Source organism: Aquimarina macrocephali (genome assembly GCF_051627225.1).
Lineage (GTDB): Bacteria > Bacteroidota > Bacteroidia > Flavobacteriales > Flavobacteriaceae > Aquimarina > Aquimarina macrocephali.
In genome coordinates this window covers 1442227-1499897 of sequence record NZ_CP151795.1, presented here as the reverse complement: position 1 = coordinate 1499897, position 57671 = coordinate 1442227, and the positions used below count along the sequence as shown (strand labels likewise).

The 57671-nt window shown below is 32.2% G+C and carries 53 protein-coding genes (2 of these 53 only partly in view); 26 read left to right on the top strand and 27 right to left on the bottom strand.

Annotation, left to right across the window (positions count from 1 at the left end; translation table 11 throughout):
- From AAFU52_RS06745 to AAFU52_RS06720, 6 genes are all read left to right on the top strand, one after another.
- Nucleotides 1-66, top strand: the 3' portion of a protein-coding gene (locus tag AAFU52_RS06745) for a zinc metallopeptidase (RefSeq protein ID WP_024768225.1). 627 nt of this gene lie to the left of the window's left edge; only the last 66 of its 693 coding nucleotides appear in the window; its start codon lies off the left edge, out of view; its stop codon occupies nucleotides 64-66.
- A gap of 641 nt (nucleotides 67-707) precedes the next feature.
- Nucleotides 708-1649 carry a thioredoxin-like domain-containing protein gene (locus AAFU52_RS06740; protein ID WP_438426622.1) on the top strand — a complete coding sequence of 314 codons (942 nt, stop codon included), beginning with the start codon at nucleotides 708-710 and terminating at the stop codon, nucleotides 1647-1649.
- Nucleotides 1650-1689: 40 nt separating this feature from the next.
- On the top strand, nucleotides 1690-1887 hold the full coding sequence (locus AAFU52_RS06735; protein WP_438425913.1) for a hypothetical protein: 198 nt from the start codon (nucleotides 1690-1692) through the stop codon (nucleotides 1885-1887).
- Between the two features lie 160 nt (nucleotides 1888-2047).
- Nucleotides 2048-3622: a vitamin K epoxide reductase family protein gene (locus AAFU52_RS06730; RefSeq protein WP_438425912.1), complete on the top strand. Its 1575-nt coding sequence runs from the start codon at nucleotides 2048-2050 to the stop codon at nucleotides 3620-3622.
- Between the two features lie 14 nt (nucleotides 3623-3636).
- Nucleotides 3637-4854, top strand: a complete 1218-nt coding sequence (locus AAFU52_RS06725; RefSeq protein ID WP_438425911.1) for a DUF6625 family protein — start codon at nucleotides 3637-3639, stop codon at nucleotides 4852-4854.
- Nucleotides 4851-6203, top strand: coding sequence for a DUF6734 family protein (locus tag AAFU52_RS06720; RefSeq protein ID WP_438425910.1), 1353 nt, complete (start codon nucleotides 4851-4853; stop codon nucleotides 6201-6203). The genes AAFU52_RS06725 and AAFU52_RS06720 overlap by 4 nt, the downstream gene beginning before the upstream one ends.
- Nucleotides 6204-6343: 140 nt before the next feature.
- On the opposite strand, the gene AAFU52_RS06715 is transcribed toward AAFU52_RS06720, so the two are convergent.
- Entirely contained in the window at nucleotides 6344-6814 is a 471-nt protein-coding gene (locus tag AAFU52_RS06715) for an Lrp/AsnC ligand binding domain-containing protein (protein ID WP_024768223.1), read from the bottom strand.
- A gap of 146 nt (nucleotides 6815-6960) precedes the next feature.
- Nucleotides 6961-8331 (bottom strand): saccharopine dehydrogenase family protein, encoded by a 1371-nt coding sequence (locus AAFU52_RS06710; RefSeq protein WP_024768222.1) that lies wholly within the window; start codon nucleotides 8329-8331, stop codon nucleotides 6961-6963.
- A 137-nt stretch (nucleotides 8332-8468) separates the two neighbouring features.
- On the opposite strand from AAFU52_RS06710, the gene AAFU52_RS06705 reads away from it, so the two are divergent.
- Nucleotides 8469-8867, top strand: coding sequence for a DUF423 domain-containing protein (locus AAFU52_RS06705; RefSeq protein WP_024768221.1), 399 nt, complete (start codon nucleotides 8469-8471; stop codon nucleotides 8865-8867).
- Nucleotides 8868-8936: 69 nt separating this feature from the next.
- Nucleotides 8937-10493: a phosphoenolpyruvate carboxykinase (ATP) gene (pckA, locus tag AAFU52_RS06700; RefSeq protein WP_035090232.1), complete on the top strand. Its 1557-nt coding sequence runs from the start codon at nucleotides 8937-8939 to the stop codon at nucleotides 10491-10493.
- Nucleotides 10494-10569: 76 nt separating this feature from the next.
- On the opposite strand, the gene AAFU52_RS06695 is transcribed toward pckA, so the two are convergent.
- Together AAFU52_RS06695 and AAFU52_RS06690 are read right to left on the bottom strand one after the other, a co-directional pair.
- On the bottom strand, nucleotides 10570-11316 hold the full coding sequence (locus AAFU52_RS06695; protein WP_024768220.1) for a uroporphyrinogen-III synthase: 747 nt from the start codon (nucleotides 11314-11316) through the stop codon (nucleotides 10570-10572).
- A gap of 34 nt (nucleotides 11317-11350) precedes the next feature.
- On the bottom strand, nucleotides 11351-12004 hold the full coding sequence (locus tag AAFU52_RS06690; protein WP_024768219.1) for a DUF4271 domain-containing protein: 654 nt from the start codon (nucleotides 12002-12004) through the stop codon (nucleotides 11351-11353).
- 96 nt (nucleotides 12005-12100) lie between these two features.
- Between AAFU52_RS06690 and AAFU52_RS06685 the strand changes: the two genes are divergently transcribed.
- Genes AAFU52_RS06685 through AAFU52_RS06675 form a run of 3 tightly spaced genes read left to right on the top strand, consistent with a single transcriptional unit; the run spans nucleotide 12101 to nucleotide 14675 of the window.
- Complete coding sequence (locus AAFU52_RS06685) at nucleotides 12101-12832, top strand: polyprenol monophosphomannose synthase (RefSeq protein ID WP_024768218.1); 732 nt, start codon at nucleotides 12101-12103, stop codon at nucleotides 12830-12832.
- A 2-nt stretch (nucleotides 12833-12834) separates the two neighbouring features.
- The gene (locus tag AAFU52_RS06680) at nucleotides 12835-14175 is read left to right on the top strand and encodes a dihydroorotase (RefSeq protein WP_438425909.1); all 1341 of its coding nucleotides are present in this window, start codon (nucleotides 12835-12837) and stop codon (nucleotides 14173-14175) included.
- A complete protein-coding gene (locus tag AAFU52_RS06675) occupies nucleotides 14172-14675 on the top strand; it encodes a DUF4296 domain-containing protein (RefSeq protein WP_438425908.1) in 504 nt (167 codons plus the stop codon). The genes AAFU52_RS06680 and AAFU52_RS06675 overlap by 4 nt, the downstream gene beginning before the upstream one ends.
- Here AAFU52_RS06675 and AAFU52_RS06670 read toward each other — a convergent pair.
- Both AAFU52_RS06670 and AAFU52_RS06665 read right to left on the bottom strand, forming a co-directional pair.
- The gene (locus tag AAFU52_RS06670; protein WP_024768215.1) at nucleotides 14647-15660 is read right to left on the bottom strand and encodes an NAD-dependent epimerase/dehydratase family protein; all 1014 of its coding nucleotides are present in this window, start codon (nucleotides 15658-15660) and stop codon (nucleotides 14647-14649) included. The two genes, AAFU52_RS06675 and AAFU52_RS06670, sit on opposite strands and share 29 nt — an antisense overlap.
- Nucleotides 15661-15779: 119 nt before the next feature.
- Complete coding sequence (locus tag AAFU52_RS06665; protein WP_106790904.1) at nucleotides 15780-15959, bottom strand: hypothetical protein; 180 nt, start codon at nucleotides 15957-15959, stop codon at nucleotides 15780-15782.
- A 279-nt stretch (nucleotides 15960-16238) separates the two neighbouring features.
- Here AAFU52_RS06665 and tyrS point away from each other — a divergent pair, with 279 nt between their 5' ends.
- Entirely contained in the window at nucleotides 16239-17534 is a 1296-nt protein-coding gene (gene tyrS / locus AAFU52_RS06660) for a tyrosine--tRNA ligase (protein WP_438425907.1), read from the top strand.
- A 117-nt stretch (nucleotides 17535-17651) separates the two neighbouring features.
- On the opposite strand, the gene AAFU52_RS06655 is transcribed toward tyrS, so the two are convergent.
- Entirely contained in the window at nucleotides 17652-18503 is an 852-nt protein-coding gene (locus AAFU52_RS06655) for a M12 family metallopeptidase (RefSeq protein ID WP_438425906.1), read from the bottom strand.
- Nucleotides 18504-19069: 566 nt separating this feature from the next.
- On the bottom strand, nucleotides 19070-19372 hold the full coding sequence (hpf, locus tag AAFU52_RS06650; RefSeq protein WP_024768211.1) for a ribosome hibernation-promoting factor, HPF/YfiA family: 303 nt from the start codon (nucleotides 19370-19372) through the stop codon (nucleotides 19070-19072).
- A 202-nt stretch (nucleotides 19373-19574) separates the two neighbouring features.
- On the opposite strand from hpf, the gene AAFU52_RS06645 reads away from it, so the two are divergent.
- The 4 genes from AAFU52_RS06645 to AAFU52_RS06630 are packed head-to-tail and all read left to right on the top strand — an operon-like array spanning nucleotide 19575 to nucleotide 23430.
- Entirely contained in the window at nucleotides 19575-20657 is a 1083-nt protein-coding gene (locus tag AAFU52_RS06645; RefSeq protein WP_438425905.1) for an efflux RND transporter periplasmic adaptor subunit, read from the top strand.
- Nucleotides 20657-21919 carry an ABC transporter permease gene (locus tag AAFU52_RS06640; protein ID WP_024768209.1) on the top strand — a complete coding sequence of 421 codons (1263 nt, stop codon included), beginning with the start codon at nucleotides 20657-20659 and terminating at the stop codon, nucleotides 21917-21919. The genes AAFU52_RS06645 and AAFU52_RS06640 overlap by 1 nt, the downstream gene beginning before the upstream one ends.
- 7 nt (nucleotides 21920-21926) lie before the next feature.
- Nucleotides 21927-22601, top strand: a complete 675-nt coding sequence (locus tag AAFU52_RS06635) for an ABC transporter ATP-binding protein (protein ID WP_024768208.1) — start codon at nucleotides 21927-21929, stop codon at nucleotides 22599-22601.
- A gap of 31 nt (nucleotides 22602-22632) precedes the next feature.
- On the top strand, nucleotides 22633-23430 hold the full coding sequence (locus tag AAFU52_RS06630) for a DUF6544 family protein (protein ID WP_024768207.1): 798 nt from the start codon (nucleotides 22633-22635) through the stop codon (nucleotides 23428-23430).
- Between the two features lie 34 nt (nucleotides 23431-23464).
- Here the strand turns inward: AAFU52_RS06630 and AAFU52_RS06625 are convergent, their stop codons facing one another.
- The 8 genes from AAFU52_RS06625 to AAFU52_RS06590 all read right to left on the bottom strand — a co-directional run bounded on the left by AAFU52_RS06625 (nucleotide 23465) and on the right by AAFU52_RS06590 (nucleotide 30406).
- Nucleotides 23465-23953 carry a hypothetical protein gene (locus AAFU52_RS06625; RefSeq protein WP_024768206.1) on the bottom strand — a complete coding sequence of 163 codons (489 nt, stop codon included), beginning with the start codon at nucleotides 23951-23953 and terminating at the stop codon, nucleotides 23465-23467.
- Entirely contained in the window at nucleotides 23943-24944 is a 1002-nt protein-coding gene (locus AAFU52_RS06620; RefSeq protein ID WP_438425904.1) for an MlaD family protein, read from the bottom strand. The genes AAFU52_RS06625 and AAFU52_RS06620 overlap by 11 nt, the downstream gene beginning before the upstream one ends.
- 28 nt (nucleotides 24945-24972) lie before the next feature.
- Nucleotides 24973-25725: an ABC transporter ATP-binding protein gene (locus AAFU52_RS06615; RefSeq protein ID WP_024768204.1), complete on the bottom strand. Its 753-nt coding sequence runs from the start codon at nucleotides 25723-25725 to the stop codon at nucleotides 24973-24975.
- Entirely contained in the window at nucleotides 25725-26507 is a 783-nt protein-coding gene (locus AAFU52_RS06610; protein ID WP_024768203.1) for an MlaE family ABC transporter permease, read from the bottom strand. The genes AAFU52_RS06615 and AAFU52_RS06610 overlap by 1 nt, the downstream gene beginning before the upstream one ends.
- Before the next feature lie 208 nt (nucleotides 26508-26715).
- A complete protein-coding gene (locus tag AAFU52_RS06605) occupies nucleotides 26716-27654 on the bottom strand; it encodes a hypothetical protein (protein WP_438425903.1) in 939 nt (312 codons plus the stop codon).
- 12 nt (nucleotides 27655-27666) lie between these two features.
- Entirely contained in the window at nucleotides 27667-28626 is a 960-nt protein-coding gene (locus AAFU52_RS06600) for a DUF6175 family protein (RefSeq protein WP_438425902.1), read from the bottom strand.
- 18 nt (nucleotides 28627-28644) lie between these two features.
- A complete protein-coding gene (locus AAFU52_RS06595) occupies nucleotides 28645-29175 on the bottom strand; it encodes a hypothetical protein (RefSeq protein ID WP_024768200.1) in 531 nt (176 codons plus the stop codon).
- 19 nt (nucleotides 29176-29194) lie between these two features.
- Nucleotides 29195-30406, bottom strand: a complete 1212-nt coding sequence (locus tag AAFU52_RS06590) for a hypothetical protein (RefSeq protein ID WP_024768199.1) — start codon at nucleotides 30404-30406, stop codon at nucleotides 29195-29197.
- Between the two features lie 732 nt (nucleotides 30407-31138).
- Here AAFU52_RS06590 and AAFU52_RS06585 point away from each other — a divergent pair.
- The 3 genes from AAFU52_RS06585 to AAFU52_RS06575 all read left to right on the top strand — a co-directional run bounded on the left by AAFU52_RS06585 (nucleotide 31139) and on the right by AAFU52_RS06575 (nucleotide 34484).
- A complete protein-coding gene (locus AAFU52_RS06585; protein ID WP_024768198.1) occupies nucleotides 31139-32041 on the top strand; it encodes a metallophosphoesterase family protein in 903 nt (300 codons plus the stop codon).
- A 12-nt stretch (nucleotides 32042-32053) separates the two neighbouring features.
- Complete coding sequence (locus AAFU52_RS06580) at nucleotides 32054-33232, top strand: helix-turn-helix domain-containing protein (RefSeq protein WP_024768197.1); 1179 nt, start codon at nucleotides 32054-32056, stop codon at nucleotides 33230-33232.
- 124 nt (nucleotides 33233-33356) lie between these two features.
- Nucleotides 33357-34484: an acyltransferase family protein gene (locus AAFU52_RS06575; RefSeq protein WP_206538786.1), complete on the top strand. Its 1128-nt coding sequence runs from the start codon at nucleotides 33357-33359 to the stop codon at nucleotides 34482-34484.
- A gap of 9 nt (nucleotides 34485-34493) precedes the next feature.
- Here the strand turns inward: AAFU52_RS06575 and AAFU52_RS06570 are convergent, their stop codons facing one another.
- Both AAFU52_RS06570 and AAFU52_RS06565 read right to left on the bottom strand, forming a co-directional pair.
- Nucleotides 34494-34733 (bottom strand): NifU family protein, encoded by a 240-nt coding sequence (locus AAFU52_RS06570; RefSeq protein WP_024768195.1) that lies wholly within the window; start codon nucleotides 34731-34733, stop codon nucleotides 34494-34496.
- A gap of 3 nt (nucleotides 34734-34736) precedes the next feature.
- A complete protein-coding gene (locus AAFU52_RS06565) occupies nucleotides 34737-35876 on the bottom strand; it encodes an Mrp/NBP35 family ATP-binding protein (RefSeq protein ID WP_024768194.1) in 1140 nt (379 codons plus the stop codon).
- Between the two features lie 221 nt (nucleotides 35877-36097).
- Here AAFU52_RS06565 and AAFU52_RS06560 point away from each other — a divergent pair, with 221 nt between their 5' ends.
- Nucleotides 36098-37414 carry a Fic family protein gene (locus AAFU52_RS06560; RefSeq protein WP_024768193.1) on the top strand — a complete coding sequence of 439 codons (1317 nt, stop codon included), beginning with the start codon at nucleotides 36098-36100 and terminating at the stop codon, nucleotides 37412-37414.
- On the opposite strand, the gene AAFU52_RS06555 is transcribed toward AAFU52_RS06560, so the two are convergent.
- The 3 genes from AAFU52_RS06555 to trmB are packed head-to-tail and all read right to left on the bottom strand — an operon-like array spanning nucleotide 37409 to nucleotide 39080.
- A complete protein-coding gene (locus AAFU52_RS06555; protein ID WP_438425901.1) occupies nucleotides 37409-37771 on the bottom strand; it encodes an MGMT family protein in 363 nt (120 codons plus the stop codon). The genes AAFU52_RS06560 and AAFU52_RS06555 overlap by 6 nt on opposite strands.
- Entirely contained in the window at nucleotides 37762-38391 is a 630-nt protein-coding gene (locus tag AAFU52_RS06550) for a LysE family translocator (protein ID WP_024768191.1), read from the bottom strand. The genes AAFU52_RS06555 and AAFU52_RS06550 overlap by 10 nt, the downstream gene beginning before the upstream one ends.
- A 14-nt stretch (nucleotides 38392-38405) precedes the next feature.
- Nucleotides 38406-39080: a tRNA (guanosine(46)-N7)-methyltransferase TrmB gene (trmB, locus tag AAFU52_RS06545; protein ID WP_024768190.1), complete on the bottom strand. Its 675-nt coding sequence runs from the start codon at nucleotides 39078-39080 to the stop codon at nucleotides 38406-38408.
- A gap of 327 nt (nucleotides 39081-39407) precedes the next feature.
- Here trmB and AAFU52_RS06540 point away from each other — a divergent pair, with 327 nt between their 5' ends.
- On the top strand, nucleotides 39408-40463 hold the full coding sequence (locus tag AAFU52_RS06540) for a glycosyltransferase (RefSeq protein WP_024768189.1): 1056 nt from the start codon (nucleotides 39408-39410) through the stop codon (nucleotides 40461-40463).
- Here AAFU52_RS06540 and AAFU52_RS06535 read toward each other — a convergent pair.
- From AAFU52_RS06535 to chrA, 5 genes are all read right to left on the bottom strand, one after another.
- Nucleotides 40401-41480 (bottom strand): sensor histidine kinase, encoded by a 1080-nt coding sequence (locus tag AAFU52_RS06535; RefSeq protein WP_024768188.1) that lies wholly within the window; start codon nucleotides 41478-41480, stop codon nucleotides 40401-40403. The two genes, AAFU52_RS06540 and AAFU52_RS06535, sit on opposite strands and share 63 nt — an antisense overlap.
- Nucleotides 41480-42163: a response regulator transcription factor gene (locus tag AAFU52_RS06530; protein ID WP_024768187.1), complete on the bottom strand. Its 684-nt coding sequence runs from the start codon at nucleotides 42161-42163 to the stop codon at nucleotides 41480-41482. Before AAFU52_RS06530 ends, AAFU52_RS06535 begins: the two co-directional genes overlap by 1 nt.
- Before the next feature lie 216 nt (nucleotides 42164-42379).
- The gene (locus AAFU52_RS06525) at nucleotides 42380-44767 is read right to left on the bottom strand and encodes an inorganic phosphate transporter (protein ID WP_438425900.1); all 2388 of its coding nucleotides are present in this window, start codon (nucleotides 44765-44767) and stop codon (nucleotides 42380-42382) included.
- A 77-nt stretch (nucleotides 44768-44844) separates the two neighbouring features.
- On the bottom strand, nucleotides 44845-46044 hold the full coding sequence (locus tag AAFU52_RS06520; protein WP_024768186.1) for a porin: 1200 nt from the start codon (nucleotides 46042-46044) through the stop codon (nucleotides 44845-44847).
- A 279-nt stretch (nucleotides 46045-46323) separates the two neighbouring features.
- On the bottom strand, nucleotides 46324-47454 hold the full coding sequence (gene chrA / locus AAFU52_RS06515; protein ID WP_438425899.1) for a chromate efflux transporter: 1131 nt from the start codon (nucleotides 47452-47454) through the stop codon (nucleotides 46324-46326).
- Nucleotides 47455-47799: 345 nt separating this feature from the next.
- Between chrA and AAFU52_RS06510 the strand changes: the two genes are divergently transcribed.
- The 5 genes from AAFU52_RS06510 (at nucleotide 47800) to AAFU52_RS06490 (ending at nucleotide 57357) form a co-directional block, all read left to right on the top strand.
- Nucleotides 47800-48159, top strand: coding sequence for a toxin-antitoxin system YwqK family antitoxin (locus AAFU52_RS06510; protein ID WP_438425898.1), 360 nt, complete (start codon nucleotides 47800-47802; stop codon nucleotides 48157-48159).
- Between the two features lie 382 nt (nucleotides 48160-48541).
- Nucleotides 48542-51352, top strand: a complete 2811-nt coding sequence (locus tag AAFU52_RS06505) for a TonB-dependent receptor domain-containing protein (protein WP_438425897.1) — start codon at nucleotides 48542-48544, stop codon at nucleotides 51350-51352.
- Between the two features lie 41 nt (nucleotides 51353-51393).
- On the top strand, nucleotides 51394-52722 hold the full coding sequence (locus tag AAFU52_RS06500) for a hypothetical protein (RefSeq protein WP_438425896.1): 1329 nt from the start codon (nucleotides 51394-51396) through the stop codon (nucleotides 52720-52722).
- 515 nt (nucleotides 52723-53237) lie between these two features.
- Entirely contained in the window at nucleotides 53238-56003 is a 2766-nt protein-coding gene (locus tag AAFU52_RS06495; RefSeq protein ID WP_438425895.1) for a TonB-dependent receptor domain-containing protein, read from the top strand.
- Between the two features lie 136 nt (nucleotides 56004-56139).
- Nucleotides 56140-57357: a hypothetical protein gene (locus AAFU52_RS06490; RefSeq protein WP_196909387.1), complete on the top strand. Its 1218-nt coding sequence runs from the start codon at nucleotides 56140-56142 to the stop codon at nucleotides 57355-57357.
- A gap of 83 nt (nucleotides 57358-57440) precedes the next feature.
- Here the strand turns inward: AAFU52_RS06490 and AAFU52_RS06485 are convergent, their stop codons facing one another.
- Nucleotides 57441-57671, bottom strand: partial view of an MATE family efflux transporter gene (locus AAFU52_RS06485; protein WP_438425894.1) — the 3' portion only. The gene runs 1176 nt beyond the window's last position; 231 of the gene's 1407 nt are visible here — the last part of the coding sequence; its start codon lies beyond the right edge, outside the window; the stop codon is at nucleotides 57441-57443.

Below are 57671 nucleotides of genomic sequence, written 5' to 3'. Positions count from 1 at the left end.
GCTGCTTTGGGTTCTTTGGCAACCTTGCTGTACTTTATATCTATCTTTATGGGTAGAAGGGATTAAATATAATTTTCCTTGTTGTCATAAAGGAATCAAAAATATTTATAAGAAGCTGTTTGCGATACAAAGTAAACAGCTTTTTTATTCTAACATATTTAATAATAGAAGGCTTTAATGTTTTGAAGTTTCTTAACTATTCTCATATTCCTATTTCTATAAATTTTCAATTTCAAAAGAGTAATTAATATAAATGTGACTACATCATGACTACATCAAAAAGTTAAAGTATAGAGTGTAAATAGCTTGTTGTTAAATAGTTGCAATGCGTTAATGTTTTTGTAACACTTTCATAATTTATATGTGACTAATTTTATAATCTAGTTTAAGATTTAATATGTAGGTGGTTAGAAGTATTCAAACAGAGGCAGGTTGACTTGTGATTTTAAGGATTATTTTTCTCTAAAAACTGTTTCTATAAATTAGATTAATATTATGAAATTATGTGTTTACTATATTTTAAGACTATATAAAAATCAATATGACAGATATAAATTGAACAAAATTTTCCTGATTGCATTATTAGCGTCATTGTATGGTTGTCAAATTAACCGTCAAGACAACGATAACAAATTTCAAATTAATGGAAAAATAAGAGCAGAAGTAGATTCAATTTATCTTACTCCATCAAAGTTTCTTGTTAGAGAATTCTTAGATCCATCCTTAAAAAAAATGATACAAGCCTAGTAAATGAAGGTAATTTTTATTTTGAAGGAAATATAGATTACCCTCATATGTTTACCTTAATTACAAGATTTACAAACAGGATAGAAATATCGGATTTATTTTTTATAGAAAAAGGAAGTTATGACTTACGAATTAGTTTTTTGCAAAGAGATACAGGGGTTCTGATTACAAAATCAAAATCACAAGATGAGTATGAATTGCTAAAATTAACAAAACTAGATGCAATAAACCAAAAAATTTGGACTACGATATCTAAAGAAAAAAGAAAACAGTATAGAGTGCAAAAGGATTCTGTATTAGTAAGTTATCTTAAAAAAAGACCAAATTCTTATGTTGCACTATGGTTATTAATCGATAGTTTTTGTTCTAATGATCTATACTATAATAAGTACTATGAAGAATCTCTTAATTACTTTTCAAAAGAGATTAAAGATACATATCCTTATAAAGTGTTTAAGAAGAAAGTAGTTGAGGCAAAAAACTTTTCGTTTGTTGATAAAGCTATTCCACTTAAAAATATCGCTCTAAAAGAAGACTATTTTGATTTGAAGAAATTTAAAAATAAAAAATATATTCTTATTGACTTTTGGTATTCTTATTGTCGTCCCTGTTTGTCTGAGATGCCAGCATATAAACCTATTTATAATAAATATAAAGAAAAAGGATTTGAAATAATAAGTATTTCTGTCGATAAAACTAAAGATTCTACAAATTGGAAAAAAACAATAAATAAGAAAAATTTTGATTGGATACATTATTTAGATGAAAATGGTATTGAAACCTATAAATTGAATATTAGAAGTTTTCCTACAACCTTTCTTGTAAAGAATAATGGAGAAATAATAGTTAAAGATATTTCCCCTGAAAAATTGGAGTTGTTTTTAAGTAAAGAACTTCAATAGGGATAGTCCCATAAGTAAACATTTTAAAATCTTACAAATTATGAAAAAAATTAGTTTAAAAACCATTAAGGATGGTTTGTCAAGAAATGAAAAGAGAGCAATCAAAGGAGGATCTGGTTCTGGGGTATGTGATGGGTATGACTGTTGGTATGATGGGCAATGTGATGGAGAATTTAATGGTTGTACATGTCTACCTAGTTCTACGGGAGGTCTTGGGTACTGTGGTTGGAAGAAATAAAAATAAATAATCTCTTGATAGTGTATAAATTTATATACTATCAAGAGACCTAAGGTTTGTTAGTTTTAATTATAGTAAAAATATCAATTCTGCATATGGAATTAGTATTTGTGGACTATTAAACTCAATTACTTTCTAGATAAACCAATAATCTCTATATATGTCTAAAAACCCAGATATAAAATCAATTTTTTCATATCTTAAAAAAGAGGAAATTAAAATTGACTATGAAGAATTCGAATTTCAAGTAGAAAGTCATCCGGATTTCCCTTCTTTGTTAGCTTATAGTGATGCGCTATCGTTTTTTAAGATAGAAAATGCAGCAATAAGGGTGACAACTAAAGATAAAGAAAAATTCCCAGATAACTTTGTTGCATTGCTTCAGGATAAGGAGCAAGGAGAAGTTCTATCTTTTATTCAAGTTTCAAAAAATCAATTTTTGAAGGATGAAAAACCAATTACCTGGCAAGAACTCAAAAAACAATGGGGAGGCATTATGCTTTTAGCAGATCAAAACTCTCAGATTTCTGAATTAAAAATTAAAAAAACTAGTCACTTAAAATGGTTCATTTTAAGTACTTCATGGATTCTTTTCATGATTTTACTTACTACAGAAAAAACTCCTTTAAGAACATACGTTTTTTTGCTTTTATCTAGTTTTGGCCTATTGGTTGCGATTGAAACATTTAAACAAATTTTAGGCATTAAGTCGTCATTCTCAAAAGGATTTTGCAATACTTCTCCTAGTACAGATTGTGATTCGGTAATTAATTCTAATAAATGGAGTTTTTTTAAGAAAGTAAACTTAAGTGACATTGCTATCATCTTTTTTTTCGGACAATTAGCTTCACTTTTTTTCATGAGTTTGTCTAGCTTTGAAGGAACATTTTTCTCATTACAAAGTTGGGGATTATGGTTAACAATTCCGATTTCAATAGTTTCAATTTACTATCAATGGAAAATAGAAAAAAAATGGTGCCCTTTATGTCTTCTTCTTGTTTTTATTTTGTACTTAGAGTTAATTTGTACTAGATTATTCCCCACATCCTATTCTTTTTCAATCGTTGAATTCCTTCTTTTCTTAGGGGTTAATTTATTTACTCTTTCTCTATGGTTATTTTTAAAACCTATGTTGATTAAAAACAAAGATTTAAAAGAAACTCAATTAGAAAACTTGAGGTTTAGAAGGAATTATAAGTTGTTTAGGTTGGCTTTGAATTCTGAAAATAGCATAGAGGACAATTCTTTAGAAGGGGCAATAATCTTAGGGAATAAAAATGCAAATCTAAAAATAGATATAGTAACTAACCCATATTGTGGTTATTGTAAAGAAGCTCATGAACTTATAGAGAATATCTTAGAAAAACATTTTGAAAATGTTAGCATCTATCTAAGGTTTAATTATGATCCTAGCACTAATGATGTAAATAGAAATATTTTATTTAAAAGTTTAGTGCAAATCTATATTGATAAGGGGCAAAATATGTTTTTAACTGCTTTAAAAACATGGTTTGATACTAAGAATATTGAAAGTTGGAAAAAACAATACGAACAAATAATAAGTGCTGAAAAAGTAGATAAGATAACTCGATCTCAGTACAGGTGGTGTAAAGCTAATAACTTATTGTTTACACCTGCTTTTGTAATTAATGATCACCTGTTTCCTAATACATATGATAAAGAAGATTTGCCTTATTTTATCGATGACTTAGTTGAGGATTCTAGTAAGGAATGATATAATTGGCTTTTATGAAAAAAATTGTTTTAATTAATTTCTTTTTTGGGAAATTTCCTTGGTATGTTGATTTCTTTTTAAAATCGTGTGAATATAACTCTACAGTTGATTTTTTACTTTTTACAGATAATAAAATAGACGGCAAGATTCCTGCCAATATGAAGATTATCCCTTCAACTCTTGAAAGCTTTAACAAATTAGCTACTGAAAAAATAGGGTTTGAAATTGATATTATACGGCCATATAAATTTTGCGATTTTAAACCTTGTTTTGGTGTGATTTTTCAGGATTATATCAAAGAATATGATTTTTGGGGTTTTTGTGACATTGATTTGATTTTGGGTAGAATTAGGGAGTTTATTACAGATGAACTTATGAATAATTATAATGTTATATCTGTGAGAGATGATTATACTTCAGGTTTTTTTATGCTATTTCAAAATACAGAATTCGTAAACAATATTTTTCGCAAAAGTAAGGATTACAAAAAAATTCTTACATCAATAAATAATTATTGTTTTGATGAGTGTAATTATAAATACATGTATTTAAATGAACCTAGAGATATATTAAAAATGGATTGTGCAGCAGAAAGCATGTTAGAAGTTCTTGTAAAGGAACAAGAAAAGGGTAATATAAATGTGCATTTTGATTTTTTGGTTGTAGAAGGAACTCCGGGCAGATTAAAATGGGATCGAGGTATTTTAACTTATAAAAATGAGTTTGAAGTATTATTGTATCATTTTGTGAGTTATAAATATAATATATTTTCTGTTAAACCCAATTGGGATGTAATACCAGATGTTTTCTTTATTGATAGGTATAATATTCGAAAGAATACACAATTAACGAATTATATAAAATATTTGGGAATTAATTTTATAAAACCTTTTGTGTTTAATTTTTATCAAAAGTTTGATGTGATAATCTCGAAGTTTTTTTATAGAAAAAAAGCTTCTATACTGAAAGAAGGAACTTATTTTTTGGGAGAAACGATCTATACAGTTTCTAATGATAAAGATGATTATAACTATTTGAAAACACCGTATAAGAATAGTTTGCCAGTATATAAATTATTATTTAATAAAAATTACTTTTATGTAGAATCCCATCCTTTTTTATATATGTTCCATAGTCCTGATCCTCACAAAAGATATTCTGAACATTTTCAAGAAATAAGAAAAGACGGAAACACTAGTGTTTTTGATTGGAGAATACATACAGAAGAATGAAGATTATACAATCTTTTTGGACAGGAAATAAAGAGCCGTTAGAGAACAGTTATGGATGGCTAAACTCGAAAAGTCATTATTTGGGCTGGGTTTTATCGGTTAATCAATTACGATTGTTTTATGATAAAGTTGAGTTATTTACAGATAATAAGGGTTATGAAATTTTAATAGATAAATTAAAATTGCCATACACAAAAGTCCATGTGGTTTTAGATGAAATAAATCACTATCCTGAAAGTTTTTGGGCTATAGCCAAAATAAAAACTTATTCACTACAAAACGAACCTTTTTTACATGTAGATGGAGACATATTTATATGGGAAAATTTCTCTGAAGATTTAATGAATTCAGGATTAATATCTCAAAATCATGAAATAACCACAGATTATTATAGAAAATCATGGAATTCATTATCACCAAATTTAATTTTCAAACCAGATGAATTAATAAAATATGAAAAAGGGAGAGATTATTCATGTAATATGGGGGTTTTTGGAGGGAATGATATTCAATTCTTAAAAGAGTATTCAAGAAAATCATTTGACTTTGTGAATAAGAATAAAGCTATTTGGAAGGATATTAATGGTATAGATTTTAATATTTTTTTTGAACAATTACTTTTTGGACAAATGACTTTAGATAAATCAAAAAAAGTTAATTTTTTAATTAATGAAGATATTTATGATAATGGTTACGAAAGTTTTGGAGATTTTGATGAAGTTCCTTACAAGAAAACGTATTTACATTTGTTAGGAGATTATAAAAGAGATTCCAATACGTGTAGAATGATGGAGAGTTATATAATCAAGCACTATCCAATGTATTTTAAAAAGATTGTTCAATTATTTATTAATGAATATCAGAATATACCAGGGACTTATAATTTTACTAAAAAAAGAAATGCAGAGTTAATAAATCAATTAAAAGCTCAGATTCAAAGTAAAAAGATTCTAGAAAATTCAGATGAATTCCTTTTGTCTAGAGATTTACTTTCTGTTGAATTACCTAAGTTGTTCAGCGAAAATATTGTTTCAGAAGAGGATTTTATAATAATAAGACTCCCTTGTAACGAGATTGTTAGTTTAGATAGTAAGAAGGAGAAGGAAGAGTTGAAATTTTTTGCAATTAAATGTTTGGATAATAGGGATATGTTTTTTCGGGTTGATGAAATAGATGAAATATTAGTAGATACTATTGATAGATATATTAATTATAGAGAGTTAATCTTTAAGATGTTAAATTTTTTAGAAGATGATGCAAAAAATATTAAAGAAGAGTTTGTTAAAATGATAGTCGATAGAATTTATTTTTTATTAAAACATAAAATTATTGCAATATCATCTTCTTAAGAACATAAAATTATTTGATCAGGTTACTTGCTATAGGTTATAATTAAAATAATAGCATAAGAACAAAGTACACTCAATAGTCTATAAACTGTGTGATTTGAAATATTTTTGGAGAAATACAGAAAATGTGATTTACGATACTATATCTTAATCTGTCGATCAATCTGCTGATCTAATGATATAAAAGTCTCTGTACGAGATACACCTTCTATAGCTTGAATGTTTTTATTCAATACAACCATTAAATGTTCATTGTCTCTACATAGTATTTTAATAAAAATAGACCAATTTCCTGTAGTGTAATGACATTCGATTACTTCTGGGATGTCTCGTAATTGTTTTACTGCTTTTGGGTTACTTACGGCTTTGTCGAGATGTACACCTACAAAAGCCATTGTTTTATATCCTAGTACTTTGGGGTCGATAATAAACTTTGATCCGGTAATAAGCCCTGAAGCTTCGAGCTTACGAAGTCTTTGATGAATAGCGGCACCAGATATTCCTATTTTTCTGGCAATTTCCAGGATAGGTCTTCGGGCATCTTCCATAAGATTGCGTAAAATCTCTTTGTCAATGCCGTCAATTTTTAAGTTATTGTTTTGACCTTTCATAGGATATAAAATTACAATTATTAACTAAAAATACAATTAATGGTTTGTAATTGAAACGTAAAACTAGAAATTATTAAAAAATTAAATTAGATAACAATTCAATAGATTCTAGATTAATTTAAAAAAGGATAATTCTTTAATTCAATTTACCCTTTTACACCATCGGGGTTATAGCCAAGATAATCACGTTCTCTTTCCTTAAACACGATACCATACTCTTCAAGTTCTTTGAGTATAGGAGTATACACCTCTTCCTGAATAGGGATCTGTACTCCTGGGGTAGTAATTTGTTTATTCAAAATACGTAATGTCGCCATTGCAACTGGTAAGCCTACAGTTCTGGCCATTGCTGTATACGTTTGATTTTCGCCAATACTTACCATAGTAGCATCTACCTGTTTGTGTTTGCCGTCAATCTCATAACCAAACTTATGATACATCACAATCATATCTTTATCTCCTTCACCCAAGGTCCAGTTGTCCATTAAGATTTTCTGAAGAATCTGTGCAGGAGTAGCATTAGGAATGCCTACTTTTTTATCTGGATTAAAAAGATCAAGCTCCAGGAGTTTGTCCCACATAATATCATCTTGATCAATCTTAAGATAATGACGAAGTTTCAACTCTACCGAATCCGAAGGAGAATAAGCAAGAAAACAATTTGTGAAATCACGATAGCTCATATCTTCTGAATTCGCAAGAGTGTAATCATCCGCAGTCATACCTAGTTGTACAAAGGTATTCCAGGCTCTAGAAAACCCTACTCTTCTTATAGTTCCTCTGTATAGAGTTAAGATATCATCTAATCCATAGATACTTTGATATTTTAAAGAATTTCGATTTGCATAGGCTTCAAAACGGCCATAACCTTCGACTTCGAGAAATTCTGTTCTTCTAAATAATTTATGATAAGGTATGTACTTATATGTTCCTTCCTGTAGGAATTCTGCACCACCACCTTGTCCGGCAATAACAACATTACGAGGATTCCAGGTAAATTTATAATTCCATAAGTTAGTATCACTTTCGGGAGCGACCAGGCCACCTGTAAATGACTCAAACATAATTATTTTACCTCCTTGATTTCTAATTCGATCGATGACCTGCATTGCACTCATATGATCAATACCAGGATCTACGCCAATCTCATTCATAAAGACGAGCCCTTTTTCACGAACTTTTGCATCAAGTTCCTGCATTTCTGGGCTAACATATGAAGCAGTAACCATAGATTTGCCAAATTGCAGGCAGTCTTTAGCCACTTCGATATGAAACCGTGCAGGAAGCATTGATACTACAATATCTGCATTTTGAATAGCTTTTTCTCGTGAATTTTGATCAAAAACATCCAGAAGTACTGCTTCTGTATTAGAATGATCGCCAGCTAGTTTTTTTGCGTTTTCAATAGAAATATCACCAATAGTGATATATAGATTTTCTGAAATAGATTTATCCTGGAAATATTTAATGAGAACCGCAGTAGATTTACCTGCACCAATAACTAAGATCTTTCGCATACCTTCTGATATTTTGATAACTTTGATACGAATGTAATAAATACCGCAAAGATTAGGTTCTCTATAGCTGCGGATTAATTATATTTTTGAAAAATTTTTGTCTAAAGTTTAAAATTTAATACTAGTTATAGTCAATTATGGATAAAATATCAGCAAACAAAACAATTTTGATTACCGGTGCCGTGATGGGATTACTTGCGGTACTATTAGGAGCTTTTGGAGCTCATGGATTAGAGAAATTAGTAGATCCAGAACAGATTAATTCTTTTACCACCGGAGTGCGATATCAAATGTATCACGCTATCGTTTGTATTATTTTGGGGAATATGTCTGTTTTACAAGAAGTTACCAGAAAGCGTATTTTTTACTTTTTCATGGGGGGAATAACCCTTTTTTCAGGGTCAATATACCTTTTGGTGATCGATGAAGTTTTAGGGATTTCCCTGTCAAGTATTGGTTTTATTACCCCTTTGGGAGGCCTTCTATTGATACTAGGGTGGGTTTTCTTAGTAATTTCACTGGTAAAGATTAAGTGATTTTTTTGTCGGTTGGTGTAATTTTTATTTATAATTTTGCACGTACATAACAAACACAACATATTATATATGGAACCACTGTATCCAACTACGAAAACGTTTTCGTTAAAGAATTACGGTATTGAAAATGCTACAATGCGCTACCAATTATCTTCTGAAAATCTTCAAGAAGAAGTAGTGCAAAAAGGTCAAGGGAAAATTACCAAATCAGGTGCATTAACAATTAACACAGGAGAATTTACTGGACGATCCCCTATGGATCGTTTTATTGTTAAAGATCATATCACACAAGATAAAGTGTGGTGGGGAGATATTAATATTCCTTTTGATCAAAATGCATTTGATGCATTGTATGATAAAGTAACAAATTATCTTTCAGGGAAAGAAGTATTTGTACGTGATAGCTATGCATGTGCCGACCCGGAGTATAAATTAAATATTCGGGTACTTAATGAATATCCATGGTCAAATATGTTTGCATATAACATGTTTTTAAGGCCGGAAAAGAAAGAATTAGAGTCTTTTGATCCTGATTGGTTGATCGTTAATGCGCCTGGCTTTATGGCAGATCCAGAAGTAGATGGTACACGACAGCATAATTTTGCAATCCTTAATTTTTCTAAAAAGATAGCTTTAATAGGAGGAACCGGATATACAGGTGAGATTAAGAAAGGGATTTTCTCTGCTTTAAATTTCATTCTTCCTGTAGAACGTAATTGTTTACCTATGCACTGCTCTGCTAATGAAGGAGAAGATGGTAAAACAGCTCTGTTTTTTGGATTATCAGGAACTGGTAAAACTACTTTATCTACAGATCCTAAAAGAAGACTAATAGGAGATGATGAGCATGCCTGGACAGAAGAAGATACAGTATTTAACTTTGAAGGAGGATGCTATGCAAAAGTAATAGACCTTTCTTCAGAAAAAGAACCGGAAATTTATAATGCTATTAAGAAAGGAGCATTATTAGAAAATATAATTATAGATGATAATGGAGTTGTAGATTATACAGACTCCAGTATTACTCAAAACACAAGAGTAAGTTACCCGATTGATCACATAGAAAATATCAAGGTGCCTAGTAGAGGTAAAACGGTAACTAATATCTTTTTCCTTACTGCAGATGCTTTTGGTGTATTACCTCCTATTTCTAAGTTAACCAAAGAGCAAGCTTCTTATCATTTTATTAGCGGGTATACTGCTAAGGTTGCAGGAACAGAAGCGGGAGTTAATGAACCATTACCAAGCTTTTCTGCTTGCTTTGGAGCTCCTTTTATGCCATTACATCCTAAAGAGTATGGAGATATGCTAATGAGTAAGATCGAAAAAACCGGAGCTAATGTATGGTTGGTAAATACAGGATGGACTGGTGGAGCATATGGTACAGGAAGCCGAATGAAACTGAAATATACCCGGGCAATGATTAATGCTGCCTTAGAAGGTAAGCTTAATGATGTAGCCTATATTACTGATAATTATTTTGACCTTAGCATGCCAGAAACTTGTCCTGATGTACCTTCGGATATTCTGAATCCAAGAAATACATGGGCAGATAAAGATGCTTATGACACTAAGGCTGGAGAACTGGTAAATTCTTTCAAAAAGAATTTTAAACAATTTGAATAAGATTTTTTACTTTAATACTAAAAAAGGGATCGAATATCGATCCCTTTTTTTATGCATTGAGAATAAATAAAACTATCTATTTCTTATTTACTTCTTTAATGTATTTTTGAAGTGCCATTGTCATTGATGGCGTTTCTGGAGTCGGTGCCTGAATGTTAACAATCAGATTGTGCTCCTCGGCTGCTTTAACTGTTGAGTTTCCAAATACAGCAATTCTGGTATCGTTTTGTTTGAAATCAGGAAAATTCTCAAATAAAGATTGTATCCCAGATGGACTGAAAAACACCAAAATATCATAAAACACATCTCTTAAACCAGAAAGATCACTTACCACAGTTCTGTAAAAAACAGCTTGCTTCCATTCTACTTTTAGAGTATCTAATGTTTCAGGAATTAGTGGCTTTAGCTTATCTGAAGAAGGTAATAAGAACTTCTCGTTTTTATACTTCTTGATCAAAGGAGATAACTCCTGAAAAGTACGTTTTCCTACATATATCTTTCTTTTTCGATATACAACGTACTTCTGTAGATAATATGCTACGGCTTCACTTTGACAAAAATACTTGAGGGTATCAGGTACTTTATAACGCATCTCATCTGCTATTCTAAAGAAATGATCAACAGAGTTACGGCTGGTAAGGATAATAGCAGTATATAATGATAAATCTACTTTTTGTAACCTTACTTCTTTTGAGTCAACTCCCTCTACATGAATGAAGGGGATAAAGTCAATTTTTACTTTTTCCTTTTCTTCTAAATCAAAATAAGGTGAATTTTCCACTTTGGGCTCCGGCTGTGAAACCAAAATTGTCTTCACTTTCATATATTTTCTTTCTTTTTTGTAAAGATCCTACTAATTAACTAATAAGCTTATACAGTATAAAATAGGGTGCGATTTCAAGTGCGCAAAGATACAAAATAAAATAAAACAAGTGGTTCAAAATAATATTTTCGTTTTTCTTATAAAAAGAAACAAGCATGATTGTATTAAGAATAATTAGTAAAATCAGCAATATTATAAATGCAATTATAGAAGGTTGTAATGCATAAATAAATACAATATTAATAGGTAATAGTATGACTCCCATGAAATTACGATACGACACTTTGTAAAATAAATATTCATCAATTATAGAATCAATAGAAAAAATAGTTGCAACTATTTTTTCTATAAGTAATTTACAAATAACGATAACAGTATATATGATTGCAATCTTAAAATACAATGTGATTTGATTGGGTACAACTTGCCATTCGAATACACCAAAACATAGATATAGAAACAGAGATACCGAAACGATCTGAAATAATAGTAAAATTGCATTAAATAAAGAAGAAAGCTTATTTAGCTTTTGATATGATATAATATATTTGCTATTACTAAAAAGCATCATGAAATCGGTAAAGCGAAGCATATTCACCCCTTTGGCCGCAGCTAGTAGCATTAGGCATACTGTGATTATGATAGTAAGCCAATTTGTTGATGTTATTTCTCGTAAAATAAATTCCATATTCTGTTCTGGGATCAAAATTACGATCAATTAACTCATAAAAACAAGAAAATAACTAGTAATTATTTAGTTATATTTGCCTGAAAAATAGCCTAGATGGTGGATGCCTTAGTTATAATCCCTACCTATAATGAAATTGAAAATGTGGAGCGTATCATTAAGAATGTGCTTTCGCTTCAGCGTGATTTCCATATTCTTATTGTAGATGATAATTCTCAAGATGGAACTGCAGATAAGATAAAGGAGTTACGGTTAGAATACCCGGAGTCGCTTTTTTTGATAGAACGAGCGGGGAAATTAGGTTTAGGGACAGCATATATTACTGGTTTCGAATGGGCATTAGAACGATCTTACGAGTACATTTTTGAAATGGATGCAGATTTTTCTCATAACCCTAACGATCTTATACGGTTGTATAATGCTTGTGCCAAAGGATCTTCTCAAGTTGCTATCGGGTCTAGATATGTGACTGGAGTAAATGTAGTGAACTGGCCAATGAGTAGAGTTTTATTATCCTGGGGGGCTTCAAAATATGTTCGATTTATAACAGGAATGGATATTCATGACACAACTGCAGGATTTGTCTGTTATAAAAGAGAGGTATTAGAAAAAATAAATCTTAAAAAAATTCGATTTGTAGGATATGCCTTTCAGATAGAGATGAAGTTTAAGGCTCATTTATTAAAATTTAAAATAAAAGAAATTCCTGTAATCTTTACAGATAGAACCAGGGGGACATCAAAAATGAGTAAAGGAATTATTTCTGAAGCTGTTTTTGGAGTTATAAAAATGAAATTTAACAGCTTATTTAATCGCTACGAAATATGATTATGGATAATGTGCTTATTAAAAATGCTAACATCGTTAATGAAGGGCAGGTTTTTAATGGAGATGTATATATAGAAAATGGTGTTTTTAAAGAAATTGCACCACAAATAAGTGCAAAGTCGCCAGATGTGCACATTTTTGATGCAGAAGGTAAATACTTATTACCAGGAGTCATTGATGATCAGGTACATTTTAGAGAACCTGGATTAACACATAAAGCAACTATAGAAACGGAGTCCAGAGCAGCTATAGCAGGCGGGATTACTTCTTTTATAGAAATGCCTAATACTGTGCCGCAAACAACAACAATAGAAAAACTCGAAGAAAAATTTGAAATCGCTGCAAAAACAAGCTATGCGAATTACTCTTTTATGTTTGGTGGTACAAACGATAATCTAGAAGAAATCCTTAAAGTAGATCCTAAAAAAGTAGCAGCACTTAAACTGTTTCTAGGCTCATCTACAGGAAATATGCTGGTCGATAACCCAGAAGTGTTAGAAAAAATATTCTCTTCTACAGATTTGTTAATCGCGGTGCATTGTGAAGATGAAGAAACGATTAAGCGTAATACCGCAAAATATAAGGCAGAGTACGGTGATGATATTCCTGTAAAATTTCATCCTATTATTAGAAGTGAAGAAGCTTGTTACTTGTCTTCATCACAAGCGGTAGCACTAGCTAAAAAGACAGGAGCACGATTACATATTTTTCATCTTTCGACAGCGAAGGAATTAAAGCTATTTACAAATAAAATTCCGCTTAAGGAAAAGAAAATAACAGCCGAAGTATGTATTCACCATTTGTGGTTTTCTGATACAGATTATGAAGAAAAAGGAACATTGATTAAATGGAATCCTGCTGTAAAAACAGCAAAAGACAGGGATGCTCTGTTTAAGGCACTACTAAAGGATAAAATAGACGTAATTGCTACAGATCATGCTCCGCATACTAAAGAAGAAAAAGATAATGTGTATACCAAAGCACCTTCTGGAGGACCATTGGTACAGCATGCACTTCCTGCTATGTTAGAATTTTATCACCAGGATAAAATAAGCTTAGAAAAAATCGTTGAGAAGATGTGTCATAATCCGGCAATATTATTTCAGATCGAGAAAAGAGGATTTATAAAAGAAGGATATTATGCAGATGCTGTTTTAGTCGATATAAATGCACCCTGGACAGTAAATAAAGATAATATTGCATATAAATGTGGATGGTCACCTTTTGAAGGGACTACCTTTAGATCGAGAGTTACGCATACTTTTATTAATGGAAGTTTGGTATATAAGAACTTTAAATTCTATGATGTGCGACACGCACAACGACTAACTTTTGACAGATGATTAGAAATATAATATACACTATAGCTTTTCTGACCTTTATTTCTTGTCAGAGTATAAATAAACCCCCTAAACCAGAATCGTTTATAGAAGAAGACCGTATGGTTGAAATTTTAACTGATATTGCTTTTGTAAGGGCCGCAAAAAGCTCTGATAGAAAAACTTTAGAGGAAGAAAGTATTAACCCTGAGGTTTTTATTCTGAAAAAACATGGTATAGACAGCATTATTTTTGTAGAAAATAATACCTGGTATTCTGGTCAGATAGAAAAGTATGAAGCAATTTTTGTTCGCGTAAAGGCCAATCTGGATAAAGAAATGGCAAAATACGAGAAGTTGAAAAAGGAAGAGGATTCTATTAAAAAAATTGAAGATTCTATTGCAAAAAATAAAGATACACTTAAGCTTAAAGATTTACCTGTTGTTACAGAAGATATAATCGAGGAAAAGATAGAAGAAGCTAAAGGGAAAAGGACTAATGCTCCTCCTTCAAAAAAGCAGTAGCGGTTTCTTTGATACTTTTTTCAATTGGAGTAAAACTATAAATAAGTTCCTTTTTTATTTTATCATTCTCATAGTATTTTGTAGAAAATGCGCTTCGTATAGATGATCTAAATATCGATCTATTCGTTCTAAACAAAATATGGCTAACACGTTGCGCATAATAGGCAATTTTCATCAAGAAAGGAGAAATTTTCTTTTTAGGTAGTGGTTTGTGCAGTGCCTTGGCAATCATGCTAAAAGCACTTTTGTAACTCAAATTCTCACCAACCAGAATGTAGCGTTGGTTACTATAGGTACCTGTTGTGAGTTTATACATAATATCGACAACATCCTGTATGGCTACATAACCGGTAGTTCCTGTAGTATAATATTTCATTCCGGCGTAAATCCTTTTAAAGAGATATCCACTACCATTATCAAAAAAACCAGGGCCGATAATGATACCAGGGTTTACAATTACAGCGGTAAGACCCTCATGTATTCCTCTCCAGACTTCCATCTCTGCACCATATTTGGTAATTGAATATACAGAATTAGGAGTTTCAGGATTCCATTCTGCCTTCTCATCAATATGAGCATTTAATAAATTTTCCCCAAGTGTTGCAATCGAACTTACATAGCAGAGTTTGGCCACTTTTTTGATTAAACAAAGGTTTACAATATTTGCTGTGCCATGGATATTGGCTTTTCTTAATTTTCTATAGTGAGATGGATTAAAACTAATTTTGGCAGCACAGTGATATACATGAGTAACTCCTTCAAAAGCTTCAGTTAGAACAGGGATATTATTGATATCAGTATTCACCCACTCTATAGTATCAAACAAGTGTTTCTCTTCACTTGTGAAATAAGAGGAGAACACTTTTTTGGCCTGTTCTTTTTTAGTCTCGGTTCTGTATAAAGCACGTACTTGTTGTTTTTCCTGTATAAGTCTAACCAGTAAATGCGTTCCTACTAAACCTGTTGCTCCTGTAACTAATATCATAGTATATATTCTACGATACTAAAGTAAACAATTAATGTACATTTTTGGGTTAAATAATAAAGACCTCAATATTTTGAATATGTATTAAGGTCTTTTGAATTTTTCTTTAAACGTAAAAATTACTCACAAATATTACTACATCTACATGACTTTATAGGCTCATCACCAGAGGTTGGAGCTTCATTATCAGTTTGTCCATTGTGTGGTTGTCCTCCATAAATAGTATTTAGACCATCTAATTTTGCGATTTCTAATTTTTTAAGATTCAGTTTTTTAGAATTTTTTGCTTGTTTTTTCATAATATAAATTGGTTTTAATTAATAGAAATGGAAATTATTACTATTTGAAGACTGCATACCCCCTGTTTTCAGTGAAAATCCAGAAACGTGTATTTAGACTACTCGGTAATTTTTTTAAGAGAAAAGAGGAATGGATATTTTAGTGCTATGGCTATTAGTGTAACAGGTGTTTTACAATTGGTGAAGATGATAAATCAATACCATCCAATTTCTACCATAATCATAGCTGGATATTATCCATATTTTTATCTTTGTCGCTCTTAATTGAATTATAGTACAATGACTACAAATTTTATAGAAGAATTACGCTGGAGAGGAATGTTGCATGATGCGATGCCTGGGACCGAAGAATACTTAATGGAGCAAATGAGATCTGCCTATGTGGGGTTTGACCCTACAGCAGATTCATTACATATCGGTAACCTGGTTCCTATCATGTTACTGGCACATTATCAGAGAGCAGGGCATAAGCCTTTTGCATTGGTAGGTGGTGCCACAGGTATGATCGGTGATCCTTCAGGAAAATCGGCAGAGCGTAATCTACTGGATGAAAAAACACTTCGTCATAACCAAGAAGCTATAAAATCACAACTAAGCAGATTTCTGGATTTTGAAAGTGATGCTCCCAATGCAGCTGTATTGGCCAATAACTATGACTGGATGAAAGAGTTCTCATTCTTAGAATTTATTAGAGATGTGGGTAAACATATTACTGTAAATTATATGATGGCGAAAGATTCTGTTAAGAATCGAATTTCGTCAGAATCATCAGAAGGGATGTCATTTACAGAATTTACATACCAACTGGTGCAGGGATATGACTTTTTACATCTGTATAGGGCACATGCATGTACTTTACAAATGGGAGGAAGCGATCAGTGGGGTAATATCACTACAGGAACCGAACTGATCAGAAGAATAGCAGGAGGAAAAGGATATGCATTAACATGCCCGTTAATTACTAAATCTGATGGATCAAAATTTGGTAAATCTGAAGGAGGAAATGTATGGTTGGATGCTAAGCGAACATCACCATATAAATTTTACCAATATTGGTTAAATACCAGTGATGAAGATGCCGAAAAATACATTAAGATTTTTACGTTTTTAACAGAATCTGAAATAAATACTTTAATAGAGCAACATAAAGAAGCTCCGCATCAGCGAATTTTGCAGAAAAAACTGGCAGATGAGGTGACCGTTATTGTACATTCTCAGGAAGATCTTGATAATGCGATTAAAGCATCTGCAATTCTTTTCGGGAAATCTACATCTGAAGATCTAAAAGGTTTGGATGAAGCTACTTTTTTAGATGTTTTTGATGGTGTACCACAAGCCGAGATTGCAAAGGATACAATAGCTAATGGTATTGATATTATTGGTGCCCTGGCAGAACACACAGGGTTTCTTAAATCAAATGGAGAAGCTAGAAGAGCACTGAAAGAAAATTCTATTTCGGTAAACAAAGAAAAGGTTAACGATACTTATTCGATATCAAATAATGACTTGATCAATGGTCAATTCGTTTTATTACAACGTGGTAAGAAAAACTATTTTGTGATCAGAGTGGTATAAAACACGTAGAATCTAATTTTTAGAATACCTACATCAAGTTTATTTGAAAATAGAAATATAAAAAAGGAGGGAAATATTTGATATTTCTCTCCTTTTTCTAATTAACGACCCTTCTTCTTATTTATAGTATCGTTTTATAACACTAAGGTCTCTGCTGCTTAAAGCACGACGTTGTACATTAAAAGTACTTCCGTTTTTTCTTACGATTGTAGGCTTTCCGTTTTTACTAAAAAAGTAAGAGCCATACATCATAATAGATCCAATATCAAATGTTGAGGTTCTAACCGAAGAAGAAGATCTTTTATTAAAATTAGAAGCTTTACCACTTTTGATGTTGTTAAAATTAACAGTAACATAATTATCTCGTTTGGGATGTTGTTGCTCATGATACATGCCAATCGCGTGTCCGATTTCATGAATAGTGTTTCCGGTAGAACAACCAGAAGCTAAGGTGATATTTTGTCTACCTCCTGTTCTTCCTACAGAAGAAGAACACCCTGATCCTGATCTAAAACGAATATAAGCTCTTTGATTTGTTCTTTTTATAAATCGTATTTTGGTTTTACTTTCCCAATGATTAATTGCACTAGTTACACGACCTTTGTTTGATAAATTACTGTCAACAGTATAAGGAATATAATAGTAATTTCCTGATTTAGGCCAGTGCCTATTTCTTCGGATCACTCCCTTTTGTAAAGTGTTAGTTTCTTCTACCTGTTCGGGAGATAATATCATATCTCCAAGGATAAGATTACCATCTACTTCTTTAAATTCTGTTTTGACATCAAAAAAGTCTTTTGATATAGTTTTTTCAGCCCCATTTAGAGGATAAACTTCTGCAGAAGCTTCTGATTTAGAAGATTCCTGATTAATTTCTGTAGTTACAGACTCATCTTCTGTTTGGCAATTGGTAAACATCAATACAGATAATGCATAAGCCGAGAGGCTTAATAATTTACTTGTTTTCATAATGTAAATTTTAAGTTAAATTTGTGTTTGTATATTGGGAATTAACGATCAATGAATACTTGATATTGTATTTGAGTTGATTTGTAAATTTGCTTTTTATACTGTAAATCAAGGGTTTAGCATAATAAAACTATGGTTACCTTGTAGTGAAGAATTGAATTGTATTTAAAAACAGACACTTACCCAATTTTGGTATAACCAATAAAAAATTTATTTATTTTCGATAAATTTTAAAGATAAGTGTATATAAAACAAAAACAGGTAAGTATATACTTACCTGTTTTCTTCAAAGAAATTAATTTTATTAGTTGGTATATTAATCCTTAATGTTCAATTTATTGCTAAATATAAGTTTTGGACTATTTACCTAGAAATAGAGTTAATTTCTTTGTTGTGGCTTTGTTACATTTCTACAACAAAACCCATTTCTTTTTAACTAAAAATTTAAAGAAATCATTTGTTAACCATGAGCTAAAGTAATTCTGTTAGTGTTTATAAAACATGACAAATGTCAGTTTTTGAATTTTAGAATGTTAAATTTTTGACTCATTTCAGAAATGTAGTGCCTAGATATATGGTTTCATTTCTTGTTTCCGTTTTTTGAGCTGTCTTTCTAAATCACTAAGTGTTTCTTTAAAAGCAAATTCAAAATTTTTCTCATTAGATGTAGCATATAGTTTTGGTCCTGGTAAACTTAACTCTACATCACAGATTTTACCTTTTCCCTTTGGGTCGTTTTCTTTTTTGAAAAATACATCCGATTTAATTATCCAATCATATTTTTTGAATAATTTATTTAGTTTTTCATGTACATAACCTTCCATGGTTTCACTAGTTGGCATTTGTACAAATTGAATATTGATTTGCATTTGTTCGTATTTTATGGTTTTTAATTGTTAGATCTATACTGCTCTGTATTGGTGTAAAATTCACATATTTTCTGAGCTTCATTAGAGCAGGTATTTTGGTCTAATCTCTATGCTAAAATAAAGACTATCATCTTTTTTAAATATGACAAATATCATTCCGAAAATCAGTCTTTTCAACGAAATTCGATAAAAATATGTAGGTATGTCTAAATATGTATTATGGATGTTTTTTACTGCTGTTCTTATATCCTGTGGAGATAAAGAGGAAAAAATACGTCCTGCAGTAAGAGACATTACAGAATTGGTATATTCATCGGTTACTATCCAGCCAGACAGCTTGTATCAAGTATATGCTTCGGTACATGGTATTTTGGATAAAAACCTTGTAGAAGAAGGAGATAGTGTCAAAAAAGAAACCCCATTGCTTCAGATCATAAACAGTAACCCTAGGTTAAATGCAGAAAATGCTAGGTTATCGTTTGAGCTTGCCCAAAAAAACTATAATGGCAATGCAGCAATTCTTAGTAGTATAGAAGAAGAAATTAAATCAGCAACTCTTAAAATGACTAATGATTCTATAAATTATTGTCGTCAGAAAAATCTATGGAGTCAACAGATAGGTTCTAAAATAGAGCATGATACTAAAAAACTCACCTACGAACTTTCTGCAAATTCTTTGAACCTGTTGAAAAATAAGTATGATAGAACTCGAGAAGAACTCAAGACTCGGTTACAACAGGCAAAAAACAATTATAAAACCTCGGTAATAACCACCAAAGACTTTACTATTAATAGCAAAATTAATGGCAAGGTATATGGCTTATATAAGAATCCCGGAGAGATTGTAAATACTATAGAACCCATTGCAGCAGTGGGTAGTGCTACTGTCTTTGTTGTCGAAATGCTAGTTGATGAAGTGGATATTGTAAAAATTAAAAAACACCAAAAAGCTATAATAACCCTGGACGCATATAATGGAGAGGTATTTACTGCAAAAGTGAGTAAAATATACCCTAAAAAGGATGAGCGTAATCAGACTTTTATGGTTGAAGCTCTTTTTGACAAAAGCCCAGAGGTATTATATCCGGGATTGTCTGGAGAGGCAAATGTTATCATAGCTCAAAGAAAAGAAGTACTAACGATACCAAAAGAATACCTGATTGATGATACTAAAGTAAAAACTGAAAAAGGAACAGTAGAAATTGCTATTGGGCTTCAGAGTATGGATACTGTAGAAATCTTATCAGGAATTACCAAAAACACTTGGATCTATAAACCCGAATAATGACCAATTGGAAAGTCATATTAAACATTGCCAGAACACATCTGGTTACCAAAATCAAACAAACTGCGACAGCAGCTTTGGGTGTAACTTTTGGCATTGGCGCATATATTACTTTGGTTTGTTTTATGACCGGGCTGAATAAGATGCTAGATGATTTGATTCTTAATCAGACACCACACATTCATATTTTTAATGAAATTGAACCTTCAAAAAAACAACCTGTAGACTTATATAGTGAATTTCAAAATACATTTAATGTAGTGCATTCGATTAAACCAAAACAAAGCCAGAAAAGAATTCATAATGCACTTCCTATCATTAACTATCTTAATAAAGATCCTCAGGTTAGGGGGGCAATACCACAGATTAAGTCACAAATATTTTATATCGCAGGGTCTATTGAATTAGGAGGTAATCTAACCGGTGTTGATATTATGAAAGAAGTGGAATTTTTTAATTTCAAAGATTACATTGTTAAAGGAACTCCCCAGGCTTTGAAACATAATGATAATGGAATTTTACTAGGTGCGGGTGTTGCAAAAAAAATGTCTCTTGATATTGGCGATAGAGTACAGATCAGTACTATAAAAGGAGATGTTTTTCCGTTAAAAATTGTAGGAATATACCAAAGTGGGATTGCTGATATTGATAACATTCAAAGTTTTGCTACTATTAAAACTATACAGCGTATTTTGGGAGAAGCAGAAAATTATATTACAGATATCAATGTAAAACTTCACAATATTGAACAATCCATCGCATTAGCAGAAAAAGTAGAGCAACAGTTTAAACTCAAAGCAATTGATATTAATACTGCTAATGCACAATTTGAAACAGGGACTACGATTAGAAACCTAATTACCTATGCCGTCTCTATAACACTATTGATTGTAGCAGGTTTTGGTATTTACAATATTCTAAATATGTTCATTTATGAAAAAATGAATGATATCGCTATTCTAAAGGCAACTGGTTTTTCGGGAAAAGATGTGCAATTGATTTTTATGAGCCAAGCCATGATCATAGGTGTTGTTGGTGGAGTTTTAGGACTGTTAATTGGATTTGGTCTATCTCATCTTATTGATCAGTTACCTTTTGAGACAGAGGCATTGCCAACAATTACTACTTATCCTATCAATCACAATCCCTGGTTTTATAGCATTGGTATCACATTCGCTATGATTTCAACTTTTTTGGCAGGTTACTTACCTTCTCGGAAAGCAAAAAAAATAGACCCTGTGCGTATCATCAGGGGACAATAACAATGCTATGAAAACAGTTCTTGAAGCCAAAGACATCAATAAGTATTTTAGAAAACCAGTACTTTTTCATGTGTTAAAAGATATTTCTTTTAAGGTAAGCAAGGGAGAATTTGCCTCTATTATGGGAAAATCGGGGTGTGGTAAATCTACTTTGTTGTATATCTTATCAACTATGGATACAGATTATGAAGGAGGGTTATACTTGAATAACGAACTCATAACGGGACAAGAAAGAGAAAAACTCTCTTATATACGAAACAAACATATAGGTTTTGTATTTCAGTTTCATTATTTGTTATCTGAATTTTCGGTATTAGAAAATGTAATGCTTCCTGCCAAAAAATTAGCTGAAAAATCTATTGAAGAAATTGAGTATGATGCGATGAAGAAGCTTCGTATCCTTAAAATTGATCACCTTGCCAAAAAAAGAGCCTCACGTATCTCTGGTGGAGAAAAACAACGAGTTGCCATAGCTAGGGCTTTAATAAATGATCCTGCTATCATTATGGGGGACGAACCCACAGGAAACCTGGATAGCTATAATTCTGAAAATGTATTCAATGTTTTTAAGCAATTAAGTGATGAAGAAGGGCTGTCACTTCTGGTTGTTACCCATGATATAGATTTTGCGAATAAAACCGATCGAATTATAGAAATGGGAGATGGTAGAATTATAGGTTAATTATAATTTTTAATAAAAAATAATTCTAAAAATGATATTGGTTATAATTGGAAGTATACTAATACTATTCGTTGTGATATCCATAGTAGGGATAGTATTGTTTAATGCTTTTGTAGAACAAGAAAGAGCACTATTATTTAATACAGGTAGAGAAATAGATAGAAAAGTCACCCAGAAAGACTTGGATGACCTTCCTGATCTGATGAAAAATTACCTTAACAAAGTGAATATTGTGGGGAAACCAAAATACTGCAATGCTATTTTTACCCAAAAAGGAGAGATCAGAACGAGTCCAGAAAAAAAGTGGTTACCATTTTCTGCTACACAATACATGTCTTCTAACAATTTTGGATTTATTTGGAAAGCCAAAGCATTACCTATGCTAATCAGGGATAAATATACTAATGGTAAAGGTGAAGTAAGAGTGAGTGTACTGGGGTTAAAAAATATAGTTCTGTTTACAGGTCAAAAAGTAGATCAAAGTTCATTAGGGCGATATCTGGGAGAACTTATCTGGTTTCCGATAGGTTTCCTAAACTCTGATATCTCGTGGGAAGCTATAGATTATAGAACGATAAAAGCTACTATCGTAAACGATAATCATACTCTTGAAGGCTTTTTTATATTTAACCAAAATGGAATGATAGATCATTTTAAAACCAAAAGATATCGAGATACAGAACTAGAAGATTTTATTGGAGAAGTAGGAGAATATAAAGATTATAATGGATTGTTGATTCCGAATACGATGACTGCGATCTGGGATCTTAAAAAAGGGAAGCAGAAGTATTTTAAAGCTAATATTCTTGATTACAAATTAATGAGCTAACAATACATATCAAAACAAACTATCCAGAATTGGATCAATACCCTACTTTATTCTTTAGAGAAGGGACTTCCCATTTAATAATTTCTTTTAAAAATTCATCTACTTTCTCAACTATAAGTTTTTGAGTTATCGATTCTGGAGTATATACTCCTAATTCTATCATGTTATTTTCTTGAGGTTTATTTTCGATCTCGGGGAATAACATAAAAACATAAATGTCACCATTGTAGGATTGTGAAAAAATTAAGGCTCCTCCTGGCAAAAATTGATATGCAGGTATTAGGTTTGTGCAATCTATTAGTTCTTGAGGAAAGGAATCAAAAGTAATATTTATAGCTTCGTTATTATGAATCCAGCTCAATTCCTGAACTTTCCAACCAATATCATATTGTTGTACAATTCCCTGTAAGGTTTTAAGTAGAATATCTTTGGTTTTGTTTTTCCAAAGCATTCTTTTATCTACAACCGTTTTTATAGAATTCCTATAATCATTAACCCGTTCTTCAAGATGTTCAATTTTCATGGCTATTATTCTTAAAAGATTCTTCTTTTTTCTTTTCTTTCTCTAGCTTTTTAAAGTACCCTCTAAACAAAAAATTATGTTTTAGAGCTTCCATATTCTCGTTAAAACGATATGTTCCTTCTTTAATGCTATTCATTGTAGAGTCAATATTTTTAACCAGGTTTGGATCTGTTGTTAGATAGTGTAACGCTCCTTTTCCTTCTTTTACCTCTTCTAGAACTACCGTAAGATTTTTGGTCACTTGATTAATATCAACACTTGACTGCTCCAGATTATCAACAATAGTTTTCATTTTCTGACCAGATAGGCTATCCTGTAACAAAACACCAGCCACACCTTTACCTTGATTGATAGAATAGATGATATTTCTAAGTTCTGTAATAGCTTGTGATGCACCTGTGCTGGCATTTTTTAATTGAAATATAGTTTGTTTCAGGTCTTTTGCCATTATAGAATCATTGATCAATAACCCTATGGTTCCATTACCTTCAATGATTTCTGTAGTTATTTTTAACAAGTCTGCTGTAAGTAAGGCGGCATTTTCATTGGTGACATTAAGAGTACTGAGCATATCATCGGTTCTTACCTTACTGTAAGATTGGATGGTGTCACCTGATATCACAGGTAATTTTTTGCTTTCCCTAGGGATAATATTTACAATCATATTGCCTACCAAGCCGTCTGATCCTATAGTTGCTACGGCGTCTTTTTTAATATGTTTTCCTATATTTTCTCGAATAAGCATTTCGACTATAATTTGAGTATCGTCTATCATCTTAATCTTGCTTACTGTTCCTACATTGATACCAGAATACCGAACATTATTTCCTAATTCGAGACCGTTGACATTAGTAAATTGAGTCATGATTCTGATATTGCTACCAAAGAGATTTTTTCGATTTCCGATAGAGTATAATGCGGCGATAAGTAATACTGTGCCAATCACGACAAAGACACCAAGTTTCAACTTTTGAGATGCTGTTTTTTTCATAACGTTTCACTTTAGTTTTATCTATCCTCTAATGCTTAAAAAAAGCTTTTACCTGGGGGTCATTTGATTGAGATAATTCCTGATATGTTCCCTCTGCATAATTAATTCCGTCTACGAGCAAAATAATTCTATTAGAAATCACTCTTGCACAATCCACATCATGTGTGATGATTAATGATGAGGTTCCATATTTCTTTTGGATACTGCGCATTAATTCGATAATTTCTTTAGAGGTTATTGGATCTAATCCGGTCGTAGGTTCATCATAAAGAATAATTTTAGGCTTTAGGATTAAGGCTCTTGCCAGTGCTACTCGGCGTTGCATTCCTCCTGAGAGTTCTGATGGCATTAGGTCAATTGCATGTGCCAAACCTACATTTTCTAGTGCTTCTATAACTAAAGCTTCAGTATGCCCTGTCATATTCAATTTATCTTTATGTCTACGTAAAGGAAATTCCAGATTTTCTCGAACGGTCATAGAATCATATAGAGCACTACCTTGAAACAAAAAGCCAATCTCGGTTCGAAGTAGATCCAGTTCTATCTGTCCCAAAATAGTAATGTCCTGCCCTTTTATTTGTATACTACCACTATCTGCTTGCATTAACCCCACCAGACATTTAATCATTACCGATTTACCAGAACCCGATTTGCCCATCACAACCAGATTTTCTCCTTCAAATAATTGTAGATTAAATCCGTTGAGCACGTGATTATCGCCAAAGTTTTTTCTTAGATCTTTGATCTCCAGAACAGAGGTTATGTTTTTTTTAGGTTTCATTAAATTTCAAAAAATATATCTGCCAGAAATACTGCTACGAAGTCAATGACAAACAATAACATTGAAGTATATACTACTGCAGAGTTTGATGCCTCACCAACACCTGCCGTTCCTTTTTTGCAGTAATATCCTTTGTAACATCCTACTAATCCTATCGCATATCCAAAAAAGAATGATTTTACTGTAGCAGGAATGATATCACTATACTTTATAGCATCAAATACCTGATTAAAATATAATTGATAGGAGACAGCTCCTTTTAGATTTTCGATAATGGCTGAACCAAATAGAGCAATTGCATCTCCAAAGATAATCAATATAGGAAGCATTAAGGTTGTTGCTGTAATACGTGTAACAACAAGATACTTAAAAGGGTTGGTTCCTGATACTTCCATAGCATCGATTTGCTCTGTTACTCGCATAGAACCCAGTTCTGCACCAATTCCAGAACCAATGCGTCCTGCACAAATAAGAGCAGTAATTACGGGTCCGATTTCTCTCACAATAGAAATCCCAACCATAGAAGGCATCCAGGACTCTGCGCCAAATTCCATCAAAGTAGGTCGAGACTGAAGCGTAAAAACCAATCCTAAAATAAACCCGGTTACTCCAACTAAAAGTAAAGAACGATTACCCATATTATAGCACTGTCGTAATAGTTCCTGAAACTCGAAAGGTCGAGTAAATACTTCTTTAAAAAAACGTCCTGAGAAATATGACAAATCGCCTATCTCTGTAAAAAAAGCTTTGGTCCTTTCTACTATGCGAAGTGATTGTGTCATAAATGATTAGCTACAAGGTTATTCAAAGATAGAAGTAGGATTTGCTAATAAAAATGATATAAATCAGGTGTTCAGATAATAGATAGTAATACTGTATAGTATAATTATGGTAAGATGGTATTAAGTTTTATCCTATGAAGCGGTTTTTGAAACATAAAAAAGGCTGTCTCTAGAGGCAGCCTTTTTTATATGTATATGATGTATAATCTTAATACCAACCTCTTACATTATACTTAACGTTTTGGGGCTGATTTTTACCATAAGCTACTCCTACATCTCTAGCAGCTTTAATATATGTTTTCTTAAGATCTAATACTTTTAACTGATAGTTCCAGTCTCTATCACTTAGATCCTTTACTCTAGCGGCAATTTTTGCATATAAAGATTTTACCTGACCGTAACAAGCTCCTTGAGGTTCTACGGTTGACAAAATAGCTCCAGCTTCATTTGCTGCATTTATATCCTGGTTTGCTGCCCAGATTGCTGATGCTTCAGTAAGCTTTTGTTTACAGTCTCTATCAATACTCTTTTGATAAAGAACCTTGATTTTTGATTTTACCTTATTAAAACATGTACTTGCTTCAGGAACGTTAGTCAATACAACCAAAGCTTCATCAAATTCATTCTGAGCTTCTAATGCTGCCGCTTTTTTAAGAATGTTAGAACAGTTTGCATTATAATACTCTATGATTTTTTCTTTTCCTTTTTCAACAAATTCTAAGATTTCAGGATTTTTAGGTGATAACCTTTTAATAGCAGAAATATATGCTTTAGTTTCATTATTACCTACTCCTTTCAATTCGATTGATTGACTTGCAAATAAAGTCCCGGATACACCATCTCCGATATATAAAGTAACATTTAAATTTAATGCTGTCTTTGGTGGAGCTGTAGCAGTAATGTCCTTACTTAACACACTAATGTTTGGTGCTAGTATAAACCTTGAGTTATACGCATTTTTACTAATTCCATTTTTAGTAATAATTTGTGCTAACCTATTTAATAACATTTTTTTTGCAGAAGCAGGAATCCCTTCTACTTGACTAGGTACATATGCTGCTAATGAGATCCCATCGTTATTCTTTTTTTCTTGTGCTACCATTGAGGTTGCTACAAAAAACAGCATTATATATAATATTTTTTTCATCGTTTTATAATTTTATTTGCCTCCTAATATGATGGTTGCTCTTCCTAGGCCTTTCATAACAAGTTTGTTAGGAATTGCATAAGGTTCAGCCTTAAGTTTTTTACTTAGTTTTCTTACAAATCTTCGGGCATCCATTGCTCTGCCTTTTTCGTTAAAAAGAGGAATTCTAACTTGCTCAAAAAGAGCCATATCTGCCGTCATGTCTGTTGTGTTAAATCTACCTTTAACAGCATTATCAGCTAACCAGTCTTCAATAATAACTCCTAACTCTTCGTCATCATCTCCATATTCTGCTTCTAGGTCACCATCCCAATCATCCCATTTCTGGATTCTTACAATAATTTCACGTCCGTTTTCAAACATATCATCAAAATGAGTTTGTAGAGAACCGGTAAAATTATCCATATGTGATAATACAGCTTCAGAAAGCAATACTGGTACTTCTGCAGAAAATGAAGGGGCTCCTGTACCTGTTGCTGTTGCGATTTGCTTGTCTGTATATGCGTCTAACCCTTGAAGGTTAAAATTAACTGATTTTTTAGGTCCGGTTTTATTAATTGTCCAGGTTAATTGCATTATAATATCTGCTTTAGCGATTTTCTTAAGGGCATCAATCGGACTTTCACTTACACCACTTCCCGTGTCTTTTGAAGAACGCATATTGTCCTCTGCAGCATTAGACTCTAAAGTCTTTATAGCAGACTCCATATTCTTAAGAGGAAAACCTCTTTCGGCCATCATTCCATTTATTTGACTGATTACCTGAAGCACCTCTGCATTTTCTTGAAATGCTCTTTTATAATCAGGAACTTTTACGATTGTTCCTTGATTGTTAAAACCTAACATATATCCATTTTGATTGCACCAAACATCACTAGGCACAACCATAATAGTAGGTTTTTTTGCCTGACCAAAACCAAATGATATAGTCAGCATTAAAACCCCAACGAGTACGATAATATTTTTTTTCATTAATCTTTTGTTTTAAATTTAAAATCCAGCGTTTAATGCTCTAATTATTCCTTCTGCTTCTAATTTTTTTCTTAATTGGTCAGTGGCAACATTTATAACAACTCCTATTTTATATTCCCTTTTACTCACTTTTAAACGATCACCGGGTGCTATATTACCATCGGTTGCAGCGGTAACGTATTTCATAAATTCACCGCCATCGCTAAAAAAAGTATCAAAAAATGCTGCATGTTCATTTTCTGCTCCGGGTTTACTTACAAGAGGTTTAAAAGAAGTACATCCATTTCCTCCTCCTGCATATCCTTTAAAAACTATACCATGTACAGCATTTTTCATAGCTTGACCGATAGCGAACTTTGGTTTTTTTGAATATGACCAAACTTTTACAAGCTTGGAGCCTTGTTTAGCAATGCCTTCACATTCAATATCATACCTCCATGCTTTTGTGTCTTTATTTGCTATTTTCTTTTTTCTCTGTGCATTGGCATTAAAACTAAAACTTAATAGTAGTATTAATACCAAGCTTATTTTCATGATGGATTTATTCATAATATAAAGTTTGAATTTCTTAATTAATTTGTCTGATCAACATTCCTGAGTAATATTTTTTCCCCCCTTTGAATAAGGTGTATTCCTTAATTTTTTCTGTAGATTCTCGTTCTTCACCAGCCATAAAGAGGTTATCCCAAATCTGTTTCTTGTCTACTTTTATAACTCCTTGTCGCTTATAAAATGTTTTTCCGTTTTTATCGATTGTTTGCTCTAATACTTCGTATTTATCTCCTCCTTCTAATCCTTCTTTTAGCCCAATTTTTGCAGATAAAGGATCTCCGCTTATTAGAGGCGTCTTGGTTCTAAATACTTCGTATTTTCTTTGCAATTTTGCGATTACAGCATCAACTGCTTTTACAGTGGCAACTGCAACTAATTGTTCTTCGCTTTTTCTAGTAAATGAACTACTTTGCAGATCGGCCCAGGCTATTTCTGTACCTACCAATTCTACTTTAAAAATATCAGAATCATCAAAAGCCTTCTTTTTGGCTTCATCAAAATTAGCATCATCTGTCCAATAATCATTATAAAAAATAGCAGCGGTTTCTTCATTCCATATCAATTTGTATAAGTTTGAAGTTGTTTTTATCACATACCCTTTTCCTGCAACATCAAGAGCTTTTCCTGCTAATTTTGAACCTAGACCAGTTTTTCCTGTAAGACTTGCTGCAAATCCTAATCCTTTTTTGGCGGTCTGAGCTACCTCCTCTTTACTGATATACTTAAAATCATTAACAACAATAAATGTATTTTTAATAAGTTCTTCTCCGGCATCAGCTAATAAAGCTAGTCCTCTTTCACTGTTTTTAGCAATTTTTACATCTAATTCTGTAGCGTTGTATGATCCTCTTTCAGAGATGAGATCCATATTAAAACCTCCTTGTTCACTTCTGTTAAACCATTTTGCAACTACAGCTTTTGCAATCTTGTTAGCAGAAAAATACTCTGCAATAGCAACTTTTTGAGCCTCTTTTATCTCTTCTTTTGATAACGACTCATCATAAACCTTGGCAATCGTTCTTAAGTCAATGTTATGATTATTAAATTTTTCTGGAAGCTCAGCCGATGTAAATGCCTCTTCAATAACATCTGCGTATTGCCTTTCTTGATCGGTTACCATAAGTGTAAACAAAGAGCTTCTTCTGTAAACAACATCGGTGGGTTTTTCTTGACTGTAAATATTAAATGTACTTACAGCTACTAGTAAACATAAAATTACTTTTTTCATAGATTAAACTAGATTAAAAATTGATTAGTTAGTGTTTAATTTCATTTTGCAACATCTAATTTATTACAGGTTGACTGTAAAGTTATTAGTGTAACTTACAACAATACACCCTGAAATCAGGGGTTTCTTTTGGGTTACGTTAAGATTATGTGGAGTGTTTTATTTTTGGGGAAATATATTGACTAAACCTGTTTTGGTAATTATTTTTATGTAATGTTATGATTATTAAATTTTTAAGGAATCTGTACTATCTTGAGTGTGAATTCTGTAAGCTTTTCTTGACTGTAGGTACTAAATATACCTATGTATACTAATAAATATAGTATTACTCTTTTCATAAGTTAAAATTGATAGTTAGTGTTAATTGCATTTCCCTATATTAATGCGAATTATGTACCTCCTTTTTTAGATACCAACAATTGCTAAATTAGATAAAAAAAAATGATTAAATTAATTTTTAATTAATCATTTTTTCTCGTTTAAAATCAAATTTTGTGTTTAAATCCGGCTAACTGTTTATAATACTCCTTTATTGAAGCAGAATAAGTTTATTACAAGTTAAAATTTTGATTATCATTCTTATGTCAATTTGTATCAACTCTATTTAATATAATCTTATTCAGATAAAAAGAATACTAACTATATTAATTATTTAAAATACTTGTATCCATCCATCATTCGAAATTGAAGTTATTTAAACAGGAATATTTTATATTTACAAAAACGTAATGTATGTCTTCTCAATCCCGTTTGGATCGTGCTTATAAAAATGCCAAAGTAATTCAGTTTGATGATACTTCTAAGTTTATCTTTTTTAGTGATTGTCACCGGGGAGATAATAGTTTTGCAGATGAGTTTGCTAATAACAGAAATATTTATTTTCATGCCCTGAAACATTATTATACCGAAGGGTTTACCTATTGTGAATTAGGTGATGGGGACGAACTGTGGGAGAATTTAAGTTTTGAAACCATATTTAGAGCACATAAAGATATATACGAGTTATTACAATTATTTCATGCGGACTATAGATTAAATTTGATTTGGGGTAATCATGATATGGTATACCGGGATCCAAAATATGTAAAAAAACATCTTAGTTCTTATTTTGATCAAAAAACAGATACAGATAAAGAAGTTCCTTTGTTCCCTGATATAAAATACCATGAAGCTATTGTATTGAAACATAAGAATACAGAGCAGGAAGTTTTCCTGATTCATGGTCATCAAGCAGATTTTATGAATTATATAGGTTGGAGAATAAATAGGTTTCTTGTGCGGATTTTATGGAAACCTCTTCAGGTAGTGGGGATAGCAGATCCAACCAGTCCTGCAAAAAACTACAAAGAAACCATACGAATAGAACGCAGAATCAAAAAATGGATAGCCAATAATGAGAACTTGTTAACTATTATTGGTCATACTCACAGACCTAGATTTCCAGAAGCTGGAGAACTAGCTTTGTTTAATGATGGAAGTTGTGTGCATCCCAGATCTATTACAGGAATAGAAATTGAAAATGGTAATATCACCTTGATTAAATGGCAAATTTCTACTACTGAGGACGGAACGTTAAAAATCATTAGAGTTCCCTTGGAAGGACCTCAAAAGTTAACCGAATTTATTACAGAATAGACCATTCTATTAATGGAAAATGTTCAATATATAATCGATAAGATCCCGATACGTCATAACCTGGTATCATATTTTATGTTTTTGGGTATATTTTTAGGAATATTACTGAGTTTAGTAATTCTTTTTAGAACCTCAAAAAATACTGCTTTTAGAATATATGGATGGTCTTTATTGCTGCAATCTATTATTGCAGTTGATGTTTTTTTATGTTATACAGGCCTCTTAAAATATGTACCACATGTAAACGACAGTACAGAACCTCTGGTATTACTTTTAGGGCCATCGATTTATATGTTTATTTATGCACTGCTCGAAAGAAATTCAATTACTTTTAAGAAACATTGGATACACATTTTACCGTCTGCAGTATATTTTTTGTCTCAGATAAAATATTATATAGGGCCTGTTTCTATTAAAATTAATGCATATTTAGGAGCGTATTTTTCAGAAATACCAAGAATTCCTGTTCCAGATAATATCGATTATTCTTACCTATGGATTAAAGATGAATTTAGATGGCTCGTTTTATCCAGCTTTGTCATTTACATTATGCTATCTATAAGGCTTATATTAAGGCATTTTTATACTAGTGAAACAAAAAATGCAAATAATATAAAGGTTACTAAATATGATTTTTCTAGAAACATGATCATTGGATTTCTGGCAACATTTATCCTTGTGTTTTTAGTATTTCTAAATTTTGAAGATGATGCAGGTGATCATTATATTTTTATCTTTCTTACAACTCTTATTCTAATCACAACTTTTGTTCTACTTTCAGAATCACGATTCTTTGAAAATTCATGGATAGCTGATAAGTATGAAACTTCAAAAATTAAAAATGATCAAAATTCTATAAAAGAAATAAAAGCTTTTATAGAAGACGAAACATACTATTTATTGCCTTCGGCTTCATTAAAAGATTTGGCAAAAACCTTAGGATCTAATTCTAATTATATTTCTCAAATTATAAATGCAAATACCAATTTAAATTTTAATGATTTCATAAATCAATATCGAATTGAAGAATCTAAAAAAAGGTTGCTAGATGAAAATTATAGTCATCTCACTATTGAAGCTATAGGTAATTCTGTTGGTTTTAAATCAAAAGCTACATTTTATAACGCTTTTAAAAAACATGTAGAAATGTCTCCAAAAGCATTTATAAAATTTCAAAAACCTGTTTCTTAGGATTAAACACCGGTCAAAAAATGTCTAAAATTATAATTCTAGACGTAATACTATTTTTTTGTTAGTTGATTATAAGCAAAATACTTCACTTTTGGCGAAACAAATTTTTAATAGTATACATATTATGGAGAAACAAATTCGTCGATATGATCTCGACTGGTTACGGGTTATTGTATTTGGGTTATTGATTTTTTATCATGTAGGAATGTTTTTTGTGCCTTGGGGGTTTCATATTAAAAACAACATAATTTATGATTGGCTTCGTTGGCCTATGCTCTTTTTAAATCAATGGCGTTTGCCTATTTTATTTGTGATATCAGGTATGGGTACCTACTATGCACTTTCTTCCAGAAATTTATGGCAATTTAATCTGGAACGTATTAAGAGGTTGGCAATTCCATTACTCTTTGGGATGCTGTTTATTGTCCCTCCACAGGTATATTTTGAACGCATGTCAAACCATCAATTCTCTGGTTCGCTAATAGAATATTTTACTACCATAGCATATGCCGGGATATATCCGGAAGGTAATTTTAGTTGGCATCATCTCTGGTTTTTGCCCTATCTGTTGATATTCTCTTTAGTGCTTTCACCAGTATTTATCTGGATTAAAAAAAATCCGACAAAACTAGTTGTCTGGGTCAAAGGAAAAGTGCAAAAAAAGTATGGATTATATCTTTTTATTATACCATTATATCTCACTGAGGCTTTTTTAGAACCTTTTTTTCCTGTCACTCATGCATTAATCGATGATTGGTTCAATTTTATAAATTGTTTTATTTTATTTTTCTTTGGATTCATTCTTATTGCATCTGGAAAAGAATTCTGGAATAGTATAGATCAAATAAAATCTAAAGCACTGATCATAGGGATTATTACATTCAGTACCCAAATATGGATATGGTTGCAATTAGAAGATAGCACATTTGTGCATTTCTCTGAAGCTTTAGTTAAAGTAATTAATTTGTGGTCCTGGATTTTGGTAATATTTGGGTATGGAGCAAAATTCTTAAATAAGAAGAGTGAAAAATTAGCATATTGTAACCGAGCAGTGTACCCCTTTTATATTTTACATCAAACGATTATGATTGCAATAGGGTATTATGTAATGAATCTGGATTGGGGATTTATACCTAAGTTCACAATATTAATTTTAGGTACATTTTTAGGTAGTTGGATGATCTATCATTTGATCATTTTAAGAATACCCGTTTTACATCCATTTTTTGGGCTAAAAAAACCCTATGTTTAAGTATTGTGCTTATTCTATATTAAGTACAGCTTCGATCTGAGGAGCATATTTTTTAATAGTCATTTCTACTCCAGATTTAAGGGTCATTTGGTTTACACTACACCCTACACATGCACCTTCTAACTGAACTTTAACGATCTTACCATCTTCAATAGAAATTAAAGAAATGTTTCCTCCATCACTTTCCAAAAAAGGTCTTATTTCATCTAAGGCCTTTTCTACATTAATTTTTAATTCTTCAGAAGTCATTTTCTATTTTTTTACAGCAGAACAGCCTGCCATTGTTGTTATTTTAATTGCTTCGGTAGGAGGTAGATTATCATTTCTGTTCACTACTTCCTGAACTGCATTCTTTGTCAATTCCTCAAAGGCCTTTTCTGTTGGTGTTGCTGTTTGTAATGCTGCGGGTCTACCTGCATCTCCAGCTTCACGTATACTTTGCACTAATGGAATCTCTCCTAAAAATGGAACATCAAGATCTTCTGCAAGATATTTAGCTCCTTCTTTACCAAAGATATAATATTTATTGTTAGGAAGCTCCTCTGGTGTAAAATATGCCATATTTTCTATAATCCCCAAGACAGGTACATTAATACTGTCTTGCTGAAACATAGCTACCCCTTTTCTGGCATCTGCTAATGCTACATTTTGTGGGGTACTAACCACCACGGCTCCAGTTATTGGTAGAGATTGCATAATAGAAAGGTGTATATCTCCTGTACCCGGTGGTAAATCGATTAACATAAAATCGAGCTCTCCCCATGCTGCATCAAAAATCATTTGATTTAGTGCTTTTGCTGCCATTGGCCCTCTCCAAACTACTGCCTGATTTGGTTGCGTGAAAAACCCAATAGATAGGATCTTAACACCATAATTTTCTATGGGTTTCATTTTGGATTTCCCATCCTCTTTTACAGAAAGAGGTCGTTCTCGTTCTACATCAAACATTATAGGGACAGAAGGGCCGTAAATGTCTGCATCCAATACCCCAACTTTGAATCCCATTTTAGCCAAAGTTACTGCAATATTAGAAGTTACAGTAGATTTTCCTACACCTCCTTTACCAGAAGCTACCGCAATAATATTAGTAATTCCTGGGATAGATTTTCCTTTGATTTCGTTGTTTTGAGGTTGAGCTGTGGGAGCTTCAACCTTAATATTAACTTTTACTTTTGCTTTTTCATATACTTTCTCATGAATAACTTTCATTACATCTACTTCGGCACGTTTACGAATATGTAATGCCGGAGTGGTCAAGACTAAATCTACAATGACTTCATCGCCAAAAGTAATTACATTTTTTACAGCACCACTTTCTACCATATTCTTGCCTTCTCCAGCCACGGTGATAGTTTCTAATGCTTTTAAAATATCCGATTTCTCTAACTTCATGAGTATTATTTCTTTTTCTAACTAATTTTATCAATCCAGATGGATCCTAAACGCAAAGATAGGTTGAAAAGTTAAGATTATAAAGCCTATAAATTGAAATGATTTATAGCTGTATCGCTATTGATTATATCTTAATATTTGTAAATTTTTGAAAAATTAGGAGATATTAGGATAAATCGTATATTTGATAATATTTGTAAATTTTTGAAAAATTAGGAAATATGATTGAAAAAGCTCCAGGTTTTGAACCAGATAATGATACTTATTTTCAAATGGGAGCATTAAATATAGAAAATAGTCTAGACAAAGATGCGTTCGCAAAAATAAATTCGAATTATTTGTTTTGGGACAAAATAAAGTATTTGAAATTTAAAAATCTAAATGCCAATGCAGCTTGGAGACACATAAAGACAAAAAGGTTTTTGAATCAGGTAGCTTTATATCTTGAAGGGAAAAACAGAACCCTGTGGTTTAATTATAACATAAATGAATTTCTACAGCAAAAACTCCATTATCTAGATCATAATTTTGGAGCAGGATTACAAAAAGAACAATTACTTTCAGAATTAGATAAACAACAATATCTTAATAATGCATTGATGGAAGAATCAATCTTTTCATCTATGATAGAAGGGGCTACCACTACAAGAGTGAAAGCTAAAGATATGCTTAGGAAAAATAAAAACCCGAAAAATAAATCGGAGCAGATGATTCTGAATAATTATGAAACTATTCGATTTATAAGTGATCATAAAACTGAAGATATTTCAATCGAGAAACTTTATGAGATTCATAGACTGGTTACCAAAAACACATTAGAAGAAGAAAAAGTAGGGGTTTTTAGAAAGAATAATGAAACACATGTAATGAACGAAATTACAGGAGAGATTATTCATACACCTCCTGATTTTGAGGTGCTTGATACACTTATGCAATCGTTCTGTGATTTTTTTAATACTAATCCAAAAGATAATTTTATTCACCCTATTGTTAAAGCAAGTATTTTGCATTTTTTGATTGGATATATTCACCCATTTGTGGATGGAAATGGAAGAACAGCTCGTGCGATTTTCTATTGGTATTTGCTAAAAGATGGATATTGGCTGGCAGAATATCTCTCTATTTCAAGAGTAATTATGAAAACGAAAACGCAGTATGAAAAAGCATATATTTATACTGAAATAGATGATATGGATGTTACTTATTTTATTTACTACCAAGTAAAAGTACTAACACAAGCTTTTGAAGACTTAAAAAAATATGTTGCCAAAAAGAAAAAAGAAGAAGTTAAACTATCGATATTTTATAAGGAACCTAATATTAATGAAAGACAGGCACAGCTATTATTTTGGATAAAGAAAAATGAAAATCGTTATTTTTCAGTAAAAGAAATTCAAACTACTTTTTCAATCACTAATCAGACTGCAAGAACTGATCTGGAAAGTTTGGTAGATCGAAATATTCTAAAAAAAATCAAGATCAATAAAAAGACCGCAAATTATTGGAAAGGTGACGATTTTGATGAAAAATTCTCATAGCTCTTTCATAGGGTCCCAGAACAACTTTTCGAAATCGATGATTTGATTATCGATCACTTCAATACCTTCATTCTCTAACAACTGTTGCATTAGATTTGTGCCTTGAAAGTGATGTTTTCCGCTAAGAATTCCTTTTCTATTTACAACACGGTGGGCAGGAACATCTTCACGACCTCCACAAGCATTCATAGCCCAGCCTACCATTCGAGCACTACGTGCGGCACCCAAACATTTTGCGATAGCTCCATAAGAAGTAACTCTGCCATATGGAATAAGTTTGGCGACTTCATATACTCTTTCAAAAAAATTTGTACCAGACTCTGATCCGGTATCTATATCATTTTTCTTTACTCCCATGTATATATAATTCTTGCTAAGGTTATAACTACTAGAACCAACATTAATATCCCCATAAAGTAATTAGAGTATTTGGCAATAGATGCAGTTTTCTTTTCGATTTTAAGGAAAGAAAACACATAAAAATAGAGCGTTACAAAGGTTCCTGCTCCTGCTGCTATGATAAAAGCAGTAATTCGCAAGGTGTCATATTCTATTTTTCCACTAACACTCATTCCTGCAGCAATAGCACAGAAATAGGGTATGGGTAATACATTAATTGCAGACATCATAACACCTTTAAAAAAGCTTCTGGTGTCATTATTTCGATAGACCTTTATTTTTGTGCTTTTTTGCTTTGCTTTTGCAAAAAAATAGATGGCCATGAAAAAAAAGATTACTGCTCCTGTACGAAGTAATATATTTCTAACATATGGATTGAAGAAAATATACTTGGCTAGAAGAATTGCTATCAGTGCCTGAAATATCACAACTATTGATGCACCAACTGCAACTAAGATTCCGTTATTTTTACCTCTCTCAAGGCAGGTTCTGGCTACGGTCATATTTACCAATCCAGGTGGAATCACTCCAACCAGTGATGCAAAAAATGTGACTAAAAATAGTTTGGTAGTTTCCAAAATTACTGAGGTAATTACGTGATCCTAAACTGGATGTAAGTTATAGGTTTATTTTGTTCTAAATATTGTTTTTCATAAAAAGTTTGAATCGAAGTTACAACCTCTGGAGACCCTTCATTATGATAAACATTATGGTTAGAATAGAGTATTTCATGTCCTTCACCATGCAATAACCCTAATGTGTATCCATGCATAAATTCGCTATCTGTTTTAAGATGTACAATACCATCTGGTTTTAGGATTTTTTTATAACGCTGTAAAAAATCATGATTGGTTAATCGATGTTTTGTACGTTTATATTTGATTTGCGGATCTGGGAAGGTAATCCATATTTCATCAATTTCTTCTTCTTCAAAAATATGATCGATTAATTCTATTTGAGTTCTTATAAATCCCACATTACGGATCTCATCTTCGATTGCGGTTTTTGCTCCTCGCCAAAAACGAGCTCCTTTGATATCGATACCAATAAAATTCTTATCGGGGTATTGTTCTGCTAACCCTACAGTATATTCTCCTTTACCACAACCTAATTCGAGAACAATGGGGTTTTGGTTTTTGAAGAATTCATCATTCCATTTTCCTTTATACCCCAAAGTATTATTAAGCACATCCTCTCGAGTAGGTTCTACTACATTATGAAAGGTTTTGTTTTCGTTAAATCGTTTTAATTTATTCTTACTTCCCACTGATCCTCTTAATTTCTTTACTTACTTGTCTTTTAAATTCGATTTGTGTTACACTAACACTTGTCGATACTATCCTTTTTATTATGATTGACGTATTTTTTTACGTCGAATACCAGAAGTGTATCTCATTTTGCTATGAGATATACTTGTTTTTCCTACCCTTCAGCTTCAATTAAATAATCAATACATTCTTGTTTTTGAATATGAAGTTTCACTAAAGATAATTTTTTGGTAAAATTAAGGAAATATATGCATAAGAAAATAGGATTACTTTTATTATTAAGAATCAAATTGATAGTTACTATAACAACTTAAATACTAGAACGTTTGAAGAAAAAAGTACTTGTTGCTCCTCTTAATTGGGGGCTAGGTCATGCAACCCGATGTATTCCTATTATCAATGCATTATTAGCAGAAGGTCTGGAGCCTGTTATTGCTTCTGATGGAGTTGCTTTATCGTTATTAAAAAAGGAGTTTCCTATGTTACTTACCAAAGAACTCCCTTCTTATAATATAGAGTATTCTAAAAAAGGAAGTAACTTCAAATTAAAGATGTTGTTAAACAGCCCTAAAATTGCTCATGCAATTAATGCTGAAAAAAAAGCAATAAAAAAAATCATTGAAGAGGAAAAATTTTGTGGGATTATCTCTGATAATAGAATGGGAGTACGACATAAGAGTATTCCTTCGGTATTTATTACACATCAACTTACTGTATTGAGCGGAAAAACTACTTCTATAAGTACTAAGTTACATAACAAGTATATTAAAAAATTTGATGTGTGTTGGGTTCCTGATATGGCAGACGACCCTAATCTAAGTGGTGAATTAGGCCATCCCAGGAAAAACAATATTCCTGTGACTTATCTTGGACCATTAAGTAGATTTGAATATCATATTGTACCTAAAAAGTATGATATTATGGTATTGCTTTCTGGACCAGAACCACAACGCACATTGTTAGAGCAAAAACTGTTTTACGAATTTGAACAAAGCGATAAGAGGATTGTATTTGTACGTGGACGTATTGAGGAAACCCAGCAGACGTTTGTGAAAAATAATATCACTATTCATAATTATCTAACAGGAAAAGATTTGGAAGATACTATTAATAGTAGTAATTTGATTATTTCGAGGTCTGGATATACAACAGTAATGGATCTTGCAAAACTGAAGAAAAAGGCTTTTTTTATTCCAACTCCCGGGCAGTTTGAACAAGAATATTTGGCTGAACGTTTAACTATTAATAAATTGGTTCCTAGTTGTAATCAGAACGAATTTACATTAACAAAACTAAGGGATTTAAATGCGTATAGAGGGCTAAGTAGTTTTAGTACTGATATTGACTACAGGGAACTTTTTCACTTTTTCCAAAGTAAATGAAAATTCACTTCCAACTCGATAATCACTTTCTACATAAATACGTTCATGATGCGCTTCGATAATATGTTTTACAATAGCTAGTCCAAGACCAGATCCACCTTCTTTACGCGATCCACTTTTATCTACACGATAAAAACGCTCGAATAATCGAGGAATATGAGCTTGTGCAATCCCTTCACCATTATCAGTAATTCTAATAATGGTTTTATTACGAATCAAGTCTTCGATGCTTATTTCTGTAGTACCGTCTTCTTTTCCGTATTTTATTGAATTTACAATCAAATTAGAAAGTACTTGTTGTATACGTTCTTTATCCGCATGCACAAGTATAGGTTCTTCATAGTTCATATCAAAAGTAAGGGCGATATTCTTTTTTGACGCTTTCATCTCATATAAATCAAATACGCTTTGTACTAATTCTACAATATCAAAGTTGGTATAGTTGAGATTGAGATCACCAGTTTCTAACTTGGTAATCATGTCCAGATCATTTACAATGTAGATTAAACGTTCGACTCCTTTATTGGCTCGATTTAAGTATTTGTCAAGAATCTCGGGATCATTCATTGCGCCATCAAGAAGGGTAAGAACATATCCCTGAACAGTAAACAAAGGTGTTTTTAATTCATGAGAAACGTTACCCATAAATTCTTTACGATAAGCTTCTCTGATTTTTAGAGTTTCGATCTCTGTTTTTCTTTGTTGAGCAAACTTCTCAACTTCTTTGATAAGAGTTCTCATATCTGTTGTAACAGGGCCTTCTCCAATAGAGTCTACTTCTAACATCTCTATATCATCATAGATTTTACGTACTCTACGATAAATAAATTTCTCTACTCTGTACTGTATGATTATAAAGCAAATCATATAACAGATTGCTGTAAAACCTATTATAAAAAATGGGTTAAACAGGGATTGAGTATATAAAAAAACGCTCAATGCGAGCGTTATTAATATGGTTATATATAAAGACGATAGGTATGCGAACCTGTACGACTTTTTAAAATTTTCTGCCATTAAACTACAAACTTATATCCTACTCCTTTAATAGTTTTGAAACTGTTATCGCCGATTTTTTCTCTTAGTTTTCTAATATGAACATCAATAGTACGGCCTCCTACAATAACTTCATTGCCCCAAACCTTATCAAGGATATCTTCTCGCTTAAAAACCTTACCGGGCTTAGAGGCCAATAAAGATAATAATTCGAACTCTTTTCTAGGTAATACAATCTCCTTTTTATCTTTGACAATTTTATATTCGTCTCTGTTGATAACCAGGTTTCCTATCTTAACAACATTATCTGAGGATTCCTCTTCTTTAAGTCTTCTTAACAGGGCTTTTACTTTACTTACCAAAACTTTAGGACGAATAGGTTTTGTGATGTAATCATCTGCACCTGCGTCAAAACCAGCAACTTGAGAATAATCTTCACCACGTGCTGTAAGAAAAGTAATGATTGTATTTTGTAAATCTGGTAGCTTTCGTATATGTTCACAAGCTTCTATACCATCCATCTCTGGCATCATTACATCAAGAATGATTAAATGTGGCTTTTTCTTTTTTGCTGCTTTTACAGCTTCAACTCCATTTTCTGCGGTTAATACTGTATATCCTTCTGCAGTAAGATTGTACCCAACAATTTCTAAAATATCAGGTTCATCATCAACTAATAGTATCGTAATATCTTTTTTATTCATTATTGTTTAGCATTACATAACATTGGATAAATATACTACTTAATACCAAGTATACATATTTATATAGACTTGGTAACGATAAGCTAACATTCAAGGGATGAGTAGGTAACATTTACTTAACGTAGTTATTTTTTTGAATTGTTTTTGTGAAAATGAAAAAGGCTAAATCAATAAATGTTTAGCCTTTTTTTATAATGTACTTAAAGATGAGATTTACTATTTGTGTTCTCTATAAGTCTCTAACAAGTTCATTGTTGCAGTAATAAGATCTTTGGTTTCTAATAGTAATCCAAAATACAGAGTTGTATTTTTTGGGCTACTTTCTTCAGTTCTTGTTCTAGCAACTTGTTTATCAATTTTTTGATTTACTTTATTGAAGAGCTCTTGTTTTTCATTAATAATATTATCTATATGATCAAAATCTCTATCGTTAAATGCTTTTTTGATTTGTTTAAACAACTCATTTAATTGCTCTTCGATCTCTTTTAAGTCTTTGATCTGATTGAATCGAAGTTTTTTATGATTGTTATTTACATGTTTATGACTTGCCTTGGTAATATATTCCAAAGATTGAGACATATCTTGCAGATATCCTAAAATATTAATATAGAAGTTACTGGCACCTACACTAGACTCGTCGAGATTCTTGATAAAGTAGAAAATATTATCTCTTAGCTCTTCAACTTCTTCATCTAGTTTGGCAATTCCTTTTTTACTTTTCTTTAAGGCTACCAAATCATATTTTACAAGGCTTTCGATTGTACTTGTGTAAATCTTATTTCCTCTATTTACAAAGGATTTGATATTATCTGCACTTTCTTCGATCACTCCTTGAACAGAGCTACTTTCAGAATTTTTAAGACTGTCTTCAGCTTTCTCTGCTTTGACTCTTTTTCTATAATTAATAGTATTTCTTGCTAAAAGCAATACTGCTACAAGTAATAGTACTGCAATCATTATAGGGCCGCCAAGATTAATCAAAAATGCTACTGCTGCTGCTGCAATAAATGCACTTATAGCTGTAAAGAACCATCCGCCAATCACGTTAAGTACTCCGGCTACACGATATACAGCACTTTCTGTTCCCCATGCTCTATCTGCTAATGAGGTACCCATTGCTACCATAAAAGTAACATAGGTTGTAGAAAGTGGTAATCCCATAGAAGTTGCAATAGAAATCAAAACTCCAGCTACCATAAGATTTACTGCTGCTCTTACCATATCAAATGCAGGCATTTGGTAAGTTTTGTTCTTTGGTAAATCTATTACAGGTTTAGTGAATCTTTTTTCTATAAATTCCATAGCAGGTCTTGGTGTAATAGCAGCAAGTCCTTGAGATATCAAAACAGTACTTCTAACAACACCTCTTGATAAAAAATTTGGTTTAAAACGTTCTTTAGCTTCCCCTTCTCTAGAAAGATTAATTTCGGTATCGGCAACATAACGTGCTTTTTTCGAAAACCATAATGTAAGAACCATAATTCCCCCTGCCAAGAATAATAATAACACTGGCGTTTCACTTTTTTTAGCTAAAACATCCATAGAAAATTCTGCTGCAGGAACACCAGAAACTACCCAGGCCTCATAAGATTGCCAGCCTGCAATTGGGACACCAATAAAGTTTACCAGATCATTACCAGAAAAAGCCAACGCTAATCCAAATGTACCTACAATGATAATAAGCTTATAAATATTTATTTTAAAGAAATTAATAAGAATATATGACAATATTGACCACAGTACAAAACCAGCAGCTACGATCTGAAATACATAGGTTTCTAAAAAACCTCTCAATGTCATTTTAATTGTCCCTGCATCTCCATCAATTTTAAATAGACTTTTTTGAGCTTTAGCCAATTCTTTTACACTTTCGTATGCACTACCAAAATAATTATTAGCCCAGTCCAATAGTCCCTCTGGACCACCATTATAAACAACATCAATTATGGCTTTAGCATAATTAGTACCTTTAATTCCTTTCATGAAAATGAAATACAGTAATGCAGTTAATGCAATCCCTCCAAATAAAGCACCAACCCATTTGGCTTTCTTTTCAAAATTATAGGATAGTAATAAACGGGTTATAAATTGTACAATAGCACCCACAGAGAATGCTATCACGACCGAGAGCAGAATACCACTAATAATTTTTGTTGCTGTCTTAGTATTAATATAATTTCCTATATCAGAGAAAGTTAATCCTTGATCTGCTCCAATTTTAATTAGAGCAATAGATACTGCTGCTCCTAAAAGGTTAAATACAATAGATACCGTTGTCGAAGTAGGCATCCCCAGCGTATTAAAAAAATCGAGTAGGAGTATGTCTGTAATCATAACTGCCATAAAGATGATCATGATCTCATCAAAATAGAATTCGCCAGGGTTAAATATACCCTTACGAGCTACTTCCATTAATCCACTAGAGAAAACAGCTCCAGCTGCAATACCAATACTGGCAACAATCATAATTGTTCTAAAAGACACTGCTTTAGAACCAATAGCAGAATTCAGGAAGTTAACCGCATCATTACTAACTCCCACAATAAGATCGGCAATCGCTAATATCGCTAGCGCGACTACCATTAATAAATAAATATTATCCATACTTTTTGTTTAAGGTGCAAATATTATAATCAATTCTCAGCTTAATGTTACCAAACTGTTATGTATTAGCTTGTGATTTAGAAATGTATATCAAATTGTAATCTATACATTAATCCACTACTATCCCCGTCTTCAGTGGTATAACTTATATCAGATTGAACTTTTAAGTTATGACCAGCTATATATTTTGATACACCAAGGGTATATTGTTCTTCAAGATTTTTACCAACAATTGCATCGTAATTAAGATTGGTATAACGTCCTGCTACTTCCCAATTGCTTTTAAATAAATATCCGGCTTGAAAATTTAATGCATTACCAACCTGAACGATATCTCCTGTTGGTGTCCCATCTTCTTCTACCGCAATAGCTTCATCTGCATCTCTATCAGCAAACTCTCCCATAAAAGAGAAACCTTTATACTTAAACACAGCATCTACAAATATTGTAGAGATGTTAGTTTCATAAAAACCAGTATTGGTTTGCATATAAGAACCCTGATTACTTCTGTTTTTTACAGCATCTGCATTAAAATCATAAGTTGCCGCCAGCATTAATTTAGGAGTTTGTTCTCTCTTAAGATCCCCTCCTTTATAATCTCCTTTACCTTTAAATTTACCAAAAGGTAATAATTCAAGTCTTCCTGTATATTGATGACCACCTAAATTCCCACTGGTAATATTTCTTCCTTCTCCCTGAGAAACTGCAAAAGCTTCTCTAACTATAAATTTATCAGATAATTTAAAGTGATGTCTTAATTGTACTCCCAAATCACGATCTATGTTAAATCGACTATTTAATCTGGAACGATCTACTAATTGTAAGTTTGCTGAAGAAATAACACGTTCTACATTACCGGGTAGTTTTGTTTGCCCTGCCCAAAGGGTAAAGTTTTTGTAGAAATTCCATTTTATAACAGCATCAAGAATATAACGAGGAGCATTACTAGTGAATTCTGAAGCTCCAGAAATATCTCTATTGGATAATCCCAACTCTATTTTATATTGAAGTTTTGGACTATAAGCAAAACCACTAAACTTTAAACGTGCTCTTCTTACTAAAAAATTAGTCTCGGGTTTACTGTAGTCACCATCATTAATATCCCAACCAGTGGTAGAAAGTAATTGAAATCTGGTTGCAAATTTCATACTCCAAGAGCTATCTTTAGCAACTACATTTAGGATTCCTTTTCCAAATTTAGTCTCAGTAGTTTCCTGAGCATTCACAAAACAAAGCGTAAAAAAGACTAACGCTGTTAGTGTGTTTTTTAATTTCATAATCAATACTAGTTTTTGTCGCTGCAAAGAACCTGTATCAATGTTAAGTTAATGTTAACTTAATGTTTTATAATGATTATATTAGAATGTTTTTTTTGAGTATTTATGTAAAATCAAAAAAGGCTAACCTATTTCGGTTAGCCCTGTATTTCAAAAATCTAAGTCGACAAAAACTAATATGATTTTTTGAAACTACATGTTGTCTTACGACTCGCCAAAAATATTTTATTTGGCGAGTTTTTATGTTACCAAAACTTTAAGCTATCATTAAAAGTGATTCTATATAAGACTTAACATGTAACCGAGAAGTGATCCGCCGAGTATAATCCACATAGGATTTACTTTTTTAATTCCAAAAATGATGATAGTACTTATTATGGCAATACTTATTGCTTTCCAATCGATTAAAGTATCCAAAGACATTACAAATAATACCGATAACATGATGGCTACGGCTGCAATATTTACAGTATCGAGAAAATAGCTAAGCAGTATTGATTTCCTCATTTTGGGAACTAATGGATTAAGAAGTAATACGAAAAGGAAAGAAGGAAGAAAAATTCCTAAAGTAGCAGCTATGGCTCCCCAAAATCCCGCTAATTGATACCCAATAAAGGTCGCAGTAGATAAAACAGGGCCTGGTGTAAATTGACCTACCGCAATAGCATCTATCAATTCTGATCTGGTCAACCACCCTTTTGTCACTAATTCTGCATCCAGATATGCAAACAGAACATAACCACTACCATATAATATGGCACCAACTTTAAAAAATGTCCAAAGAACTTTTATAGAAGAAAGTTTAATAAACGTAAGTGTAGAAATTTTAAATATAAAAAACGGAGCAACAGATTTAGAGGAGGTATTTAATTTCGATTTAGAATAAAAATATAATATTCCAAAAAGACCTGCACTTAACAATGCAATAACCTCATTTACCCCCAATAAACTAAAAATTAGTACTAAAACTCCGATAGTACCTAATTCCCAGTTTTTTAATGCTTTCTTTCCTAATTTTAGAATTGCTGATAAAATAATGGCTAATACAGCTGGCTTAATTCCCGAAATGAAAGGAGTTACTTCTGGTAGCTGCCCATAAGAAGTATAAAACCAGGCCAAAACCCCCGTAATAACTACGGCAGGAAAAACAAAACAGGCTCCGGCGACAAATAAACCGGGAATCCCAGCACGCTCATGACCGCAATGCATCGTCATTTCGGTAGAATTGGGACCAGGAATCAGATTTGTGGCTCCTATAAGATCCAGAAAATGTTGTTTATCCATCCATTCTCTTTTATCAACGACTTCGTTTTCCATCATAGCAATATGTGCTGCCGGACCACCAAAAGCAAAACAACCCAACTTAAAGAAAACAATAGCAACCTCAATAAGCTTTTTCTTTTTATTCATTTATAGTATGATTCTGGAATTATACGGAGAACTAAGCCGATCAAAAATATGAAATAGGCCACTAAATTAGACTAAAATATGTAACCAATAATTGTTACTAATTTCAGGCTTGTTATCTAGATTAGTGTGAGTCTGACCTTTACAAAAACAAAGCAGAACAGATAGCTAGATTTGAAATCTTAGATATTGTGAATAGTAAATTTAACATCGGTTAAGAGTTTGATAATCATTGTATTAAAAGATTAATGTTAATTTAATGTTACCTAAACGTTGTTTAAATGTAAAATAAACACTACTTTTATAGTATAAGTCGACATCCCAAATAATCATAAAATATTTAAAATCATGAAAAAGATAATAGTAGCAATGGCCATTTTATTTTCGGCGACTGTAATGGCTCAGGATGTAAAACCTACTTTTGAAAAGCAAGGAGACAAGATTAAAGGTACATTTTATTTTGAAGATGGAACAGTAAGACAGCAGGGTTTCTATAATAAAGAAGGTAAACTTCATGGAGAATGGAAATCGTATGATGCTACAGGGAAGAAAATTGCCATGGGACAATACAATAATGGAATAAAAACTGGGAAGTGGTTCTTCTGGAATGCGGATAAATTATCAGAAGTAAATTATGATAAAAATCAAATCGCTGATGTAACAACTTGGTCGGGTAAAGACAATGTAGTCGTAAATTATAAAAATTAGATTTTACTACAAAAAATAAACAGATAAAGGCTTCCTTATTGGAGGTCTTTTTTGTTTACAAAACTTTCAAAAAAGAATGATATTACTTCTTTGATTTGATTTTTCTATGTAAGAAAGGTTATAATTTTTTTTACATTACTTATTCGTTATATGTTTTCTTAACAATAAAATGAGTCTTTTTTAAGAATGGTTTTATAGATGTTAATTTCTTATTTACAGTGATTTGTATGCGAATCTAACATAGAATTAATACTGAGAAAACATTTGATAAACACTACGAGATAACAATTTTCTAACATTAATATGATACACAATTAATTTTTGAATAACACTGATTTAACACTGCCTGTCGTTCTTTGCCGGGAATTTCAGAACAAGTTAAATGAGAAAAATTGTTACACTTTTTGCGTTATTTTTTGTAGGAATACTCTTCGCGCAAGAAACCGGTTCGATTACCGGAACATTGTTAGACAAGGAATCTAATAATCAACCTTTACCTTTTGCTAATGTATTAATTAAAGGAACAACCAAAGGAACGACTACAGATTTTGATGGTTTATATACTATTGAAAACCTGGAGCCAGGAACATATGTACTAGAGTTTAGTTTTGTAGGGTATGAAACTTTAGACATTAAAGATGTAATCGTAAAATCAAATGAAACCACTACAGTCAATACAGCCATAGCAGCAAGTGCAGCTGCATTAGACGAAGTTATAATTAAAACTACCACCAAAAAGGAATCTGAAGCAGCTATTTTATTAGAACAAAAAAATGCGGTAACTATTCAGCAAAAGATAGGAGCGCAAGAACTTTCTAAAAAAGGAGTTAGTGATGTTGCTACAGGCTTAACTAAAGCAACAGGTATTTCTAGGCAGAGCGATAAATTATATGTTCGTGGATTAGGAGATCGTTATAACAATGCCTATTTAAATGGATTACCTATCCCATCATTAAATCCAAAGTTAAAACTTATTGATCTTGGTATATTTCCGACCGATATAGTTGAGAATTTAGGGATTTATAAAACGTATTCTCCAGATATCTATGGTGATTTTGCAGGAGCAAGTGTAAATATAGATACCAAAGATCGTCCTGGAAAAGGTTTTTTAGAAGTTGGTTTTAGTTCGGGAGTAAATTCTAATGCTGTTAGTAATGATTTTTTCTTACTTAATGGTGGGCAATACGATGAATGGGGATTAGATGATGGATCAAGGAGAGTTCCTGTTTTCTTAGACATCCCGAACTACAATTACAATAGTACAGAAATAGATTACTATCCTTTTAGTACTTCTTTTAATCCTGTTAAAAAATTTAATGCTCCAGATGGAGGCATGAGTATTACAGGGGGTAAAACCTTCACAATTGCAGAAGATCAGAAATTAGATGTATTGGTGACTGGATCGTTTAGTCAAAACCATAGAACTGCTTTGGGAGGTAACCAAGCTGCTTTTAACTCTCAGGGAGAAAGTATTACTGGATTAGGAAATTTTAAAAATGTAGATCGATATGAATATTTTACTAACACTACGTTATTAGGAAGTTTAGGATACCGATGGAATAGTAATAATAAAATTCTTGCGACTACCTTATTTGTTAATGATACCGAAGATGAACTCAGAGAATTTACAGATGGTGTAAGTAGTGAAGATACAGATGTTGGTATTCGTCTTAGAAGAGGAACCTATGAGCAAAATAACCTGTTTACACAACAACTTACGGGAGAACATAGGTTTAACGAAGGGAAATATGAGCTAAATTGGGGAGTTGCTTATAATAAAGCTAAGGGCCTAATACCAGACAGACGTCAATTGGTGTTTACAGAGTTACAAAATGGAAATCTTGTTTTAGGAAATCGGACAAGTCCGGATTTGGCAAACAATCAACGTTTTTATCAGGAATTAAATGAAAATGATTATTCTGGTAAGATTGATTTTGATATTAATTTTGGAAAGGATGAAGATGATAACTTTAAAAACGCACTTACCCTTGGATTGGCAGCAAGATCAAAAGATAGAGATTTTGAATCTAATCAGTTAAACTATAATCTTAATAGTCTTGTAAATCAAAATGTAGATTTTAAGAATCCGGATGCAGTACTAAACGAAACTAATTTCCTTAGTGGAGAGTATGTTGTTTTAGAAAATCTTAATCCAACAAGAATTTACGAAGCAGATTTATTAACCATTGCAGGGTATGCAAATTTACAATATGCATTCACAGAGAAATTAACCTTCAATGGAGGTGTTCGTGCAGAATTGTTTGAGCAAAATATATTTTATAGAGAACAACAGGATTTAGAAACGTCTCCTTTTAAAACACAAAAGATTGATGAAACGTTTATCCTGCCTAGTATAAGTTTAAAATATGAATTAAACTCAACATCAAACCTTCGTTTTGCAGCTAGTAAAACAGTTACACTGCCAAAATTTACAGAAATAGCACCTTTCTTAGACGAAGATGTTACTGAAGCCACTCTGGGAAATACTATTCTTAGTAATTCTGATAACTATAATGTTGATATCAAATGGGAACATTTTCCCGAGCAGACTGGCGAATTGGTAGCAGCCACATTATTTGGTAAATATATCGAAAACCCAATCGAAAAAGTATATGTGGCATCAGCTTCAAATGTAAATACATTTATCAATTCTGATAATGCTGTAATCTTTGGAGCAGAATTAGAATATAGAAAGAATCTGGGTAATCTTTTTAAAGTAGAAGAAACAATCTGGAACAGCCTAAACTTTGGTGTTAATACTACAATAATGTATACACAGGTAGAAATTGACCCAACAATTACAACGTTTAATGGGTCTAATATTGCTCCAACTAATGTAGAAAGACAATTACAAGGTGCTTCTCCTTTTCTGGTAAATGCAGATGTAGTGTATGCCAAAGAATTTGGGAATCACAAAATTACTTCAGCTTTGGATTTTAACATTTTTGGAGATCGAGTGTATTCTGCTGGTGGAAATGGAGTAGGAGATATTTTTGAAAAAGGATTCGGAGTGCTAAACTTTAATTTTAAAGATGAGATAGGAAAGCATATTGAAATAAGTCTTAAAGCTAAAAATTTATTAAACCCATCTATAGAACGATATCAGGATCAAGAAGACTTAGGTCAAGAGTTTACTACCTACAAATTTGATAATGGAATCAACTTTAGCCTTGGAGTTACTTTTAAACTTTAATTATAAACGGAAAACACAACTAAAATTAATCATTATATAAAATGAAAACTAAAAAATTATTTACGGGAATATTAATAGGAACAGCAGTTTTATTTAGTGCTTGTACTATACAGGAAGATAATATTGGAGATATCACAATCAACCAGGGAGGTTCTGGAGGAGATACTTCTGGAACCGAAATATTAGAAGGTCAGATTACACAAAATGCTACGTTAAAATCAAGCGAAGTATACGAGTTAAGAGGAGGTGTATCAGTGGTAGATGGAGTGACATTAACTATCGAAGCTGGAACAAAAATTATCGCAGGTGATGTAGGAGGAGTATTCTCATATTTAGCTATCGAGCAAGGAGCAAAAATTATTGCAGAAGGTACTGCAGCACAACCTATCGTATTTACCTCTAATAAATCTACTCCTAATCCTGGAGATTGGGGAGGATTATTATTGGCTGGTAAAGCTCCTATCAATAGAGGAACTACAGCAACTACAGAAGTTGCAAACCTTACTTATGGAGGGACTGATCCGGCAGATAACTCGGGAATATTGCGTTATGTGCGATTAGAATATACAGGAGGAAAAATTAATGATGATGCAGAATATAACGGACTTTCATTATATGGTGTTGGTAATGGAACTACTTTAGAATATATCCAGGCTTTTAATGGAAATGATGATGGAGTAGAATTTTTTGGCGGAACCGTAAATTTAAAATATGCTATTGTAACTGGTGCGGGAGATGATTCTTTTGATTGGACAGATGGATGGATAGGAAATGGGCAATTCTGGATCGCACAGCAAACTTCTGCTGCAGGAGATAAAGGAATCGAAGCAGATAATTTGTCTTCTACTCCTGATGCTGCTCCATTCTCTAACCCTACTTTATCTAATATTACGCTAATCGGTGCAGAAGATGGTGATGGCGAAAATAAAGGAATTGAATTTAGAGCAGGAACCAAAGTAACAATGTACAATGCTATAATCAAAGCATTCCCAGGAAAAGGAATTGAAGTTGATGATGATCAAACATTGATCAATCTTAATAATAATGAAGTAATTGTTAAAAATTCTATCATCGATAATGCAAAATCATTTGATTTGGATCATGGTGGTGCAACTGTGGATTTGGCAGATTTTGCAACTTTTAATAATTTTACGATAGATGGTTCTGGTGCTCCATTTAATAGTGCAGGTACTGCTATACCAACCGGTTTTGAAATTACTGGTGTAAGAGGAACCTATACGTATACTGCTGCGGTAGATGGTGTAGATAATTTTGACCCTTCTACATTAGGAGCATTCTTTGATGCTGCTAACTATGCCGGAGCATTACAAGAGAGCGATACCTGGACATCAGATTGGACTCGTTTATAATATAATATCCCATATTAAGTATTTGAATTATAGAAGCTTGGCTAATTGCCAGGCTTCTTTTTTTAGTGTATTCCAGAATAAACAATTTACAAATAGGTAATAATCAAGTTGAAAGATTAAAAACGTAAAGAAAACTAATCTTAGAATCTCATATTTAGCTATGGTGTTTTATCTCAATGTTAAGGCAGATTCTATAAATTTACTCGGTTTAACACCTTCATAACAATTCTCTAATAATTTATAAAAAATAGATTTTGTATCGCCGTTAATATTTGAGGCTCAAAATATGATATAGATCAGTATGCCTTATTTGATTCGAGTATACCTTATGATTCAGTAGTTTATTGGCAATTTAATAGCATAAATACTAGGTGTAAATTCTCTCAATAACCCTACAGGTGTCACCTTTTTTTTCGTTTTTCCTACATCACATTCCCTTAAACTAACCATAATAGTGGGGTAAAATCAATTACTGTAAAACCGTATTTATTTGTATTAGATTTTGAAAACATATAATGAGACAAACATTTACAGTACTAGCGCTATTTTTTGTAGGAGCTATTTTTGCACAAGAAACCGGGACTATTGCCGGAAAATTATTAGATAAAGAATCAAACAATCAACCTCTTCCTTTTGCTAATGTAATTGTAGGAGGTACTGCCAAAGGAGCGTCTACAGATTTTGATGGATTATATGAGATTACGGGAGTTCCTGTAGGGACATATACATTACTGTTTAGTTTTACAGGATATCAAACGGTAGAAATACCTAATGTAGTAGTAGAAGCAGATAAAGTAGCGGTGGTAGATGCTACTATGGGAGCTACAGCAGCAGCACTAGAAGAAGTTGTGATAAAAGTAGTTACTAATCGTGAACGCGAAGAAGCCCTTTTAATAGAGCAGAAAAATGCTGTTCAAATTGAACAAAAAATTGGTGCAGAAGAGCTTTCGCGAAAAGGAGTGAGCGATGCAACAGCTGCAGCTGCCAAAATATCAGGAGTAGCAAAACAAGAAGGTTCTAATAAAGTTTATGTTAGAGGACTTGGCGACAGATATAATAGTACAACCTTAAATAATCTTCCGTTACCATCAAACGATCCTAGATATAAAAATATTTCTTTAGACTTATTTCCTACAGATATTATACAAAATTTAGGGGTAAGTAAGGCCTTTTCTAATAACCAGAATGGAGATGTTGGAGGTGCGAATATAAATATTAACAGTAAGATTTTTGAAGGTAAAAGCGGTTTTAAAGTAAGTGTGTCCAGCGGAGTAAATTCTCAAGCAGTAGAAAATAAAGACTTTAAAACAATAGATGGTGCTAATTGGATTGGAATAGCTGATCATACAGATCCAAAAATAACAGACTTAACAGTATATGCTTTTGATGATAACTTAGCACCAAATAAATCAGGAATTGTGCCCTTAAACCTTGGTGTTTCTTTAGATTGGGGAAAGAAATATAATTTTGGAGACGAAAGCTCGCTATCCATGTTCTTAGTAGGTTCTTTAAGTAATGGATATAACTATAAAGATGGTAGTTCAATAAACTTTAACAACGATGGTACTTTTGGAAGTAGTTATACGAGTGCCGAAGAATTTGACTACTCTAATAGCAAGGTGGCAATGGGTAATTTTAAATATAAAATAAATTTATCCAATGACATATCTTATAATACATTTTTAGTACACTCAAATAGTCAAAAAGTTCAGGATTATTTAGGAACAAAACCAGATGTTGCAGATACCGATGGTGAACTTGCACGAGTAGTACAGCAAACTCAGAATCAAAACCTATTGTATGTTAATCAACTTATTTCAAAACATGAAATAGGGAAATCTTTTGATATTGATTTGGGGGTTTCTTATAATTTGGTAAAGAATGATGAGCCTAATAGGAAGAGAAATATTTTTATCATTAATACCGATGAGGATATAATTCGTTTGGCGTCTGGTACACCTAGAAATAACAGTCGTTATTATCATAATCTTAAAGAAGATGATCTTAATGCCAAAGCAACAATAACAAGATATTTTGGGGGAAGAGCGAAAGATGAAAATAAAGGAAAAATAACTCTTGCATATAATTTTAGAAATACAACAAGGGATTTTGAAGCCATTTATTTCGATTATAATTTACCTAGTACTATAGTTATTGATCCTAACAACCTGGAAGCTACTTTAAACCAGGCAGCACTGGATAATGATGTCTTTAGGTTTACAACTGGTTTTGGTTTTGGAGAAAATGCTCTTGACCCTTTTACATATGATGCTAATAAGGCTATGAACATTGTTGCATTAGGTATAGATTATAAGTTTTCTGAAAAGTTTTATGCCAGTGTAGGAGGGAGATTTGAAGATGTAAAAATGGAGGTAGAATGGTTTACTAATCTTACAAATTCAGATAGAGATAATGGAGGACCATTAGATATAGATGAAACTTATTTTCTTCCTTCTCTTAACTTAAAATATAACATCAACGAAAAAAATATACTTCGTCTCTCAGCAAGTCAAACCTATACATATCCTCAATTTAAGGAAGTGGCACCATTTGTATATGAAGGAATTGATTATTTAGAATCTGGAAATCCCGAATTGAAACCATCAGATAATTATAATATCGATTTAAAATGGGAAATATATCCACAAAGTGATGAATTGATATCAGCTTCAGTATTTGGTAAACAAGTTAACGACGCAATCAATAGAATAGAACGTATATCTGCAGCAGACAGGAACTTTACATATGCTAATTTAGGAGATGCTACCATAGCAGGAATTGAAATTGAGGTTAAAAAGAACATATATAAAAATGAAACAGATGATGATAAATCTCAAAAATTAAGTGTTGGAGGAAATGCTACATATATGTATACGAATTTAGAATTCAAAGATACAGATGAACTTGAAAATCAGGGGATTCTTATTACGGGTAAAGACTCTGAATTAGAAGGAGCGGCACCGCTTTTAATTAATAGTGATATCACGTATAGAAGTGTTAATGACAAGAAAGAGTTTTTGGCAACCTTGGTATTTGCATATCAAACCGATAAAGTATTTAGTATTGGGTCAAACTTCAATAATAATATTGTTCAAAAAGCTGTAGCTAATCTCGATTTTATTATGGAACGAAAGTTTAATGATCAAATAGGAATTAAATTCAAAGCCACTAACCTCTTAAATCCCAAAATTGAACAAATAAGGGATGTACCTCAAGAATTTGTTATGAGATCTTATCAAAGAGGAATAAATTTTTCACTAGGACTTAACTATAAATTTTAACATATAAAAAGCATTTTACCTTAAGATAAAACTAAAGTAGAATATATAACATATACATAATGAACCCTTTACTCTGAGTTTAGATTCTATAGGGTTCTTTGTTAAGAATGAAATAATAACTCAAAAAACAAACAAAATGAAAAAATTAAGGTTTTTACCAATATTAGTAATAGCAGCAACAATATTTTCTTGTTCTAGCGATGATGATTCTCCTGCACCAACTCCTTCTGAACCCACAAAAGATGGTACGATAGCTTCTCAGGATGATCCAGATTTAGATGAAGCAGATTTAAAAGGTAATATTACAGGTGATATTACTCTGGCAGCAAGTAAGACTTGGGTTCTTACTGGGTCATTAACTGTAAAATCAGGGCAGACTTTAACTATAGAAGCAGGAACAACTGTAAAAGCAAAAGCCGGAGGTACTGATGTATACTTGGCTGTTGAGCAAGGAGCAAAAATTGAAGCTAAAGGTACTGCGGCTGCTCCAATAAAATTTACTTCAGATGCAGCTAATCCAAGACCAGGAGACTGGGGAGGAATAGTAATTGCAGGAAAAACTCCAACTAACAAAGGAGCAACTGCTGAGTCTGAAGTTGCAGGACTTAACTATGGAGGTACTGATAACGCAGATAGCTCAGGTACTCTTACTTATGTAATTGCAGAATATACAGGAGCCAAAATTAATGGAGATCAAGAGTTTAATGGAATTTCTTTATATACTGTAGGTACCGGAACAACAATCAATAACATCGCTATTTTCAACGGTGCAGATGATGGTATTGAGTTCTTTGGTGGAACTGTAAGTGTAGAGAATGTTCTTTGTGTGAATATCAAAGATGATATGTTTGATGGTACTCAAGGATATACAGGAACTTTAACCAATCTATTTGGAGTTAGAGAAAACGGATTTAATGACGCTACCGAGGATCCAAGAGGTATAGAATTTGATAGTAATGGTTCTAACAATGCTGCAACTCCGGTTTCTAAACCTACTTTCGAAAAAGTTACTGTGTTAAACCTTTCTGAAATAACTCCATTAAAAGCTGGAGCAGAAATAAGAAGAGGTACAGAAGCTACTATTAATAATGCTTTCTTTGGAACAGTTGGTAAAGCTTCTTTTGGAAACAGAGTAGATACAGATGATAAGAAAGGAAATGGTTCAGTTACTTTTACAAATGCTATACAACAAGGAGATGTAGGTGACGATAAAGTTGGAGGTACTATTACGGGTACTTTTACTACAGATAACGATGCTATTACTGTAGCTGCCGATGGTACTGTAACAGTAAAAGCTGGAGTTGGTGCAGATTTCTCAAAATTTGCTTGGACCAACTATACTGTAAAAGAATAATAATTACAATAGATTAGCCGCATTATAGAAACACCCTCAAAAACATGAGGGTGTTTTTTTATTGTTATCATTAAGGAAGAATACTATACTTTTACTTCTTTCCATTTTCCTTTTTTAAACCAGATAATTCCAATCACTGCGATTAAAACTTCGGCAAAGGTAATTGCAAGAAATACCCCCATTGCACCCCAATCCAGAACTAAAGCAGCGAGGTATGCAAATGGTAGTTGAAATACCCAGAAACAAAAGAAATTGATGATAGTAGGAGTCTTGGTGTCACCTGCCCCGTTAAAAGATTGTATGACCACCATTCC

Bases quoted from the DNA above. Each gene is read 5' to 3' on its own strand.
- AAFU52_RS06615 (WP_024768204.1), bottom strand. From the start codon at position 25,725: ATGAAACCTAAAAAAAACATAACCTCTGTTCTGGAGATCAAAGATCTA.
- AAFU52_RS06585 (WP_024768198.1), top strand. From the start codon at position 31,139: ATGTCTTCTCAATCCCGTTTGGATCGTGCTTATAAAAATGCCAAAGTA.
- AAFU52_RS06555 (WP_438425901.1), bottom strand. From the start codon at position 37,771: ATGGGAGTAAAGAAAAATGATATAGATACCGGATCAGAGTCTGGTACA.
- AAFU52_RS06735 (WP_438425913.1), top strand. From the start codon at position 1,690: ATGAAAAAAATTAGTTTAAAAACCATTAAGGATGGTTTGTCAAGAAAT.
- AAFU52_RS06645 (WP_438425905.1), top strand. From the start codon at position 19,575: ATGTCTAAATATGTATTATGGATGTTTTTTACTGCTGTTCTTATATCC.
- AAFU52_RS06620 (WP_438425904.1), bottom strand. From the start codon at position 24,944: ATGAAAAAAACAGCATCTCAAAAGTTGAAACTTGGTGTCTTTGTCGTG.
- AAFU52_RS06605 (WP_438425903.1), bottom strand. From the start codon at position 27,654: ATGAAAAAAATATTATATATAATGCTGTTTTTTGTAGCAACCTCAATG.
- AAFU52_RS06710 (WP_024768222.1), bottom strand. From the start codon at position 8,331: ATGCGAAAGATCTTAGTTATTGGTGCAGGTAAATCTACTGCGGTTCTC.
- AAFU52_RS06575 (WP_206538786.1), top strand. From the start codon at position 33,357: ATGGAGAAACAAATTCGTCGATATGATCTCGACTGGTTACGGGTTATT.
- AAFU52_RS06495 (WP_438425895.1), top strand. From the start codon at position 53,238: ATGAGACAAACATTTACAGTACTAGCGCTATTTTTTGTAGGAGCTATT.
- pckA (WP_035090232.1), top strand. From the start codon at position 8,937: ATGGAACCACTGTATCCAACTACGAAAACGTTTTCGTTAAAGAATTAC.
- AAFU52_RS06725 (WP_438425911.1), top strand. From the start codon at position 3,637: ATGAAAAAAATTGTTTTAATTAATTTCTTTTTTGGGAAATTTCCTTGG.
- AAFU52_RS06525 (WP_438425900.1), bottom strand. From the start codon at position 44,767: ATGGATAATATTTATTTATTAATGGTAGTCGCGCTAGCGATATTAGCG.
- AAFU52_RS06535 (WP_024768188.1), bottom strand. From the start codon at position 41,480: ATGGCAGAAAATTTTAAAAAGTCGTACAGGTTCGCATACCTATCGTCT.
- AAFU52_RS06635 (WP_024768208.1), top strand. From the start codon at position 21,927: ATGAAAACAGTTCTTGAAGCCAAAGACATCAATAAGTATTTTAGAAAA.
- AAFU52_RS06705 (WP_024768221.1), top strand. From the start codon at position 8,469: ATGGATAAAATATCAGCAAACAAAACAATTTTGATTACCGGTGCCGTG.
- AAFU52_RS06720 (WP_438425910.1), top strand. From the start codon at position 4,851: ATGAAGATTATACAATCTTTTTGGACAGGAAATAAAGAGCCGTTAGAG.
- tyrS (WP_438425907.1), top strand. From the start codon at position 16,239: ATGACTACAAATTTTATAGAAGAATTACGCTGGAGAGGAATGTTGCAT.
- AAFU52_RS06600 (WP_438425902.1), bottom strand. From the start codon at position 28,626: ATGAAAAAAAATATTATCGTACTCGTTGGGGTTTTAATGCTGACTATA.
- chrA (WP_438425899.1), bottom strand. From the start codon at position 47,454: ATGAATAAAAAGAAAAAGCTTATTGAGGTTGCTATTGTTTTCTTTAAG.
- AAFU52_RS06565 (WP_024768194.1), bottom strand. From the start codon at position 35,876: ATGAAGTTAGAGAAATCGGATATTTTAAAAGCATTAGAAACTATCACC.
- AAFU52_RS06670 (WP_024768215.1), bottom strand. From the start codon at position 15,660: ATGATATTAGTTACAGGAGCAACAGGTTTAGTAGGAACGCATTTACTG.
- AAFU52_RS06625 (WP_024768206.1), bottom strand. From the start codon at position 23,953: ATGAAAATTGAACATCTTGAAGAACGGGTTAATGATTATAGGAATTCT.
- AAFU52_RS06655 (WP_438425906.1), bottom strand. From the start codon at position 18,503: ATGAAAACAAGTAAATTATTAAGCCTCTCGGCTTATGCATTATCTGTA.
- AAFU52_RS06530 (WP_024768187.1), bottom strand. From the start codon at position 42,163: ATGAATAAAAAAGATATTACGATACTATTAGTTGATGATGAACCTGAT.
- AAFU52_RS06640 (WP_024768209.1), top strand. From the start codon at position 20,657: ATGACCAATTGGAAAGTCATATTAAACATTGCCAGAACACATCTGGTT.
- AAFU52_RS06730 (WP_438425912.1), top strand. From the start codon at position 2,048: ATGTCTAAAAACCCAGATATAAAATCAATTTTTTCATATCTTAAAAAA.
- AAFU52_RS06680 (WP_438425909.1), top strand. From the start codon at position 12,835: ATGGATAATGTGCTTATTAAAAATGCTAACATCGTTAATGAAGGGCAG.
- AAFU52_RS06510 (WP_438425898.1), top strand. From the start codon at position 47,800: ATGAAAAAGATAATAGTAGCAATGGCCATTTTATTTTCGGCGACTGTA.
- AAFU52_RS06505 (WP_438425897.1), top strand. From the start codon at position 48,542: ATGAGAAAAATTGTTACACTTTTTGCGTTATTTTTTGTAGGAATACTC.
- AAFU52_RS06665 (WP_106790904.1), bottom strand. From the start codon at position 15,959: ATGAAAAAACAAGCAAAAAATTCTAAAAAACTGAATCTTAAAAAATTA.
- AAFU52_RS06630 (WP_024768207.1), top strand. From the start codon at position 22,633: ATGATATTGGTTATAATTGGAAGTATACTAATACTATTCGTTGTGATA.
- AAFU52_RS06590 (WP_024768199.1), bottom strand. From the start codon at position 30,406: ATGAAAAAAGTAATTTTATGTTTACTAGTAGCTGTAAGTACATTTAAT.
- AAFU52_RS06570 (WP_024768195.1), bottom strand. From the start codon at position 34,733: ATGACTTCTGAAGAATTAAAAATTAATGTAGAAAAGGCCTTAGATGAA.
- AAFU52_RS06520 (WP_024768186.1), bottom strand. From the start codon at position 46,044: ATGAAATTAAAAAACACACTAACAGCGTTAGTCTTTTTTACGCTTTGT.
- AAFU52_RS06500 (WP_438425896.1), top strand. From the start codon at position 51,394: ATGAAAACTAAAAAATTATTTACGGGAATATTAATAGGAACAGCAGTT.
- AAFU52_RS06560 (WP_024768193.1), top strand. From the start codon at position 36,098: ATGATTGAAAAAGCTCCAGGTTTTGAACCAGATAATGATACTTATTTT.
- AAFU52_RS06685 (WP_024768218.1), top strand. From the start codon at position 12,101: ATGGTGGATGCCTTAGTTATAATCCCTACCTATAATGAAATTGAAAAT.
- AAFU52_RS06595 (WP_024768200.1), bottom strand. From the start codon at position 29,175: ATGAATAAATCCATCATGAAAATAAGCTTGGTATTAATACTACTATTA.
- AAFU52_RS06580 (WP_024768197.1), top strand. From the start codon at position 32,054: ATGGAAAATGTTCAATATATAATCGATAAGATCCCGATACGTCATAAC.
- AAFU52_RS06675 (WP_438425908.1), top strand. From the start codon at position 14,172: ATGATTAGAAATATAATATACACTATAGCTTTTCTGACCTTTATTTCT.
- hpf (WP_024768211.1), bottom strand. From the start codon at position 19,372: ATGCAAATCAATATTCAATTTGTACAAATGCCAACTAGTGAAACCATG.
- AAFU52_RS06695 (WP_024768220.1), bottom strand. From the start codon at position 11,316: ATGAAAGTGAAGACAATTTTGGTTTCACAGCCGGAGCCCAAAGTGGAA.
- AAFU52_RS06715 (WP_024768223.1), bottom strand. From the start codon at position 6,814: ATGAAAGGTCAAAACAATAACTTAAAAATTGACGGCATTGACAAAGAG.
- AAFU52_RS06610 (WP_024768203.1), bottom strand. From the start codon at position 26,507: ATGACACAATCACTTCGCATAGTAGAAAGGACCAAAGCTTTTTTTACA.
- AAFU52_RS06690 (WP_024768219.1), bottom strand. From the start codon at position 12,004: ATGGAATTTATTTTACGAGAAATAACATCAACAAATTGGCTTACTATC.
- AAFU52_RS06490 (WP_196909387.1), top strand. From the start codon at position 56,140: ATGAAAAAATTAAGGTTTTTACCAATATTAGTAATAGCAGCAACAATA.